The sequence below is a fragment of the Collinsella sp. HCP28S3_E9 genome (assembly GCF_052065455.1).
Lineage (GTDB): Bacteria > Actinomycetota > Coriobacteriia > Coriobacteriales > Coriobacteriaceae > Collinsella.
In genome coordinates this window covers 1-56287 of the sequence record NZ_JBQHTZ010000007.1, presented here as the reverse complement: position 1 = coordinate 56287, position 56287 = coordinate 1, and the positions used below count along the sequence as shown (strand labels likewise).

The window sequence follows — 56287 nt, the reverse complement described above, 5'->3', positions numbered from 1 at the left end:
GCCAAGGCCGCCGCTCGCCTGGCCGTGGGCTACACGCTCGACGAGATCGTCAACGACATCACCAAAGCCACGCCTGCCTGCTTTGAGCCCACGATCGACTACTGTGTGGTCAAGGTGCCGCGCTTTGCCTTTGAGAAGTTCAAGGGTACCGACCCCACGCTCACAACGCGCATGAAAGCCGTGGGCGAGATCATGGCGATCGGCCGCACCTTTGAGGAGGCCTTTGGTAAGGCCATGCGCTCGCTGGAGGACGGGCATCAGGGCATTTGCGCTGGTGGCAAGGAAGGTGCCGATAAGCTGAGCGACGACGAGCTCGCTCAGGCCGTGGGCACCCCGACTGAGCACCGCATCTTCTTTGTGGTCGAGGCCCTGCGTCGTGGCTGGGATGTCGCGCGCATCCATGCCATCTGCGGCATCGATCCGTGGTATCTCAACCGTATCAACGATATGGTGCAGGTCCAGGAGAGCATTCGCGGCCTGCGCGTGGAGGACATCGACGCCGACGCGATGCGCCTGCTCAAGCAGTATGGCACGAGCGATGCCGAGATTGCCGCGCTGACCGGCTCGGACGAGCGCTTTGTTCGCGCTTACCGTAAGGGTCTGGGCGTGGTTCCCAGCATGAAGACGGTCGACACCTGCGCTGCTGAGTTCTCGAGTGCCACGGAGTATCACTACAAGACCTACGAAAACATCTACCGCACGAGCCCGGTCGCCAAGAAGTGCGTTGCCCCCGACGAGACCACGCCGGCAGATAAGCCCAAGGCGATGATTCTGGGTGCCGGCCCCAACCGTATCGGCCAGGGTATCGAGTTTGACTACTGCTGCGTGCACGCGAGCTACGCGCTGGCGGCCCGTGGCTTCGAGACCATCATGGTCAACTGCAACCCCGAGACCGTCTCGACCGACTACGACACGTCCGGTCGTCTGTACTTTGAGCCGCTCACCTACGAGGACGTCATGGACGTTATCGATGTTGAGCGCCCCGACGGCGTCGTGGTGACGCTCGGCGGCCAGACCCCGCTTAAGCTGGCGCGCATGCTCGAGGAGAGCGGCGTGAACATCATGGGTACCAAGCCCGATGCCATCGATTTTGCCGAGGACCGCGAGCGCTTTGCCGCCCTGCTCGACAAGCTGGGCATTATGTACCCGCCGGCGGGTCAGGCCACCTCGTTTGAGGAGGCCGAGGCCGTGGCCGCGCATATCGGCTACCCGCTGCTGGTTCGTCCGAGCTATGTGTTGGGCGGCCGCGGCATGATGATCGCCTACGATGCCGAGCATCTGCACGATTACATGGCCGAGGCTGCCCGCATTAGCCCCGACTATCCGGTGTACCTCGACCGCTTCCTGGAGGGCGCGATCGAGTCCGATGTCGATGCCCTGTGCGACGGCGAGGAGGTCTACATCGGCGGTATTCTGGAGCATATCGAGGAGGCCGGTATCCACTCCGGTGACTCCGCGACTTGCATTCCGCCGTTTAGCTTTAGCGAGAGTCTGCAGGCGAAGCTTCGCGAGACCACGCGCCGCATCGCGATGGCGCTGGGAGTCCGCGGCCTGGTCAATGTGCAGTATGCCATCAAGGGCGAGACCGTCTACGTGATCGAGGCCAACCCGCGTGCCAGTCGTACCGTGCCGTTTATCTCCAAGGCCACCGGCGTGCCGCTGGCCAAGTGCGCGGCGCGCATCATGGCGGGCGATTCCATCGCGAGCCTGGGCCTGCCGAGCGACGAGCGCCAGCTGGACTGCTTCTGTATGAAGGAAGCCGTTATGCCCTGGGGTCGTTTCCCGGGAGCCGACGTTATCCTGGGGCCCGAGATGAAGTCGACGGGCGAGGTCATGGGTGTCGCCAAGAGCTATCCCGAGGCATACGCCAAGACACAGCTGGCGATTGACTACAAACTGCCTGATCCGAGCGCCGGCAAGGTGTTCATTAGCGTGTGCGATCGCGACAAGCGCCATATCCTTTCGGTCGCCCGTATCCTGCGCTATCTGGGCTTTGACATCTGCTCTACCGAGGGTACGGCGCGCGTGCTGCGTGGAGGCAACGTGACGTGCGAGGTCGTGGAAAAGATCAGCGGCCCGCACGACGGCGAGCGCCCCAACATCGGTGACCTTATCGCCGATGGCAAGATCGCGGTGATCATCAATACGCCGTACGGCCCGGGCTCGCGCGGCGACGGCTATCTGTTGCGCACCGAGGCGGTGCGCCGCGGCGTGACCTGCGTGACGGCGATGTCTGCCGCCAACACCTACGTGAGTGCTATCGAAGCGGTGCGCGAGGACCAGCAGGGCCACGGCAGCGCCAACGACATGGGCATGGACGTCATCGCCCTGCAGGACCTGCCGCAGTACACGGTGTAATGTGACCTGGTCGGCCGGGGCGGCAGCCGGACACTTTCTCTCGGAAACTGGGCTTCGCGAAGTTTTCCGAGAGAAAGGTCCGCCTCCCGCCCCGGCCTGCGGTGACTCGGTTGCACCGTGTGCTGCAGAAGGGGCTTTGCGCGATGACTAGGGTTGATAAACTGGTAGCCGCTGAGCGCCACGGGGTCCTCGCGCTGGGAGTAGGTGTGGATGAGGGCAGACGAGACAGCGTAGGAGACAGCGGCAATAAGGATGAAGCCCTCGCCTGTGAGCGTGACGGCGCCGCCGCTATCGCCACCGGTGAGGTTGACGATAACGACTCCGGCAAAACCTATAGCGCAGCCGAGGACTTTGCGCGCAGTGAGCCGTTCTTGCCGGAACACGAGCGCTGCCATCAACACGCAGAGAAACGTGTTCATAGCGTTGACGATTGAGCCGCGCACACCCGAAGCGTTTGAAACGCCGATATAAAAGAAGGCGTACTGCACGATAGTTTGGGCAAGCGAGAGTCTGATAACGAGTGGCCATCCCGTGCGTGAGACGCGAGGCAAGCGACGTCTTGTTATGACTGCAGCGGCAAGTGCGATAGCGCCGGCAAGCATAAAGCGCACGCCAGCGAAGAGAAACTCCGATGGTACGTCGCCGTTTTGGATGCCGAGAAGCTCGTAGCCGATCTTGATGCAGGGGATCGCACTGCCCCAGAGCGCGCAGCAGATGAGGGCGAGCGCAGCTACGCACCATGTGCGCGTGAGAGGGTGGCGCGCGGAGTCGGCGTAAACATCGCAAGAGCTGGCGTCGAGTGCGGATGAGGGTTTGGACATACATCTCCCAAACGAGGCGAAGCAGAAAACGCCTCTATGGTACGCGCAATTTTGTGTCCGCACGCGTTGATAGCATAGAACGCGTCATGGAACACAAGTTCGTAAGAAGAGGAGGACGCCATGATGTCAGAGATTACGGGCTATCGTGAGGAAGTTCAGACCATCAAGACGGCGATATTGCGTGCGCAGTATGCTGCGGCGAAGAGCGCCAACGCTCAGCAGCTGCAGCTCTATTTCGCCGTGGGAGGCTACGTCTCCGCCAACACGCGCAATGGCACGTGGGGAACCAACGCGCTCAAAACCATCAGCGAACAATTGCGGAAGGAGCTGCCAGGACTCAGGGGTTTCTCCACAACAAGTCTCAAATATATGCGAATCTTCTTTGAAGCTTGGTCTGCTCCGGGCGATGAACAGGCGTTTCTCGATTCGTCACTCGTGAGTGACGAATCTTCAGACGGTGGCCTTCTGCAAATTCGTCACTTGCAAGTGCCGAATTCAAACACATGTTCTCTCGATGATTTTTTAGCGATTGGGTTTACCCATCATCGGTATATCCTTGCAGGTGCTAAGACCCTTGACGAGCGGCTCTTCTACATTCACAAGTGCGCATTTGAGCACTTAAGTGTGGAGGCGCTCAAACGCTCGCTGAAGGCGGACGACTTTCATCATCAAGGAGAGGTCTCCAACAACTTCCTCTCAACGCTGCCAAAGGGTCAGCAGGCGCTGCGCGCTATCGCCACGTTCAAGGACGAGTATCTGCTCGACTTTATCAATGTTGAGGAACTCGGGGTGCGCGATGCGGAGGATGTCGACGAGCGCGTGTTAGAGCAAGGCATCGTGCAGAATATCAAGCAGTTCATCATGACGTTCGGTCGAGCCTTCGCGTTTGTGGGAAACCAGTACCATCTCGACGCCTTTGGCATCGATCAGTACGTCGACCTCCTGTTCTTCAACCGCGACCTCAACTGTTTAGTTGCAGTCGAGCTCAAGAGCGGCCCCTTCAAGCCGGCCTATCTCGGCCAGCTCTCTGGCTATCTACGCATCCTGGACGACTTTGAGCGTCGCGAGCACGAGAATCCCTCCATAGGCCTTGTGCTTTGCAAAGACATGGACAAGGGATTTGTTGACTATGTGATCCAAGACTTCACAAAACCCATGGGTGTGGCCACCTATAAGACGTCGAAGGATATGCCACGAAAGTTGCTCGATGCTCTGCCGCCCATCGATGACTTACGGATGTTGCTGGAGAGGTCTGATGGGTAGCGGTAGGAATTGTTCGGTGTTAGAAGCTTATTTCGCTTATGGCCTTGAGCTTTGCCGATGAGCATGGGGTGGGGAACGTATCAAGGAAGAGTTTGTCATGCAATGAGTATGACAAACTCTGCCTGGAGGAGAGGATACTTCCATGGCAATTGTCCACCGCAATGCTCTCAAGCATGGTTTGTCTGAGAGGGAGGTTCTAGATAATGACTGAGTACAAACTAGCTGATGGATCGGTCCTGACAGACGAAGACATCGAGCGCGAGAGCGTAGAGTTTGAGCAAGAGACTTGGACGGGTCGTCTTGAGCGCATCCATGTCAGGCCTGGCGTTGTTGCTGATGAGCCGCTTGTTGCAGTTACCGTGCGCTTTCCGGCATCCATGGTGGTGGCAATCGACCGAAAGACGGGGGATCGATCCGATTTTATTCGGCGGGCCGTTTTCCCTGCGCTGTAGTAACGTTGCGTCTCCTAAATCGACCTTGGTTTCGTCGAGGAGGTAGATCTTGAGGATGAGGTGTCCTGCTTCGGTGAACCCGTTCTCGAAGACGGGCAGCGCGCGCGACACGGACTACCGCGACCTCCTGACCTTCCGCGACGGGGAGTAGCGGCTTGGCGGTGTGCGGCGCCGGCACGTGACGGTGGCGGGCATGAGGCTTGGCCTTCGCGACGGCATGTTCTTTAGAGTTTGCGGTGCATGATGGCACGGCCGTTTTCAAATCGTGAAACATTGCCCGGGAATGAGTAACAGGCTTTGGTTCGTACATCCGTTATAACGGGAGTTGCAAGAAGTGACATCCGTGACGAGAGGTTGAACTCATGACTCAGCACCGGTTTCCCGAAGGTTTCCTCTGGGGTGCTTCCACCAGCGCTTTTCAGGTTGAGGGTGGGTATGATGAAGGAGGCAAAGGTCCGGCAACCACCGATCGCGGCCCGGGGCGTCCCGGCATCGCCGATAACAAGATCGCCTCGGACCACTATCATCACTGGCGTGAGGATGTCGACCTCATGGCCGAGCTCGGCATCAAGGTCTACCGGATGGGTTTCGCTTGGAGCCGCATCATGCCCGATGCCTCGGGGGATCCCAATCCTGAGGGCTTGGCGTTTTATGACCAGCTGATTGACTACCTGCTGGAGCGAGGGATCGAGCCCTTGGTCACCCTGTATCACTTCGAATGTCCGAGTGCGTTGGTCGAGGCCTTCGGCGGCTGGAAGAGCCGTAAGATGATCGACTTCTATGTGCGCTATGCCGAAATCTGCTTCACGCACTTCAAGGGGCGCGTCAAGCGCTGGGTTACCGTGAATGAACAGCTAATTGCGACCTCCGCGCCCAGCAACACGGGTGACACCGAAACCGATCCGCGCCAACGGCAGAAGAACGCCTACCAGATGAGCTATCATGTCGCTCTTGCCGAGCATCGCGCCATCGCGTGCCTGCGACAGATCGACCCCGATGCGCAGATCGGCCCCGTTGTCGCCATGCAGGTGGTCAACCCGCGGACGAGCGCTTCGGCGGATGTGCTTGCGGCCATGAACGCCGAGGAGATGATGCAGAACTACCTGCTCGACCTGAGTGTGCGCGGCGACATCTCGCCTTATGCGCGCTATTACCTGGAGCGCGAAGGTTTCTACCCTGTTGTTGAGTGCGGGGACCACGACATCCTGGTCGCGACGAGGCCCGATTTTCTTGGGGTGAACTACTATTTCAGCAATTGTGCGCATGAGCGCACGGAGCCCATCCGCTTCGACCGGTTCCCTCCGTGGTCGGGCGGGGATTTCGAACTCTGCGATAACCCTGCGATCGCGCCGACCGAGTGGATGTCGAACGGCATCGACCCCCTTGGGCTTCGCGTGGGCATGCGCAAGCTCTACGATCGCTACCAGCTTCCGATGATCGTCACGGAGAACGGCATGGCGCTTTCCGAGTCACTTGACGAGGAGAACAGGGTGCATGATGCCGTGCGCATCGAATACCTTTCACGACATTTGGGCGAGGTCGAGGAGCTCATTCGCGAAGGCTATCCCGTCTTCGGCTACTGCGTTTGGAGCCTCATGGATCTATGCTCAAGTCATCAGGGGTTCACTAAGCGCTACGGCCTTCTGTATGTCGATCGCACGGAAACCGATGCGAAGCAATGCGCTCGTTTCAGGAAGGACAGCTTCTTCTGGTATCAGGACGTGATTAGAGAAAACGGCTTGCCCTGCTGAGCGTCGGTGGTCCGACGAGATTACTCGCCAGTACCGGAATCGGCTCCATAACGCCTCAGGTATTCCATGACTATCAAGTCGATGGCGGCAAGCGCACCGAACTTGCCCGTGTCGATGTTGTTGGTCACTCCGCAGTTCAGTATGCAGGAGGCATGGTTCCAGTAGGCGCTTGAGGTGTTTTGTGTGATGGCGAGAAGACGACAGCCGGAGGCGGCGAGTGCGTTGACGATTTCTGGATAACGAATGGGGTATGTTCCCCCTATGCTGCAAATGATGGCGAGGCTGGATTTGGTGAGCGATTGCGCGCAGGCGAGCTGCGATGAATAATCGAGGTAAAGCTCGATGGGGCGGTTCATGATGGTGAGCCTGCTTTGGAAGTAGCGGCCCACGTCCCAGAGGAAGTGGTGGGAGAAGAACGCGACATGCCCGCTGTCGTGCAAATCATCGACAATGGCGGGCAGTTTCGCGATGTTTGCCGCCGAGATGGTCGTTTCGATATTGAGCAGGATCGCCTCCCGGTAGGATGCCAGAGCGCCTTCCGTGTCATTTGACAGCTGTTCTACAAAGGCATGTGGAAACAACCCGGTTTTGAGGACGTCATGTTCAAGCTGGTTGCGCAGGTCCTTGAAATCAGCGAAACCCATAAACCGGCAGAATCGCGACACTGAAGCCTTCGAGACGAAGCACATGTCGGCGATTTCTCCAATCGAGAGCTCGCTCAGCTTGCTGTAGTTTTTCACCAGCGTGGTCGCTATCTCGTAGTTGGTGTCGTGCTGCATTGCAGTGTCGATGTAGTCAAGCAACCGTTCGGCAACCGATCCCATCGAGATGGATTTTTCCATGATGGCTGTCCCCTTTATGTTCAGTGGCCCGAATAAGAGGGCCTCATTTGACCAAACTATAGCTCAAACATGCCGGTATTCCTGCGGAGTTTCACGTTATGAAACTCGCGTAGCCATCTCGCAACCTTGTGGCACAGCATGTAACCGATTTTGGATATAGCCGGCGTCATACTTAATGCAAGAAGAGACGACGAAGCTTGCCGCCCCGCCGGAACACGGCATCGGCTCTACACAGGGCATCGCTTCGTTGCTTTGCCGCTCGACGAGATATCGGTTGAGGAGGATCGGATGAAGCGGTTATTGCTGCGCGCCGACGATTTAGGTTACAGCGACGGTGTTAATTGCGGGATAGCGGCCGCGGTCCAAGCGGGGCTCATTCGCTCGGTGGGCGTCATGACCAACATGCCGCTTGCAGAAAGCGGTTTGGCGCGCCTGCAAATCAAGGATCTCTGCTTGGGTCAGCACACCAATATCTGCACGGGTAGGCCCCTCAGCGATTCCGCGCTCATCTCGAGCATCGTTGACGATGATGGCAATTTCAAGCGGAGCTCAGCATATCGCGCCGCCGCGCGGGCTGGGGAGGACTTCGTGGTGCTTGACGAGGTCATTATCGAAATCGAGGCGCAGTATCGGCGATTCCTTGAGCTCGTCGGGCGTGAGCCCGATTACTTCGAGGGACATGCGGTCGCAAGCCCCATGTTCTTCCGCGGCCTTGAGATCGTTGCCGAGCGTCACGGCCTGCCCTATTTCGCGATGGGTGCTCCGGGCGAGCCAGTCACCTTTCGCTCGACGCCGGTGCTTTCCTATGTTCCCAAGGATTTCTCGTCATATGAAGCGGATCCCTTTGCGGCGCTTCGAGAGGCGCTTGAAACGACACCGGAAGGGATATGCCGTCTCATGGTGTTTCACCCAGGTTATATCGACGCGTACTTGCGAGATAACTCGACCATGCTCGAGGCCCGCATCCGGGAAGCCGCGATGCTTGTCGACCCTGATGTCGCCGCATGGCTTGCAGAGCAGGACGTGGGGCTCGTGACGTACGCGGACCTGACGTAAGCGTCCGCTGGGGCAATCTCGCCAATTCACGTTGAATGGCGTACTGCCTGAAGCACGTCGTTGTGATTTTGAAGAGAGGTGGATGCGCTATCTAGAGGGGAAGATGCCGCACACGGGCATCGATAGAGTTCACTGCAAAGATTGGAGCTGAAACATGGCGGTATTCGACAAGATCCAAAACATAATGGATAAGACAATCGCACCTGTGGCAAGCAAGGTTGCTGACAGCAAGATGCTCGACGCCCTCATGGGCGGCATGATGTGCACGCTGCCCATGACCCTTGGCGTCTCGGTTATCGCGATTCTCATCAACTTCCCCATTCCGGGGTTCTCCGATTGGGTGGTTTCGAGCGGTCTCATGGCGACCGGCAACTCCATCCTCACCGTTACCATGAACATGATGGGTATATACATCTCCTTCTTCATCGGTTTGAGGTGGGGTAAGGTATGCGGCCTTAGCGGTTATACCGGTGGCATCGTGAGCGGCGCGGTGTTTTTGGCATTCATGCCGCAGCAATCGTTCGAGGATATTCCCATGGCGAGTTTCATCAACACGTCGTACATGGGATCGAACGGCGTCTTCGTCGCCATTCTGCTTGGCCTGATCGTGCCGAAGGTGACAGCCATTTTGATGAGCAAGCTTGAAATCAAGCTCCCCGATATGGTTCCGCCCATGGTTGCAGACTCGCTGTCGCCGATGTTTGCCGCCATCGTGCTATTCACTGCGGTGTGGTTCGCCAAGTGGGGTCTTTCTTTCACCCCGTGGGGCAACCTGTTCGATATGATCAACACCTTGATCGGCACGCCGGTCACGATGGTCGGTGCCTCTCCTTTGGCCTATATCATCGTGTGCTCGCTGCAGTCGATCTTCTGGTTCTTCGGTGTCCACCCCAACGTGATGCTCAACTTCTACGCTCCGGTAATCATGGCTTGCAGCGCTGCTAACACCGAGGCCATCATCGCGGGCGAGGCACTGCCCTATGGCGCTTGGGCCGTCGTCGCGCTCGGCACCGCCATCGGTGGCCAGGCTAACGCCCTGGGCATCAGCATCTCGCTGCTCTTCACCAAGTCCGAGCGCTTCAAGGCGATTCGCGGCATCGCGCTTGTTCCGTCGCTTTTCAATATCTCCGAGCCGCTCATGTTCGGTCTGCCGGTCGTGCTGAATCCCACGTACTTCATCCCGTTCGTGCTGAACATCCCGGTCTGCGCCATCGTGGTCCAGGCGCTTTACGCCTTCGGTCTTGGGGCTGCGTTCAATCCCACGATTCAGCTTCCCTGGGTGCTTCCCCAGCCGGTCATCGCATTCATGCAGGGCGGCATCGGGTGCCTGGTGATCTCGGTTGCGGTTTTGGCGGTGTCGGTGCTCATGTATACCCCCTTCACCCTTATGGCTGATCGCCAGGCGTTGCGAGAGGAGCAGGCCGCTCTCGAGGAATCGGCCGCATAGGGATTTTCATATTCACACCATCATTTTCCATGAGGTTGGGAGCGTAGGATGAAACATATCGTACTTATGTGCGCCGCGGGCGCTTCGACGAGCATGCTGGTACAGCGCATGCAACAGGCGGCTGAAAAAGACGGTTTCGTGTGCACCATCGAGGCGCACCCTGTCAACCAAGCGGCGGAATATGCGGATAGCGACGTTATCCTGCTGGGACCGCAGGTTCGCTTTGAACTCAACAAGGTGAAGAATCAAGTGAACTGTCCGGTGGAGCCGATTGATATGACAGCGTATGGGACAATGAACGGCGAGGCCGTGCTCAAACAGGCTCGAAAGTTGCTGGGGGCATAGCCATGTCAGAGATCAAACAAGAAGCGATCGATCAGTTTGAAATGACGTGCTTCTCTATCGTCGCTCAGGTGGGGAGCGCGCGCAGCTGCTACCTCGAAGCGATAACCTGTGCCGAGAATGGTGATTTTGAGGCCGCCCGGAAACTTATCGACGAGGGCAACGTGGTGTTCAACGCAGGCCACGACGCTCACATGAAACTGCTTCAGCAAGAGGCCAGCGGCGAGGAGCTGCCGTTTCGCATCATCTTGCTGCATGCGGAGGATCAGCTCATGAGCGCTGAGGGCTTCCGTATCCTTGCCGAGCGCTTCATCACGGTCTATCAACGCATGGGTGCAAGCGCCTAACTGATTATCTGACGGGAAGCCGGGACTGCCATGCAGCCCGTCTTCCCGTTTCATGAAGATGTTTTCACGATCGAGGAGGTACCCAATGGCATTTCCGGAAGGTTTCCTGTGGGGTGGCGCCACCGCCGCCAACCAGTATGAGGGCGGCTGGGAAGAGGGCGGCAAAGGACCGAACACCTCGGACGCCATGACCAGCGGTAGCCATACGGTGTCACGGCAGATAACGTGGCGTAATACCGCGACAGGGGAAACCGGCGCGCTTCCCGTGTATGCGGTTTGCGAGAAGGGACTTCCTGAAGGGCTGGAGGTGGCGGTGGTTGATGGCTACTACTATCCCAGCCACACGGCCACCGACTTCTACCACCACTACGCCGAGGACATCGCCCTCATGGGCGAGATGGGCTTCAAGTGCTTCCGCCTGTCCATGAACTGGGCGCGCATCTTCCCCACGGGCGAGGAGGCTGAGCCCAACACCGAGGGTCTAGCGTTCTACGACGCCGTGTTTGACGAGTGCGCTAAGTACGGCATCGAACCGCTCGTGACGCTCTCGCACTACGAGACCCCGCTCGCGCTCGTGAACAAGTACGGCGGTTGGAAGAGCCGCGAGCTCATCGACCTGTTCGTGCGCTACGCCACCTGCGTCATGAAGCACTATCAGGGCAAGGTGAAGTACTGGCTCACCTTCAACGAGATCAACATGATGAGCATGGGGAGCTTCATGGCGGGCGGGCTTACGGATGGGAGCCCCCATGCGAAGGCCCAGGCGGCGCACAACCAGTTCGTGGCGTCTGCCCTTACGGTTCGGTCGGCGCACCAAATCTCCCCTAAGATCATGGTGGGTCAGATGCTCGCGTACAACCCCATCTACTCCTATTCCGCCGACCCCGCCGATCATCTGCTCGCCATGGAACGCGAGCGTGACGCGCTGTGGTATGCCGACGTGCAGGTGGGCGGCCACTATCCCGCCTATCGCTTGAGGGAGATGGAGCGCGCGGGCATCAAGCTGGAAATGGGCGAGAACGACCTCGAGCTTCTCGCAACCTATCCGGCAGATTTCCTGTCGTTCTCGTGCTACGGAGGCTCGACGGTATCGTTGCGCCAGAAGGAGCTCGAGGTCGCGTCCGGCAATCTCGCTTTCGGCATGGTGAAAAACCCCTACCTCGAGACCAACGCCTGGGGCTGGGCGACCGATCCGTACTGCCTGCGCATCGCCTTGAACGAGCTCTACGACCGCTATCACAAGCCGCTTTGGATCGTGGAGAACGGTATCGGCTGGAGCGACGAGGTGAAGGCCGACGGCTCCATCCATGACGGCTACCGCATCGACTACCTGCGCAAGAACATCCAGAGCATGGAGGATGCCGTGGAACTCGACGGCGTGGACCTCATGGGCTACACCATGTGGGGCTGCATCGACCTGGTCAGCGCCGGCACGGGCGAGATGCGCAAGCGCTACGGCTTCGTCTACGTCGACCGCGACGACGAGGGCAAGGGCACGCTCGCGCGCAGCCGCAAGGACAGCTTCTATTGGTACAAGAAGGTCATCGAGAGCAACGGCGAGGACCTAGACTAACCCTATGGGACAGGGGATAAGATTATGGACTGCTATTTCGGTATAGATGCGGGCGGCACTCAGGTGAAATGGGCGGTGGTGAACGCCGACTACCACATTGAGGAGCACGGAAGTATCCCAACATGCACCTCGCCCGCCGACCAGGTTATCGAAACGTTCCGCTCGGTGATCGAGCCCCATCGCGCCCGGGTGAGGGGTGTGGGAATAAGTATGCCCGGAGTCTTTTCCGAAGGCGATTCCGATGGCGTGGTTGGGGGAGGCGGCGCCCTTCACTGTTTGGACGGATATCCGCTCGGTCGCATCTTGCGCGAGAGCACGGGGCTTCCCGTAACCATCGAGAACGATGCGATGTGCGCGGCACTGGGAGAATATGCCGTCGGCGCGCTGAAGGGGGTCTCCCTGGGGTTGATGGTGGTGATCGGTACGGGTCTCGGCGGTGCCATCGTTGTTGACGGTCACATCTTGCGAGGCGCGCACAATCTCGCCGGCACCGTGTGCTTTGTGAGCAACGATGTGCGCAAGCCCGTGACCTTTGGGTCGGTGTACGGTGATGTCACCAGCTGGCGGGCGCTCCGAGACCAGGTGTGTGCGGCGAAGGGGATTGATCCGACCGATGATATCGACGGATATCGGATTTTCTCCTGGATTGAAGAGGGGGATGAGGACGCTCGTCGCGGTCTGGATGCATACGCGTTGGTCTTCGACAACATGCTGATGGGGTTGCAGTCGGTCATCGACCCTGAGGTCATCGTGGTCGGCGGCGGAATCAGCGCCCGTCCCGAGCTGTTTGAGGCATTTGAGCGCATGATGGATCAGGCTCACGTTCTTCCCATCATACCGAGGCCCTGCATCAAGCCAGCACAGAACGGCAACGATGCCAATTTGCTTGGCGCTGTGCGCACGCTGCGCCGCTCGCTTGGCGAGTGCGATTGATTGGCGGCTGGGGGCCCGACTCGCGGCCTCCTGTCCTAAAAAAAGAGTATGGGCTCCTTCGTTCATTCGAACGAAGGAGCCCACGTTTTGTAAGGGGCCTCCTGGCGAATTTTCATTCGCCAGGAGGCCTTTTGCTGTTGATCGAGAATGTCGCTGGACAGTTAGTTCAGATACGTATTTTTCAGAGGGTGTGTAAAGGCCGACCTGAGCCCGATTGGGCTGAATTTGACTTTCTGAACCGGTGGAGACGCTCATATAAGGGGGAGAAAGGTTGTCATGGGGCTCAAAGTGACTTCAAACCACTCTATTAGCGCTAAGAAGCACGGCCAAAAAATACGTATCTGAACTAACTGTCCACAACCCTCCGCAACCCTTTCATTCCAACCCAAATCAGCCAACGTACGTCATGGCAATCCCCGGTAGGTCGAAGCTGCTCTGCGGCGGCCCGGTGTTTTCATCTTCGCTCCGGTTGCTACGCAAAGTCGTTCAGATGAAAACACCGGGCCGCCGCAGAGCACCAACAGACCGCAGGGACGGGAGCAGCTATACTACTCTCAGTAGTTAAGGGTCGCGGATTGGCCGCGTCACCGCTCTCAACAGGAGGTCTTTGTTTATGGCAGATCAAAAGCCGGTTGTCGGGATCATCATGGGTTCCAAGTCCGATCTGGGCGTTATGGAAGGCTGCACCGCCGAGCTCGAGGCGCTCGGTGTGCCCTATGAGCTCGTGATTGCCAGCGCGCATCGTACGCCGGCGAAGGTCCACGAGTGGGCTTCGACTGCCGCCGGCCGTGGCATCAAGGTGATTATCGCCGCAGCCGGCAAGGCCGCGCATCTGGGCGGTGTCGTGGCTGCCTTTACGCCGCTGCCGGTTATCGGCGTGCCTATGAAGACGAGTGATCTGGGCGGCATGGATTCGCTCCTGTCGATGGTGCAGATGCCTTCGGGCGTGCCTGTGGCATGCGTTGCCATCAACGGCGCCAAGAACGCCGCCATCTACGCCACGCAGATTCTGGGTGCTTGCGATCCCGAGTATCGCGCAATTATCGAGAAGATGAAGCAGGAGATGGCTGACGCTTAAGCGGCTTGCCGTTCCGTTGTAATCATAGGGAGAGTCATGTCCGACTATCAGGGAAAACGTTTCTCGGCTTCTCAGATCCCCGATCCATCCAAGTCGGGATCGGCCCGCTCCATGCAGCAGGGTCGGGCATCCTCTCCTCAACAGGCTCGTGCGCCGCGCCCCGTAACGCCGACGTCCCATCGCCGTCAGGATACGCCGGCTGCGTTTCGCCCCTCGTCATATGGCACGGCAAAGAAGCAGGCCCGGTCGACGAGGCAACCGAGCGGCGCTCCGTCCAGCTACACCGAGCCGCCGCGTAAGAAGCGCCGCTCCATCATCCCCATTCTGCTCATCATCGTGGGCATCGGTCTGATCGTTGCCGCTGCCGCCATCTTTATCAATGCACAGATTGGCTACAAGCAGGCGAGCGATTCGTACCAAAAGATCGAGAAGCAGTACGTGAGCGATAAGGATGCGAGCGGCGTGCCGATTGTCGATTTTGACGCTCTTGCTAAGGCAAATCCCGAGATCGTGGGATGGATTTATGTGCCGGATACCAACATCAACTATCCCGTGGTGCAGGCCAAGGACAACTCTAAATACCTCAACACGCTGTTTGACGGTACGTCCAATGCATCGGGTGCGATTTTCTTGGACTTCGAAGATGTCGCGCCGGGCATGGTGGACCAGCAGACGACAATCTACGGCCACCATATGAACGACGGATCGATGTTTAATGTGATCTCGGACACCACCGACCAGGCGACGTTCGACAGCATCGAGTACGTGTACTACATCACGCGCGATGACACGTATAAGCTGAGACCGCTGGCGACCAAGGTGGTTGAGGATACGTACTCCAAGGCGCGCGCGACCAACTTTGAGGGCGACGACGGGCTGACGAATTATCTGTCCGAGATGCTTGACGGTGCCTCTGCCGTGGCGAGCGATGCCACCGATCGTGCCGCTTCGGCAACTAAGGTCGTAACACTTGTGACCTGCCGCTCACTGTCATTTAGCAATACGCGCGCCGTCATGGTACTCACGCCGGTCGAGGAATAAGCGGTTCGAGAGTAGCTAATTTGGGACGGGGCTCTTTTAGCTACCCCGGGTATGCAGAATGATTTTGCTGGGTTAGGTGACTGGGGTAGCTAAAAGAGCCCCGTCCCAAATTAGCTACTCGACGACGGAAAAAGGGGAAGCGATGCTTGAAAGTGGCAAATTGATGCCTTCGGTCGATGTGTGGCTGCGCGAAGCCAAGGCCGACGCTTCGGCGCCGGCGTGTGGCATGTACCTGACGCACAATGGCGTGGTGCGTGCGACACCCAAGTCCGAGGCGCGCGGTGTCGAGACCGATGGCGTGGCGCCGGGCCACAAGGTGGGCGGCATGGTGTTTGGCTTCGATGCCGAAAAGGTGCAGGCCGCTATCGAGTCAACGCGCACGATGCCGGGTATCGGCTATGTGCGCGTATGGCTGGCGAGCGGCGAGCTTGCCGTGGGCGACGATATCATGCTCGTGCTCATTGGCGGAGACATTCGCCCGCATGTGGTCGATGCCCTGCAGGCGCTCGTCGGCACTATCAAGAACGAGTGCGTGAGCGAGGTCGAGCGCGAAGCGTAACGCCTAGCCGGCAACCCGTGTACGTCTATAGCAAAAGCCCGCTGGCAGTTCAGGTAAATCTGCCAGCGGGCTTTGGTGTGTTGGGGCTGTTTTGTGCCGGCGCTCGCTACACGCGTGTGGCGTCCTTGGGGCTCATGGTCATGCTCTGGAAGCGATTTTCCATATACTCGTTATCGAAGTACTTTCCGTAGAACTGCGCAACGGGAATATCGCTGGCCGTGCCGTTGACACGCTGGTACCAGTAGTCGAGCGATTGCAGCGTCATGACGCCGTCGACCAGCATGATGATGGTAAAGATGACGGTGGCTGAGTAGCGATTCTTCCAGGGAATCATGTTAATGAGCTTGAGCAATCTGGGCAGCAGCAGCTTGATCCAGATGAGTCCGCCCAGACCCCACAGGCAGGCGAAGCCCGTGCAGGTGCGACCGCCCGTAAGCACGGCGAGCGGATCGGGCATGCCAAAGAGCTTCATGTGCGAGTAGTTCCACGAGACCACACCGAACGAGGTCTGCATAAACCAGCCCACAAAGACCTCAAAGCTTGCGCCAAGCAGGGCGCTCACCAAAAAGATAATGATGGGGTTCTTTTTGTAGAAGCGGTTGAGCACCATGGTCATGAGTACGGCGCCAAATCCGTAGATGGGGCTGAAGGGGCCAAATAGCATGCCGGCGCGGTTCTGGTAGACGCCTGGATCGTCGACCGTCATGTGCCAGATGTCCTCCAGGATCAGACCGAGCACGCAGCAGACAAAGAATACCCAGAACAGGTTGAAGTAGTTGAGCTTGATGTAGCCCTCGCCGGTCTCATCGCGGCCGAGCATACCCTCGGCGGCGGCGTCGCGATCGAGCATCTCCTGCAAGCGGCGCTGCAGTTCGCGCTCCTGACGAAGTGTTGGGTCAACAGTGGCCGAAAGCGCGACGAGGATGCCGAGCTGGATGGCGGGGCGCAGCAAGAACGGCCCGATACCCTGGAGCATCACGTCGACCAAAAGCTCAACGACGGTAAGTGCGATAAGGATATAGGACAGGCGCGCGGCGTTGCGGCGCTGGTTCTTGATGAGGTCCAGGCCAAAGATGATCAAGATGACCGCGCTCGCCGCCGAGAGCATGATGCCGGCGACGATAAGGCCGACCGCGACGAGCGTGTTGTCGCCGAGCTTGGCGGCGGCGTTGCCGTTGATGAGCGCGGTGATGACCCGCCACATAAAGGCGCCGACCGAAGGGAGCGTGCCTACGCCGGACAGGATGCACAGGACGGCGTACACCTTAATGATGAGGGGAATCTTCTTGACCTCCGTGGCGCTGGGGACGCTGGGGTCGAGTTCGTTTCGATCCATACGGAACCTTTCTCGTTTTGTTGTAGGTTACAAGGATACGCCGCCGACCTGCTAAAAGACAGGACGAATGGCCCAATTGCAGCAATGTAAGCCCTAACGGTGGGCGAGACGCGTCGCGACGGAAACATACGGGACCGTTGGCCCCGAGGGCGGGTTGCCCGATAAAATGTTTGGCCGCAAAACGGATTATAAGCTCGGTGGGCTTTTAAAAACCGCTGTTCATGCGCGGGAGTGCTTGTCTTGCCGTGCGTATAATAGGGCAGGTAACGCCAAATAACGAGGCTCTGAGGGGATGCCATGTCTCAAGAAACCATCCGCGCGGCCGAGCGTGCTACGGGACGGCTGACGACCATGTCGACGTATGATCCGGACTCCGACCAGCTGCATGAGGAATGCGGCATCTTTGGTGTGTGGGCACCCGATCGCGACGTGGCTCGACTGACGTACTTTGGTCTGCGTGCGCTGCAGCATCGCGGCCAGGAATCGGCGGGAATCGCCGTGGGCGATGGCGGCACGGTTATGGTTCGCAAAGACCTGGGACTGCTCGATCGCGTGTTCTCCAACGCCGACCTGTCGACGCTCTCCGGCCAGTTGGCTGTGGGCCACGTGCGCTATGGCACCGCCGGCGCCAAGAGCTGGGAAGCCTCGCAGCCGCATCTTTCCACCATCAACAGCGTCATCATCGCGCTTGCGCACAACGGCACCCTGGTTAACACTGACGAGCTGCGCCGCCAGCTGATCGAGCTCGGCGTGCCGTTCCTCTCCAATTCGGATTCCGAGGTCGCGACCAAGCTCATTGGCTACTTTACCCAGTGTACGGGCCACCTGCGCGAGGGCATTCGCAAGACCATGGAGCTCGTGCGCGGCGGCTACGCCATGACGCTCATCAACGAGCAGGCACTCTACGCTTTCCGCGACCCGCATGGCATTCGTCCGCTGGTGCTGGGCAAGCTCGTGGACGAGGGCCTGGACCAGGCCGACGCCGCATCCGTTTCGCAGCTACCGTCGCAAGACGACGCCGCGAGGGTCGACGCTGCCGCTCATGTCACGCGCGCTGGCGGCTGGGTCGTTGCCTCCGAGACATGTGCACTCGATATCGTGGGCGCCGAGTATGTCCGTGATGTCCGTCCCGGCGAGATCTTGCGCATCAGTGCCGAGGGCCTGGTATCCGAGCAGGGTGTGCCCGCTGCCAAAGAGCCCGCTAACTGCATCTTTGAGCAGGTCTACTTTGCCCGCCCCGACTCCATCATGAATGGCAAGAGCGTCTACGCCTGCCGTTACGACATGGGTCGTCAGCTGGCACACGAGGAGCCCGTCGATGCCGACCTGGTCATCGGCGTGCCCGACTCCGGTCTGCCGCCTGCGGAGGGTTATTCGCGCGAGAGCGGCATTCCCTTTGGCGAGGGCCTCATCAAGAATCGCTATGTGGGCCGTACGTTTATCGAGCCCACGCAGGAGCTGCGTGCCATGGGCGTGCGCATGAAGCTCAATCCACTGCGCGACAATATCGAGGGCAAGCGCCTGGTCGTCATCGACGACTCCATCGTTCGCGGCACCACCATGGTGCAGCTCGTCAAGATGCTGCGCAACGCCGGCGCCAAGGAGATTCACATCCGCATCAACTCGCCCGAGGTCATCTGGCCGTGCTTCTACGGCATCGATACCGACGTGCAGTCGCAGCTCATCAGCGCTAACAAGACGGTCGATGAGATCTGCGAGTACATTGGCGCCGATTCGCTGGCCTTCCTTTCGGTCGAGGGCCTGCTGAAGGTCATGCCCAAGGGCGGCTACTGCGATGCGTGCTTTACCGGCCGTTATCCCGTGGCGATTCCCGAGAGTTTTGGCCGCGACAAGTTTATGGAGGGCTTTAAGCCCCGCAACCTGGATAAGCCGCTGCACTTTGGCGACGACGCCGTGGTCGAGAAATACGATGACCGCAGCTGGGAAGAGAAGCACGGCGAGGCCTAAAACCTGCCATTTAGGGACAGGTTCATTTTGGTAGGTTTTACCTGCTGTTTTGTTGATTTGGCGGCGCGTGTTGTTACCGTGTGCGCCAACTTGAGGGCAACTATGAGCACTGTTTGGCGTCTGTGTGTCAAACGGTAGTGGGAGAGGAAGGCTCAGATGAGCGACAGCAAGCATGTGACGTATGAGGATGCCGGCGTCGATACCGCCGAGGGCGGCCGCGCCGTCGACGCTATTAAGCAAATGGTTAAGGATACCAACCGTCCCGAGGTTATCGGCGGCATCGGTGGCTTTGGCGGCCTGTTCTCGGCCGCCGCGCTTAAGGATATGGAAGACCCGATCCTGATCAGCGGTACCGACGGCGTGGGCACCAAGCTCGTCCTCGCCCAGATCATGGACCGCCACGAGACGGTGGGCCAGGACCTGGTCGCCATGTGCGTCAACGACATTTTGGCTTCGGGCGCCGAGCCGCTGTTCTTTTTGGACTATGTTGCCATCGGCCACATCGAGGCCGAGCACATGGCAAAGATCATCAAGGGCGTGGCCGATGGCTGCAAGCTCGCGGGCTGCGCGCTCGTGGGCGGCGAGATGGCCGAGCACCCGGGCGTCATGGCTCCCGCCGACTACGACCTCGCCGGCTTTACCGTGGGTGTCGTCGACCGTCCCAAGATGCTCGACCCCGCCAACGTCCGCCCCGGCGACGTGATTCTGGGCCTTCCCTCCACCGGCGTGCACTCCAACGGCTACTCGCTCGTGCGTAAGGTCATCGGTGTTGACGGCATCAAGCCTGGTACGCCCGAGGCCGCCGCTAAGGCCGAGGAGCTGAGCCGTCCGCTCGAGGAGCTCGGCGGCGCATCACTGGCAGACGCTCTGCTGGCCCCCACGCGCATCTACGTCAAGCCGATTCTTGAGCTGCTCCGCGGCGGCGCTCCGGTGCACGCCATCGCCCATATCACCGGCGGCGGCATCACCGAGAACCTTAACCGTGCGCTGGCCGAGGACGTCGACGCCGTGGTCACCCGCAATGGTGCCGAGATGGGCTGGGACATTCCGCCCGTCATCACCTATGTTTCGCACCAGGCCGAGCTTACGCCCAACGAGGCGTGCAAGACCTTCAACATGGGCGTCGGCCTGTGCCTGATTGTCGCTCCCGAAGATGAGGCCGCGGTAACCGATGCCCTGGTCGCGCTGGGCGAGAAGCCGTTCCGCGTGGGCGAATGCGTCGAGGGCTCCGGTAAGGTCGTGTACTCCGATGAGCGCTAACGAGCAGATGGCTGCCGCCGAGGGCTTGGACTTTGTGCCCTACACCCGTCCGACCGGCACCGATACCACCGAGCCGCTCAAGATCGGCGTGCTCATCAGCGGTTCGGGCACCAACCTACAGGCGTTGATCGACCTGATCGCCGCCGGCAAGCTCAATGCTTCGATCGAGCTCGTGGTGTCGAGCCGTCCTTCGGCCAAGGGCCTGCAGCGTGCAGAGCGTGCGGGTATCCAGACGCTGACGCTCTCCAAGGATGTCTACGCCGACCCTATCGTCGCCGACGAGATTATTGCGCACGAGCTTCTCGAGCGCGGCTGCGAGTATGTGGTCATGGCTGGCTACATGCGAATGGTGCATACGCCGCTGCTGGCGGCGTTCCCCAACCGCGTTGTCAATCTGCATCCGGCGCTGCTGCCGAGCTTTACCGGTGCGCATGCGATCGACGATGCCTTTACGCGCGGCGTCAAGGTGACCGGTGTGACCGTGCATTTTGCCAACGAGATCTACGACAACGGTCCCATCATCGCCCAGCGCGCGCTGGCTGTTGAGGAAGGCTGGGATGTCGACACACTCGAGGAGCACATTCACGCGATCGAGCACGTGCTGTATCCCGAAGTCGTGCAGATGCTCGCTGACGGCCGCGTCCACGTGTTGGAGAGCGGCAAGGTGGCGATTGACCCGGCGCGCCATCGTGCGTAAAAGGATTCGCTTGGTCCTCATTGCGACGTAAACTATCAAAAAGCTGATTGGGGCATATGGAATCACATGTGCCCCAATCAGCTTAATATCTCTTTGATTTTGGGCTCTGGATAACGTGACGGGCACCATTCCCATTCCAAGAAATCCGATAGGGCCTCGTCCGTGTGTGGGCGGGGCCCTTTTGCGCGGCCTTTTATGTTTGCTATACTGCTAGCAAGTAGAGAGGAGCCGCTATGGGTGCAGCAACGGTGCAGCTCAACACACGAATCGATCCTATGCTCAAGGCTGGTGGCGATGCGGTCCTGACACGCAATGGATTGGGGCCGAGCGATGCCGTTCGTGCGCTTTGGGCCTATCTTGTCGAGCATCAAGCGTTGCCGGGATTTATGGTGACGGATAAGCGCGAGGCGCCCCGCGCGGAGAGCCTGGCTGAGCAGGGGTGTGGCCTAGCTTTTTCATCGCTGGGGCTAAATGCTTCGGATTTTGCGCCAGTTGGATCATCTGCGGAAGACTGGGATGCCGTACGAGATGATATGTATGACGCGATGATTGCCGACATTGAGGCGAATTGCCGATGATTGAGGCAAAGCATCTCTTGGTGGATACGAACGTTTGGCTCGATTATTACCTGCAAGAGGGGGCGTTCGACGAAGCGAAGAGATTGGTTGAACTGGCCGAGGCAGGAATGATTGACCTTCTGTATGCCCCAACGACGGCAAAGGATGTGTTCTATATTTTGCCCCGGCGACTAGCCCGGCGGAATGCGAATGGGATTAACGTGTCGTTTACCTCGGCGTCATGGGCCTGCATTGAGCACATGATGCAGGTGGCACCCGCCTCTCCGCTTTCGTTGGCAGAGTGCGAGATGGCGCGCATGCTTGGCAAACGCATGCCGGATCTTGAAGACAACCTCATCATCGCTTCGGGCGAGACGGCAGATGTTGACTACGTGGTCACGAGCGACCGGCGCATGCTGGAGGCGATGCCCGAGGTGTGCTTGACGCCTGCCCGCGCACTCGAGATGATTGGGATCCTCGGCTAACCTTGCCTGTCTGGTTTCGCTATCATATGGGGCATTGTGAACCTCATGCAGCTTTGGAGGACGGTATGGCGGATAACGCCGAGATGCTATTCGCGCCTGAGCTGGTGTTTTTTGATTGGGAGTGCGCGACGCCGGATGAGGTGTTTGCGCGACTCGAGGGCGAGCTTGCTCCGCGCGGCTACATTGCGTCCGGTTGGCTCGATGCCGTCCGTACGCGCGAGGACATCTATCCCACGGGCCTCGCCATGCCGGCGGCCAATATTGCCATTCCGCATACCGATCCGGGGTTTGTGGCTAAGCCCTATATCGCGGTGATGAAGCCCTCCGCGCCCGTGACGTTCAATGCTATGGCGGGCATGGGTGCCCCCGTGCCGGCGCAGATCATCATCAATCTGGGTATTGCCGAGCCGGGCGGCCAGGTCGAGGCTCTGCAAGCGCTTATGAATATCTTTATGGATGCTGACGCCGCAGCCGACGTGCTCGGCCAGACTTCGTCCCAGGGCATGGTCGACGCCATCCGCCGCCACTTCTAGGGCCGGCATTTGGGGACTGTCCCTAACTGCCGGCAGAAAAGGAACGTCCCTAGCTGTCGGAGCTGTCCCCTTTGCACCAAAATGGTGCAGATTGACCTGTCTCCCATGCACCAGGTGTGCCGCGGGGTTGCGTTGTGACACAATGACGTTTGTTCGATTCGTGATGCGAAAGGCCAACTATGGCAAACAAGAAAAAGAACCCCGGGGTCGCGCCGACGTCCGAGCAACGGTCCCGCGCCGCCTCCAGCTCTCGCAGGAAGCAGCGCAAGACCTATGTGTCCAAGACCGTCAAGATCGTCCTGGTGGTTATCGGCGTGCTGGCGATGCTGCTTTCCGTCTCGGCGATGGCGTGCTCCGGTTTGATGTCGCAGACCGAGAACAATAACTCGGGTTACAAACTGACCGGCGGCGTGGCTGCTACTATCAACGGCACCAACCTCACCGAGGACACCGTAACCAAGCAGATCATGAGCATGCGCACGTCCTACGGCTATACCAAGGACAAGGATTGGGCGCAGTACCTGGTCAATAACGACCTGACGCCCAAGAAGTACCGCAAACAGCTCATCGATTCCTATACGCAGCAGATTCTGCTCCAGCAGGCGCAGAAGGAGAACGGCGTGACGGTTTCGGACGAGGAAGTAGAGAAGGCTTGGGAGGACGCCTGCAAGAGCGCGGGCGGCGCCAAGACCTTTAAGGAGACCCTTAAGACCTACGGCTATACCGAGGACACCTACAAGGACTCGCTCAAGGAGAGCCTGGCGCAGCAGAAGCTTAAGGATGCCGTTGCTCCCACCAGCAAGCCCAAGGACAGCGAGATTGTCGATTACATTAACGAGAACCTGTCTAACTACAACGATGTCCGCCGCTCGTCGAACATCCTGATCAAGGTTGATTCCGACGCTTCCGACGAGGACAAGGCCGCCGCCAAGGCCAAGGCGCAGGAGTGCCTGGATAAGATCAACTCCGGCGAGCTGAGCTTTGAGGATGCCGTGAAGCAGTATTCCGACGACACCGGTTCCAAGGAGAAGAAGGGTGACGTGGGCTGGGATAAGCTCACCACCTTTGTCGACAGCTACCAGACGGCGCTCGAGGGCCTTAACAAGGGCGATGTGAGCGACGTGGTCGAGTCGACGTATGGCTACCACATCATCAAGTGCACCGACTACTTCCATGTCGATGGCCAGGTCGATGACATCAATCAGGTGCCCAAGGCTATTAAGAAGTACGTTTCCAATGTGGTGAAGACCCAGGCATCGGGCACGGCATACAACGAGTGGCTGGAGAAGTACACGAAGGATGCCGACATTACCGTCAACCCCATGCCCAAGGACGTGCCCTATAACGTGAGCCTGAAGGGCGTCACCAAGAGCTCGACCGACGATTCGTCGACGACTGAGTAATCAAGGGGCGGTGCTCGTGCGAGTGCCGCCCATGTTATTGAGGAGGATTTGCAGATGACCAACGAAGAGCTGCAGCAGGAAATGATTGCCGCCATGAAGGCCAAGGACAAGGTTCGCCTGTCTATCATTCGCCAGGTCAAGGCCGAGGTTAAGAACATCGAGGTCAACGAGCGCCGCGACGTGACCGAGGAAGACGTCAACAGCATGATCAAGCGTCTGATTAAGCAGACAAACGAGACGTTGGAGATGTCCATCAAGGCCGGTACCGATCAAGATCGTACCGACAACCTAACCGAGCAGGTCAAGATTCTGGAGAGCCTGCTGCCCGCCCAGGTTTCAGGCGAGGAGCTCGAGGCGCTGATTGAGCAGGTCATCGCCGAGCTGGGCGCCACGTCCAAGAAGCAGATGGGCCAGGTTATGGGGGCGCTCGGCAAGGCCACCGGCGGCAACTTCGATAAACCGGCCGCGGCAAAGATCGTCGGCGGCAAACTCGTGTAATTTGTTACGCGGTTTTACCAAACCGCGTAACGGCTCGACGCTGCAAACCCGTACACGCGGCAATCTGACGTTCAATTTCAAGGGCGCGACCATGAGGTCTGCGCCCTTTCATTTCACGTCACCTTGCTCGCGTGTACGGGTTTTCGCTGACTTATGCTCAACAAGGGCGGTTGTATTATTTTCGGGTCTTGAGGGGTATGGCCGTCATGGTCGCGCCCCTTTTTGGTGGGCTGGGTACTCATTTAAGTCTGTCCCCAATGAGTGGGTTAAAGGTTGCGGGTTCTTTACGGGAATGTAGTGTGGGCTGCGGAAACGTGGTTCTTTCCGTAAAATAGAGCAATTCGTGTAAGCGCAGGGAAGGGATATTCATGGCAGACATGATCGAGATCAAGCATCTCAACAAGTACTTTGGCGACCTGCATGTGCTCAAAGATATCAACCTCACCGTCAAGCGCGGCGAGAAGCTCGTAATGATCGGGCCTTCCGGCTCGGGCAAGTCCACGCTCATCCGTTGCGTCGATTATCTGGAGGAGCCCACGTCGGGCGAGGTCATCATCGACGGCACGCCGCTCACCAAAAAGAATCACCTGGAGATGGCTCGCAAGTACAGCTCCATGGTGTTTCAGCAGTTCAACCTATATCCCAACATGACGGTGCTGGGCAACCTGACGCTCGCGCCCATCAAGCTGCAAAAGAAGAGTAAGGAGGAGGCGACCGAGATCGCCATCGCCGCGCTCAAGCGCGTCGGCATGGCGCATAAGGCCGGCGAGTATCCGCAGAACCTCTCGGGCGGTCAGCAGCAGCGCATCGCCATTGCCCGTGCCCTGTGCACCAAGCAGCCCATCATCCTGTTTGACGAGCCGACCTCGGCACTCGACCCCGAGATGGTCCAGGAAGTCCTGGACGTTATGATTGAGCTCGCGCAGGAGGATATCACCATGATCTGCGTGACGCACGAGATGGGCTTTGCGCGCCAGGTGGCCGACCGCGTCATCTTTATGGAGGACGGCCGCATCCTGGAGGAGGGCACACCCGAGCACTTCTTCGATAACCCCGAGAACCCGCGCTGCCGCGAGTTTCTGTCCAAGATTCTGCACTAGGCGCGGTGATGGACATGACGGATATGACGAGGGCGGCCGTGTCGCGCCGCCACTTTTTGCAGCTGGCGAGCGCCGGTATGCTCGCGCTGACGGGGACCGCGCTTACCGGTTGCGGCAACTCCACCGGCGGCGAGGACTCCGACAAGGGGTCTAAGCTTGCGGCCATCAAGTCGCGTGGCCATCTGAATGCCGGCGTTAAGAAGGACGTTCCCGGCTACGGCTATTACGACACCGCCAAGGGCCGCTTTGAGGGCATGGAGGTCGATTTGTGCTACCAGATCGCCGCTGCCGTCTTTGGCGTGAGCTACAAGGAGGCCCGTGCCCAGGAGCTTGTCGAGTTTACTGACGTAACGCCCAAGACGCGCGGCCCGCTGATCGATAACGGCCAGCTCGACGTGGTCGCGGCGACCTACACCATCACCGACGAGCGCAAGAAGAGCTGGGATTTCTCGACGCCGTACCGCACCGACTACGTGGGACTCATGGTCAAGAAGCGTTCGGGCTTTACCTCGATTGAGGACCTGGACGGCAAAGTCATTGGCGTGAGCCAGGGTGCAACCACGCAGGGCCTGATCGAGCAGATGATCAAGGACAACGGCTTTAGCTGCGAGCCCGAGTTTAGGGCCTTTAGCGGCTACCCCATCATTAAGAGTTCGCTCGATGCCGGCAATATCGACGTCTTTGCCATGGACCGCTCCACGCTGGCTGGATACATGAACGAGACCGTCGAGCTGCTGCAACCCGAGGTCAAGTTTGGCGAGCAGGGCTACGGCGTGGCGACCAAGAAGGGCTGTGATCTTTCGGCCGTGGTCGATCAGGTGATATGCGATCGCCTGGCCGACGGCTGGCTCGACCAAGAGGTTAAGACCTGGGGTCTTGTATAGGCGCATCGTCCAAGGAAGGAATCAAATGCTCGAAGGATTGTTTGACGCCGACCGCTGGTCGACGACATTCCAAAACATGGGGCCCTTCTGGGAGGGCTTTGGCGTGACGATGCAGGTGGTCGTTGCCGGCCTGCTGCTGTCGCTGGTGTTGGGCACGCTGCTTGGCGTGTTCTCTACCACTCGTTCTCGCGTTCTGCGCGCCATAAGCCGCGTGTACGTGGAGTTTTACCAGAACACCCCGCTGCCCGTGCAGGTGCTCTTTATGTACATGGCCGGTCCGCAGTTTTTGCAGGCCATAACCGGTGCCGACCAGCCGGTGCGTATCGCGCCGTTTGTACTGGGCTTCTTGGGCGTGGGCCTGTATCACGCTGCCTACATTTCGGAGGTCATCCGTACCGGTATCGAGGCCGTTCCGCGTGGCCAGATGGAGGCGGCCCAGAGCCAGGGCTTCACCCGTGCGCAGGCATACTGGTACATCGTGCTGCCCCAGACGTTCAAGATCATTCTGCCGCCGCTGTGTAACCAGGCACTCAACCTGGTCAAAAACACGTCGGTGCTGGCGCTTGTGGCCGGCGGCGACCTTATGTACCGTTCCGACAACTTTGTGAGTCTGTACGGTTACCTGCAGGGATACATCGTCTGCTGCCTTATGTATTTCATCATCTGCTTTCCGCTCGCCATGCTGGTGCAGTGGCTCGAGCGCCGCTCCAAGGAGCGCCCGCGCGGCGTGAGCCTGGCCGAGCTGGGGCTCGACAACGTAGAGGAGGCCTAGCGCATGGAAATCTTCAACGCGACCAACCTGCTCTACATTTGGGGCGGCTTTGTTAAGACAATCGAGATCTCGGCGCTGTCGATCTTTTCCTCGCTCATCTTTGGCACGGTGCTGGCGCTCGTTAAAAGCTACGCGCCCCGTCCATTCCGTATTTTGGTGAGCGCCTATATCGAGCTGTTCCGTTGCACGCCAAACTTGCTGTGGATCCTGTTCATCTACTTTACGGTGCAGGGTTTGGACATTGTGATTTCGACCATCGCCTTTACGCTGTTTACCAGCGCTGTTATGGCCGAGATTGTGCGTGGCGGCCTCAACTCGATTCCGCGCGGCCAGTTTGAGGCGGCGCAGAGCCAGGGCTTTGGCTTCTTTGCCACCATGCGCTATATCATTCTGCCGCAGACGTTTAAGACGATCATTCCGGCGCTGTTTAGTCAGTGCACGACCGTCATCAAGGACAGCTCGTATCTTTCGGGCATTAACGTGGCCGAGCTCATGTACACGGCAAACGTCGTGATGGCCCACGCGATCGACCTGTCGCAGGTGCTTATGCTCTACGGCCTGGTGTTTGCGATGTACTTTGTGCTCAACTTTGGTATCTCGCTGCTGGTGAGGGCATATCAGCGTCGCATTGTGGCCGCATAGTCCTGCTTCCCCAAGCACGGCACCTTGCCCCTCAATCGTCGCTTGCGTACATTTAGTACGCGGCGCTCCTCTTTCGGGGCAATCTGCCGCACTTGGGAAACCAGGACGAAGGTGGGGGCAAAATGAATGTGACAAAGGGACTGTCCCTTTGTCACATAGAGAAAGGAATCGAGATGAGCGATCTGGAGAACAAGAAGAATCCTGTGGTCATTACCATCGCGCGCGACTTTGGCGCCGAGGGCCACGAGATTGGCCGCATGCTTGCCAACGAGTTGGGAATTCCGCTGTACGATAACGAGCTGCTGGTGCGTGCGTCGATACGCGCGGGTGAGTCGCTCGATAAGATGGCCGCCTACGACGAGCGTCTGGCCGTGGAGAACATGGCGTTTCTGCCCGACCGCTACGACGCGCGTTCGTACTCGGACAAGTTGTTCCAAAAGATGAGTCAGGTGATTTTGGATCTGGGCGAGACCGAGAGCTGCATTATCGAGGGTCGCCTGTCCGATTACCTGCTGCGTAACAACCCTAATCACATTGCCGTGTTGGTGACCGCACCCTTTGAGGACCGCGTCGAGATCGTGCGCAAGAAGCGTGGGCTCAACAAAAAGAAGGGCGCCAAGCTGGTCAAGCAGCAGCAGAAGGCACGCGAGGCGTTCTATAAGCGCTACAGCGCCGGAAAGTGGAAGATGACGAGCGGCAAGGATATCGTCGTCAACCGCGCCAAGCTGGGCCGCGAGGGCTGCAAAGACGTCATAGCCGCTGCCTACCGCTACAAGGTGGCTCAGCTCGAAGGCTAGCCGACCAAAAGCCATCACAAAGGGACAGGCACCTTTGTGGTGATCGGGCGGCTGGCATAGAAAAAAGTCCCCGCCGGGCGTGTGCCCGACGGGGACTTTGCCGTTTGGTGGTTAGCGCTGTAGGTGACTACTCACCCAGCAGGCTCTTGGTGATCGAAGCGGCGGCCTTCTTGCCGGCGCCCATCGCCAGAATGACCGTAGCGGCACCGGTGACGATGTCGCCGCCGGCCCAGATGCGGGGATCGGTGGTCTGGCCGGTCTCCTCATCGGCAACGATGTAGCCCCACTTGTTGAGCTCCATCTTGCCGCCGATCTTGGCAGCGAAGGGGTTGGCGTTGGTGCCGATAGCCGAGATCGCGACGTCGCAGGGAATCTCCTCGATGGCGCCCTCGATAGGCACCGGGCGACGACGGCCGGACTCGTCAGGCTCGCCGAGCTCCATCTTCTGGACCTTGACGGCGCACACGGAGCCGTCCTCGCCAGCGACAAACTCGAGCGGGGAGACGAGCGGCAGAACCTCGACGCCCTCGGCCTTGGCATGGTGCAGCTCGGCGCGGCGGCAGGGCATCTCGTCCTCGGTACGACGGTAGGCGATGATGGCGTGCTCGGCGCCCAGGCGCTTGGCGGTACGGACGGCGTCCATAGCCACGTTGCCGCCGCCAAAGACGACGACGTTCTTGCCATGCTTGGTGGGGGTGTCGTACTCGGGGAACTTGTTGGCCTTCATCAGGTTCACGCGGGTGAGGTACTCGTTAGCGAAGAAGACGTTGGGCAGGTTCTCGCCGGGGACGTTGAGGAACTTGGGCAGGCCAGCGCCGGTCGCCACGTAGATGGCGTCGAAGCCCTGCTCGAACAGCTCATCGGCCGTGGCCATGTTGCCCACGACGGAGTTGTACTCAAACTTGACGCCCATGTTCTCAAGGCCGTCAATCTCGCGCTTGACGACCGCCTTGGGCAGACGGAACTCGGGGATGCCGTAGACCAGCACGCCGCCGCCGGTGAAGAAGGCCTCAAAGACGGTAACGTCAAAGCCGTTGCGGGCGAGCTCACCGGCGCAGGTGATGCCGGACGGGCCGGAGCCGACGACGGCGACCTTCTTGCCGTTCTTGGGAGCCATCTTGGGCGTGGAGGCGAGCTCGGGGCGGTCACCCAGGAAGCGCTCGAGCTGGCCGATGGCCACGGGCTCGGACTTCTTACCACGGATGCACTTGCCCTCGCACTGGTTCTCCTGCGGGCAGACGCGACCGCAGATGGCGGGAAGCATGGAGTCCTCGCGGATGGTATCGAGGGCGCCGCCAAAGTCCTTCTCGCGGATCTGCTCGATAAAGCGGGGGATGTTGATGTTGACGGGGCAGCCCTCAACACAGAACGGCTTCTTGCAGTTGAGGCAGCGCTCGGCCTCGGCCAGCGCCATCTCCTCGGTGAAGCCCTTGTCGACGGGGCGGAAGTCGCAGGCGCGCTCGGCGGCCGGCTCCTCGTTATCGGGGGTGCGGGGCGACTTCATATCGGCAACGAAACGACCGTTAACTAGTGGCATGCGCAGCTCTTTTCCTCATAGGCCTTGAGGGACTCGCCCTCTTCGGAACGGTAAGCGGCCTGGCGGGCACGAAGGTCATCCCAGTCGACCAGGGTGGCATCGAAGTCGGGGCCGTCGACGCAAGCAAACTTGGTCACGCCACCCACCTCGACGCGGCAGCAGCCGCACATACCGGTGCCGTCAACCATGATGGGGTTGAGCGACGCGGTGATGGGGGTGTCGTACTTCTGGGCGGTGAGGGTCGAGAACTTCATCATCGGAACGGGGCCGACGCAGAAGACCTGGCTCACGGCCTTGTCCTGCAGCAGGCGCTCCAGCGGAGCGGTGACAACGCCCTGCTCGCCGTAGGAACCGTCGTCGGTGGTGATGTGGATGTGGTCCTCGTCGAGGAGCTCGCGGAACTGGTCCTCCATGAGCAGGAGGTCCTTGGTGCGAGCGCCCATGATGGCGTGCACCTCGTGGCCGGTCTCGACCAGGTGCTTGGCGACCGGGAAGGCAATTGCCAGGCCGACGCCGCCGCCAATGACGGCGCAGGGGCCCTCGGCCATCTCGGTGGGAACGCCCAGCGGGCCCACGACGTCGCGCAGCGACTCGCCGGCCTCGTAGGTGGAAAGCATCTCGGTGGTCTTGCCGATCACCATGAAGATGAACTCGACCCAGCCCTCGTCACCGTTCCAGCCGGCCAGGGTAAACGGGACACGCTCGCCCGTCTCGTTGGCGCGAACCATGAGGAACTGTCCAGCGTGCGCATGCTTGGCGATTGCAGGCGCCTCGATGCGGAACTTGAACACCTTCTCCGAGAACTGCGTCTTCTCCAGGATCTTATACATAGAACCCCTCTCTTGTTAGGGCAACCGAACCGTGCCTCCACGGAAATGGACGGCAGCCCGAATATAACCGTACGCGCACAGGCGTTGTGCAGACATACGGTGTAAATTATACCCTCATGGGCATGTTGCTTACGTGTATCTTTGGCAGGCGGGAAAAGTGATCTAGCACAAAGAGGCAGGTTTATTTTGGCGGGTTTTATCAGATAAAACGACAAAAGGGGCCGGCCTTGCACATCGGTGAGGCCGGCCCCTTTTGGGGTGTTGGGTATGTATGTCGGCACAGGGTTTATTGCGATGCGGCCGCTGCGGCGTTTTCGCATATAAAACCTGCCAAAATAAACATCCCTTTTTGGTAGGTTTTAGTGCTTGCCGTTGGCAGAGGCGGAGCCGTTGACGTGGTCGCGGGCATAGATTACGCCGTGCACAATCGCCAGGCCGGCGGCGTCGGCGGCGCGGGCGCAGGTGTCCTGGAAGTCCTCGGCCTCGCGGGCGCGCAGCTGCTTGAGCACGTAGTCGGCGACAGCCATCTTGCCGGGAGGGTTGCCGATGCCAGTGCGGATGCGGCTAAAGTCGCGGCTGCCCATCTTGTCGATGATGGAACGCAGGCCGTTGTGGCCGGCGTGGCCGCCGCCCACCTTGACGCGCACGTCGCCGGCGGGAATGTCGAGCTCATCGTGGATTACGAGCAGCTCCTCGGCCTTGATTTTGTACTCGCGGCAAAGCTTGGAGATGGGGCCGCCCGAGGTGTTCATGTACGACTGCGGCTTGACCAGCACAATCTGGCGCTTGCCGTCCTCTTCCTCTGGATCGTTGATGTTGATGAGCGCGACCTCGGCGCCGGCCTGGTTTTTCCAGTACGTGACGCCGGCCTGACGCGCCAGCTCGTCGATCGCCTTAAAGCCTGCGTTGTGGCGGGTCTCGGCATACTCATCGCCAGGGTTGCCAAGTCCGGCAACCATGCGAATCTTAAGCGGCTGTGCAGCTGCCATGTGCTTCCTTTCATCGATTTGTCGCCTGCTATGGTGAGCGACCCCGTTGCTGCTGTCAAATGGAGGGTGATTGAGGCCGCATGAGGGCGTTTGGACAGTCGTCAGAAGCCGGGATGGACAGTTAGTTCAGATTTGTATAAACCAAGAGATCTTTGACTGCCAAAATCGGGGCCACGGAACTGTCACGGCGCTTTGGGGAGCACAATTTGTGCTATTTCAGATCTTTTGAGTCTTCAAATGAGGTGATTGGCGCCGGGATGGCGGCAAACTACCTCGAAATGAGCCGTCTGTTTATACAAATCTGAACTAACTGTCCAGCCATGCTCGGTAACACTGGGTAAAAGTCTTTTAGACCGGCGCGAGGCCGATTCCGGCCCGCAGGGCGTTGAGCCAGGCGGCCTGACGCTTGCGATAACCCTTGATGCGGTAGCGGAATCGAACTCCCGCAAGTCGATGCATCGTCTGGGCGAAGGCTTCGAGTGCAACAAGGTCCTTCATTTGGTCACGATTGATAACCAGGACGTGGATACCCATGGCCTTAAGGCCATTGTTGCGATTGCCATCGTGGATGCGAGCGTTTTGAAGCTCATGTCCAATTCCGTTGTATTCGTTGTCGACTCCGGCGGCTGGGCAATATAAGTCGCAGATGGCGTAGGGGATGCCCGAGGACATGTTGACCGCAAGGGTGTCGAAATCGACTCGATAGTTGAGCAGCAGGCCTCCCATGGGCAGGCTGCAACACCCGAATCCGCCAAAGCGCATGGGTGCGCCCAGGACGGCGAACATCAATGATTCCGCTGGGGATGCGGATCCGGCCCGGGCGAGTTTGATAGCTGTGCGAAACGAGGCGTAGGAACTACTTTTGGCAAACCGTGCGACCGCCTCGAGCTCTTCGATGGTTGTGGCGGGCTCGCATTTGTAGTGCGCCTGTTCGTAGCGGGTTTCGGCTTGCTTTTCGGGTGTCGGTTGGTCGCCCTGGCAATCGAGATCGTCCATCGTTTCGAAGCTGTTGGCCTCGGGCCACGTGTCGTCGTAGGCGATGGGGTAAGTTGCTTCGGGCGGAAGTGAGTAGGTCCCGAGCAGTTCCATGAGAAGCATCAAGGTTTTGGCAACCGATTCATTTTTGGAACAAAGCATGGCCGTCATGGCGGGAGACGTTGCGTAGATGTCGGCTTCGATGTGCATGATCGCGCCCTGGGGGAGAGGGGCGGTGATGGTGTGCTGGAGGAGCCGTCCGTCGGGCCGTCTGTTGCTGCCGCTCGCAACAAAGAGGTCTAGACGCTCGGAGTCGTCTTCGCTCCAGGCGTCAAGTATTGCAAGGGCCGCAAAGTCTATGGCGTCCTTGTTGGGAACGCAACCTACGAGGGCTTGTGTCTGTTGCTCGTCATCGATGTCGTCCCAGGGAAGGGCGGAGTACGCCCGTCGAGCGCGGCGAATTGCGCGGAGGGCGGAGAGGTGTGAAATTACGGTTGTCATAGCTATAAGGTACTAAGCCGTTGGCGAAATGATATGGCCGTGCCGTTCTTTTCGCTCAAAGGGGCGTCGCGCGCCGCGGGCGGTAACGACATCATACGGAATGCCTTGGAAAAGTGGAGAATGGAGTGATGGGTTGGCCTTGGAGGCATCTACTGAGATGGGTGCTGGACAGATAGTTCAGATTTGTACAAGGTGACCGGGGTGTATTGCCGTTGTTGAAGGACTCGGTGGGCAAAATGGGGCCAATGGCATGGTGAAGAGATCCATAGGTGGAGGAATCGAGTGGAATTATGCCGGCAAGAGAGCTTTCGACACATTAAATGGCCCAAACGAATGCCAAATTAATACAAATCTGAACTAACTGTCCAAGGCGGGTTGTCGAGGGGCAGAAAAAAGGGTCGGAAGTGAGCTTCCGACCCTTCAAAAACACCAAAGATGATGCGATGCGCGCTGGATTACAGCGCGAAGTCGCCGCCGACGAGCGTGGAGACGGGCTCCTCGTGGTAAACGGCAGAGATGGCCTCGGCGAACTCCTCGGCGACCGAGATGGTCTTGATCTTGCCGCCAACCTCGACGGGGATGGCATCGGTGACGAGGCACTCGACGATGGGGGCGTCGTTCAGGCGCTCGATGGCCGGGCCCGAGAAGATGCCGTGGGTGGCGCACACGTAGATGTCGCCGGCACCCATGGCCTTGAGCTCCTTGACGTTGGCGCACAGGGTGCCAGCGGTGTCGATCATGTCGTCATTGATGATGCAGGTCTTGCCCTTGATGTCACCGATGATGCCCATGACCTCGGCGGCGTTGTGGCGCGGACGGCCCTTGTGGGCGATGGCGAGGCTGCAGCCGAGCATGTCGGAGAGCTTCTTGGCAGCTTTGGCGCGACCCACGTCGGGGGAGACGACAACCAGGTTGTCGGTGTCGAAGTGCATGTCGTTGTAGTACTGGCCAAACAGCGGCAGTGCAGACAGGTGGTTAACCGGGATATCGAAGAAACCCTGAATCTGGCCCTGATGCAGGTCGAGGGTGATGATGCGGTTGACGCCAGCGCGCTCGAGCAGGTTGGCGACGAGGCGGGCGGTGATGGGCTCGCGCGGGCCGGCCTTGCGGTCCTGGCGGGCATAGCCGTAGTGGGTGATGACGGCGGTGATGGAGCGGGCGGATGCGCGCTTGGCAGCGTCGGTGGCGATGAGCAGCTCCATGAGCATGTCGTTGACGTTGCCGCCGGCCACGGACTGAATCAGGAAGACGTCGGCGCCGCGGACGGTCTCGTCGTAGCGGGCGTAAATCTCACCGTTGGCGAACTGCTTTAGCGTAAGGCCCGAAAGCTCGACCCCAAGGTACTCAGCGATCTTCTGAGCGAGGGGACGGTTGGAGGAACCGGAATACACGCGGATGGACTTGCGCATATTCTCCGACTTCTCGGGATCATTAATCGGCATTACCCTTCTCCTTTATATATCGAATGCCATATAGATGCCTTGTTGCATTGTAACCGCGTGGCGGGGTTTATCGGGTCTTGATAACGTCTTTACCGTCAACGGACACGAACCGACCACTCATCCGGTCGCGCAGGTCAGCATAGAAAAAGGAGCCATCCCCATGGGAACAGCTCCTTAGATGCTTGGTAAAACGTTATACCTCGTCGTCCTCGTGCAGACGGCGGCGATAATCGGCGGCCCAGCCCTCAATATTTACCTGACGGGCGCGGCCCAGGCCGAGTGCGTCAGCCGGGACCGGCTCGGTGATGACGGAGCCGGCGGCCACGAGTGCGCCGTCGCCGATCTGGGCAGGCGCGACCATCATGGTATCGGAACCGATGAAGGCATCCTTGCCGATGACGGTCTTGTGCTTGTGCACGCCGTCGTAGTTGCAGGTGATGGAGCCCGCGCCCACGTTGACGCCGGAACCCATGGTGGTGTCGCCGATGTAGGACAGGTGCGGCACCTTGGAGCCCTCGCCGATCGTGGACTTCTTGATCTCCACGTGTGTGCCGGCCTTGGAGCCATCGAGCATGTGGGTGCCCGGGCGCAGGTAGGCGCGCGGGCCGCAGTCGACGCCGTTCTCGATGACAGCCTCGATGGCGATAGTCTCATCGATGGTGCAGCCGCTGCCAACGGTGGTGTCGGTGAGGCGGCTGTTGGGGCCGAGCTGGCACTCCTCACCCACGGTGACGTGGCCGATCAGGTGCGTCTGCGGCCACACGACGGTGTCGCGGCCGATGACGGCGTCGGGGCCGATCCAGGCCTGCGTGGGGTCGATGAAGGTAACGCCCTCGGCCATCCAGTGCTCGTTGATGCGGTCGCGCGCGATAGCGGTGAGTTGCGCGAGCTGGATCCGGCTGTTGACGCCCAGGCCGTCGCGGTAGTCGTCGCAGTGGAAGATGGAGACTGCCTGGCCGTGGCCCTTGAGAATCTCGAGCATGTCGGGCAGGTAGTACTCGGACTGCGCGTTGTCGTTGCCGATCTCGCTGATGTGGGCGGCGAGCTGCGCGCCGTCGAAGGCGTAGCAGCCGGCGTTGCACTCGAGCAACGTGGCGGCCTGCTCGGGCGTGCAGTCCTTCTGCTCGATGATGCGCTCGATCTGACCGTCGGCGCCCAGCTTGATGCGGCCGTAGCCAAAGGGATCGGGCGGGGTCATGGTCATGACGGTGCAGGCGAGCTCGCCGCCGGCGACGGTCTGCGCGAACTTGGCGACGGTGTCGGCGGTGATGAGCGGCAGGTCGCCGTTGAGCACGACGACGGGGCCTTGCGTGATGCCGCATGCCTCGAGCGCGACCTTTACGGCGTGGCCGGTGCCCAGGCGCTCGGTCTGTTCGACGCACTCGACCTTGGTGGCGCTGTTGGCGTAGGCGCCGTCGATAAGGGCGCGCATCTCGTCGGCGTGGCTGCCGATGACGACCACGACGCGGCTGCAGCCGGCCTTGATGGTGGCGTCGACGATCCACTGGACCATGGGCTTGCCCAGGATCTTGTGCGAAACCTTGCAGTGGTTCGACTTCATGCGGGTGCCCTCGCCGGCGGCGAGGATAATTGCGGTTGCGTCCATGTGATCTCCTGTTACGTTATAGAGACGTGTGTTTGGAAACGATACACGGCGCAATATGATACCGCAGGCATATGATGAGCGCGTAACGATTGGCGCATGGCGGCCGATGTCGGTGCCGCCGGCGTGACTTTTGCGCTGGTTGTGCATGGCGGCGGCACTGCGGCGTTGGCGTTTGAGCGAGGGGATGGGGGTGTCCGTGGATATTATGCGAGAGGAATCGGGCAACGAACCCGTCGCGGCATTCTCGATGTCGCATCCGGCGGTGCCGGCGCTCTACATGGTGCTGACGCTGGGGCTCACCATGTTCTCGATGCAACCGGTGCTGCTTGCGCTGTCGCTTGCGGGCGGGCTGGCGTATGGGTTTGCGACGCGCGGCGTCGCACGCACGTTGGGGGCGCTTCGCTGGCAGCTGCCGGTGATTTTGATTATCGCGGTGCTCAACCCGTTATTTAGCGCTTCGGGCTCGACGGAACTGTTCCGTATTGGCATGCGCGCGGTGTATCTGGAGAGCATGGTATACGGCCTGTGCATGGGCGGGCTGTTTGTGGCGAGCGTGCTGTGGTTTGAGGCCGCGGCGTCCATGCTTAGCTACGACAGGGTGCTTGCGCTTTTGGGTAACACCGCGCCGGTGATCGCGCTCATGATCTCGATGTGTATGCGGCTTATCCCGCAGTTTTTGCGTCGCGGTCGCACGGTGCTGGCGGTGCAGGATGCGATTGATGTGCCGGGCCGCGCGCCGGCCGACCCCGTGCGTTCGCGCCTACGGGCATCGAGCGTGTTGATGGGCTGGGGCATGGAAGATTCGCTGGAGCGTGCGGACGCCATGCGCTCCCGTGGGTGGGGCGCCGCGGCGCGTCGCACGACGTACGCGCGGTATCGGCTGGCGCGCGGCGACGTTGCCGCGCTGGTTGGGCTTGCGCTGTTTGGCGTGGCCACGGCGGCAGTGGCGTGGACCGCGACGATGCAGTATTCGTTTTACCCGCAGCTTTCGGTGCCGGCGCCGTGGCCTGGCTATGTTGTATACGCGACCTGGATGGCGCTGCCCTGCGTGGTGCATGCGATTGACGAGAAGAGGTTTGGCTGATGGCTCGGTTGGACGGGAGCATCATGGCGGACGCGGTGTGCGGCTCGGATATGCCGGCGATTGAAGTGCGGGGCCTGCGCTTTGCCTACCCCGGGGCCGAAGTGCCGGTGTTCGAGGGGCTCGATTGGCGTGTTCCCCAAGGGACGTTTGCGTTGCTTGTCGGTGGTACCGGGTCGGGCAAGTCGACATTACTCTCGTTGCTCAAGCCCGAGATTTCGCCGGCGGGCGAATGCTCCGGCGAGCTGCGCATGCTGGGCGAAAGCGTTGCCGACATGGACGTTCGCGCGTCCGCGGAGCGCGTGGGCTATGTGTTTCAGGACCCCGAGAACCAGATTGTGTGCGAAACCGTGTGGCACGAGATGGCGTTTGGCCTGGAAAACTTAGGCATGTCGCGCGACGAGATGCGCCGTCGCGTGGCCGAGACCAGTTATTTCTTTGGTGTGGAGGATTGGCTCCACCGCGATACCGATACGCTTTCGGGCGGACGCAAGCAGCTGCTGTCGCTGGCAGCCGTGCTGGCGTTGCGCCCTCGCGTGCTGCTGCTCGACGAGCCCACGTCCCAACTGGATCCCGTTGCCGAGAAAAATTTTCTGCATGCGCTGTTTCGCGTGAATCGCGAGCTGGGCTGCACGGTTGTTGTGGCAACGCACCAGCCGCGCCCGATGCTTGAATACGCGACGTGCGCGTATCGGATTGAGGGCGGGCGCGTATGCGAGGTCGCCGATATCGCCTCCTTGGGGCATCGCGAAGAGCTGTTTTCTGGCGAGGTGCCAGGGTGGGGTGGCTCGTGGCGTGCAAAAAACGGAGTTTTCAGCAGCGCCAGTGGCCGGCCGGGCTATTTGGACCCGCGCGTGGGCGCTCCGGGCGCAAAAAAAAGACCGAAATCGGACAAATCGGCTGAATTTGAGGCGCAAATCCTGTCGCAAGACGACTCGGGGGCGCCGTCGTGCGCCGGTGGATGCCGAATACTCCCAAAAATGCACGCTGGGTCGGCTACCACCCTGGCAGGGGGCTGGTTTCGCTACGATCGAGCGTCCGCCTGGGTGCTGCGCGGGCTCGATGCGTCGTTTTCGGCAGGCGCGGTGCATGCTGTTGTGGGCGGTAACGGCTGCGGTAAGTCGACAATGCTTTCGGTGCTGGCCAAGACGGTCAAGTTGCAGCGTGGGCATATGGAGCGCGGGGCGGCTTCGGCGGCACTGCTGCCTCAGAATCCCAAGGCGCTGCTGGTTGCCGAGACGGTGCGCGAGGAGCTGATGGAATGGGCTTCGACCTGCGGATATGACGAGGCTATGGCGCGAGAGCGCGCGACGAGTCTGGGATTGTCCGGCTTGGATGGGCGCCATCCGTACGATCTTTCGGGCGGGCAGCGCCAGCTGCTTGCGTTGGCAAAGCTGCTGTTGATCGGCCCCGAGCTGCTATTGCTCGATGAGCCCACCAAGGGTCTGGACCTGGCCAGCCGTCGCATCATCGCCCGCGCCCTGCGCGACCATGCGGAGGCCGGCGGTACCGTCATCATGGCAACGCACGATCTGGATTTTGCCGAGCAGGTTACCGATGACATTGCCATGATGTTCGACGGTGAGATTGCCTGCATGGAGCCGCCCGCCGACTTTTTTGCCGACAATGTGTTTTATAGGGCGTGATGGGATGGCGGATTATCGCGTCTTGCGCATACTCGCAAAACTGGAGATCCCACTGCTGCTGGCGGTGCCAGCGGTAATGGCCGCGGCGTTGCTGGCAGGCGTTGAGCAGGCGGCGCTTGCCATGCTTGTCGTGGTGGCGCTGGTGCTCGCGCTGTTCTTTGCGGGCTACGAGGCGTCGCGACCGGGCCTGCGCCAGATTATGCCCACGCTGGTTCTGGCGGCGTTGGCCGCGGCGGGGCGTATCTTGTTTGGCCCCATTCCCGACTTTAAACCCGTGAGCGCCATCGCCATTATCGCCGGGGCGACGCTCGGTCGCCGCAATGGTTTTATGGTTGGTGCGCTGGCGACGCTGACCAGTAATTTCTTTTTTGGGCAGGGCATGTGGACACCGTGGCAGATGTATGCCTGGGGTCTGGTCGGCTATGTTGGCGGCGCGCTGGCGCATGCGGGTGCGTTCGACCGTGCCGATGGAACCGTGCGCATGCCGGCGCTGATGGCGTACGGCTTTGCGTCGGGCCTGCTCTATGGAGCCGTGATTAACGCCTACGACATCATCGGTTTTGTGCAACCGCTCACGTGGGCGGGCGCCGTGGCGCGTCTTGCCACGGCGGTACCGTTCGATATCACACACGGCCTTGCGACCTGCGTGTTCTTGGCCGCTCTCTACAAACCTTGGTGTCGTCGCATTAACCGTGTCGTCGTGAAATACGGGCTGTAGTGGCGGTTGCGCCGGGGCGAGAATCAATACTGTCGAAGTGCCATTTTAAAACTATGCCGGTTTACGGGGCTAGATTGGCACAGGCAGACCATACCGGCTTTTTTCGAAAATAGACGAGCCGTCTACCTGCGGTTTTATTTTGCTTGAATTGCGTTTGGTTGGGGATTTGCGATTCAGCCCCGTAAACCGGCATAGTTTTAAAATGGCCGGCTGATATGATGGGCGTCGTGGTCCTCAGAGAGCCAAATCGATCCGTTTTCTTCCGCCCCCAGACGTCCCCAGGGAATCAGTTGACGGCGCTTGCCACGAAACTGGCCCATCTACTACGTTTAGCTTGATACCCCCGACCATGACCGCGCTTTATGAAAAACCGCAGGCTTTCTACCTGCGGTTTTCTTTTTGCGTTGTTCGCCGTGGTTGAGGGTAGTGGCTTAAACGTAGTAGATGGGGCAGTTTCGTGGCGGGTGTGCCGCGTGGATTCCCTCGCGAGGTGAACATGATCCGTTTTGCTTCGTCCCCGAGGGGTCGGCTGGTGCTAGAGCTCTAGGGTGAGGGTGACGGGGCAGTGGTCGCTGCCAAAGATGTCGCCGCGGATGCCGGTGTCGCGCACGTTGCCGGCGATGGCGTCGCTCACCAGGAAGTAATCGATGCGCCAGCCCGCGTTGTTCTTGCGGGCATTAAAGCGGTAGCTCCACCAGCTGTAGACGCCCTCGACGTCGGGATTTGCCGCGCGCCAGGTATCGGTAAACCCGGCGTCGAGCAGCTCGGTAAACTTGCCGCGCTCCTCGTCCGAAAAGCCTGCGTTGCCGCGGTTGGACTTGGGGTTCTTAAGGTCGATCTCCTCGTGCGCGACGTTAAAGTCGCCGCAGGTCACCACGGGCTTGCCGGTCTCGCGCTCGAGTCCCGCCAAAAAGCCGCGATAGGCATCGTCCCAGGCCATGCGCACATCGATGCGCGCGAGCTCATTTTGGGCGTTGGGCGTATAGACGTCCACAAACCAAAACTTGTCGAACTCGAGCGCGCAGACGCGGCCCTCGGTCGCGGCCTGCGCCACGAGCTCGGCTGCCGCGCCCTCGCCGGCGTAAGGCAGTAGCGCATCGGCGCGCAGCACGCGCAGCGGTTCCTGGCGGCTAAAGACCGCAGTGCCCGAATAGCCTTTACGCTCGGCGTAGCTCCAGGTTTGGTGATAACCGGGCAGGTCGATATCGGCCTGGCCCTCCTGCAGCTTGGTCTCTTGCAGCGCCAGGATATCGACATTGAGCTCCTGTGCGATCTGGATAAAGCTCGGGTCCTTTTTGAGCACGGCGCGCAGACCGTTGACGTTCCACGAGGCGAAAGTGTAAGTCTGAGGCATGGTGTCCTTTCGACGGGGTTTGCAGGCTTAAGATTAGCGCAAAAGGGGCGGTGGTGGGCTCCGCGCGTGCTGACTCAAAGGCTGCATGCTGGGATGTCGCCCGACGCTGCCCGACCCACAAGGACGGAGGACTCATATGACGCAGGCGATATCGGATCCCAAGCGGGCCTCCGCCGCACTGGCGGAGCTGTTTGGTACTCACAAGCGTGTGGTCTTCTTTGGCGGCGCCGGTGTTTCCACGGCGAGTGGCATTCCCGATTTCCGCAGCGTGGACGGCCTATATCACCAACAGTTTGCCTACCCGCCCGAGACCATGCTCTCGCATAGCTTTTACGAGGCGCATCCGGCCGAGTTCTTCGACTTCTACCGCACCAAGATGATCTCGCTTGGCGCCAAGCCCAACCGCTGCCACACCAAGCTGGCCGAGCTGGAGCGTGCCGGCAAGCTTGGTGCCGTGGTGACGCAAAACATCGACGGCCTGCATCAGATGGCGGGCTCGCAGCGCGTGTTCGAGCTGCACGGATCGGTCCATCGCAACATTTGCCAGTCGTGCGGCGCGGTCTATAGCGCCGAGTGGATTTGCGCCCGCGGGCACGAGGACGCCGCGGGTGTGCCCGTGTGCCCCGCGTGCGGCGGGCGCATTAAGCCCGATGTGGTGCTCTACGAGGAGCCGCTCGACGAGCATGTGCTGACCGACGCCGTTGCCGCCATTGCCGCGGCCGATGCCCTCATTGTGGGCGGGACCTCGCTCGTGGTGTATCCGGCGGCGGGCCTTACGCGATACTTTGCCGGTGACACGCTGGCCATTTGCAATCTTGCTCCCACCGATCAGGATGCAAATGCCGACCTGCTGATTTCTTGCGACATCGCGGCCGCGTTTGCGTTCTAGCCCGTGTGCGCGGATACAATAGAAAGACTGATTGCAAAGCGACCCCGCCGCCTGCGCCCGAGCGCGGCGGCGCGGGCATTTTAGGAGGATGTTCATGGCGAACGACAGCAAGACATGGCGGTGCGGAAAGTACGAGCTCAGCTTTGACCGTCCGCGCATCATGGGCGTCCTCAACGTGACGCCCGATTCGTTTAGCGACGGCGGGGAGCATTTCGACCCGGATGCCGCCATCGAGTACGGCCTGGCGATGCTCGACGCCGGCGCCGACATCATCGACGTGGGCGGCGAGTCCACGCGCCCCGGTTTTACCCCGGTCAACCCCGATGAGGAGGCTCGCCGCGTGCTGCCCGTTGTGCGTGCGTTGGCCAAAGAGGGCGCCATCGTCTCGATCGACACACGTCACGTGGCGGTTGCCAAGGCGGCCGTGCGCTGCGGCGCCTCGATCGTCAACGACGTGACGGGCTTCACCGACCCCAAGATGGTAGAGTTTGTCGCGACGAGCACCTGCGGCGTCATCGTGATGCACGCCGGCGAGGTCGCCGCGCCCGCTCGCACGCATGCAACGGTGCAGCTCGATACCTCTGCCGCGGCGTTTGTTGCCGAGAAGGCGCGCGAGGCGGCTGCCGAGGCCGCGCGCGAGGCCGAGAAGCCCGCCCGCCGCCGTCGTGGCAAGCTGCTGGGCGAGCCCAAGACGGAGGCCAAACTGCCGGGTGGCGTGGTGCAGCCCTCGCTGCCGTTTGGCGATCCGGAGCCAGCGCCCGAGCCAACGGGCGAGCAGAAGCAGGAGACGCCGGCCGCCGAGCAGGCTACCCCTGCCGCCGAGGCCGCCGCGACCCCTGAGCCCGCGCCGGAGCCCAGCGATCACTTGGCCGCCATGATGCGCCGCAGCGCCCGCCGCGAGGAGGCTTATGTGCCCACCTCGCAGCTCCGCCGCTTTACCCTGCCCGATTCGGCGCCCATCATGCGCCGCGTCATGGGCTTTCTGTCCGATCAGGCCCGCGCGCTCATCCACGCCGGCGTGTCACGCGACCGTATCTGCATCGATCCGGGTCCGGGTTTTGGCAAGACGGCCAACGAAGACATCGTCATCCAGCGCGAGACCGCCAAGATGGCGTCACTGGGCTATCCGCTCATGTGCGCCGTGTCGCGCAAGCGCTTTGTGGGCGCCGTCTCGGGCGTGACCGAGGCCGCCGAGCGCGATGCCGCCACATTTGGCGTGTGCCTGGGCGCTATCCAGGCCGGTGCCAACATCGTGCGCGTGCACGATGTCACCGGCTTTGCGCAGTTCCTGAACGGCTACTGGGCTGTTGCCAAGCCGCAGCCGCGTCGCGCGTTTGTGGCCGTGGGCTCCAACCTGGGGCATCGTTGCGACAACATCCGCGCCGCGCGCGACATGATCGCCGAGATTCCGCTCACCTGTGTGTCCAACTGCTCGCGCATCTACGAGAGCGAGCCGGCCTACGAGACACGCCAGGACGCGTTTGCCAACGCTGTCATCGAGATCAAGACCGAGCTGGCGCCGCTGGTGCTGCTCGACGAGCTTATGAAGATCGAGGCCGAGCTGGGGCGCGACCGATCCAAGAAGGCCAAGGTCAACGGCCCGCGCACCATCGACCTGGACCTGCTGTGGATGGATGGCGAGACCCATGGCGGCAAAAAGCTGCGCCTGCCGCATCCGCTCATTGGCGAACGCGACTTTGTGCTGGTGCCGCTCGAGGACCTGATGCACGACCCGGCGCGGTTCTTCCGCTACAACGGCGTCGAGGTCAAGGGGCCCGAGGATCGCGTGGGCCATATCGTGGGCGAATTGGGGCGTATGTAGATGATCGAGATGAATGCTGTTGCCGCCGGTGCCGAGCTTGACGCGGCACGTGACGCGGGCCGCGAGGGCGTGTCCGCGGGCTGGTGCGCTTGGAGCGTGGGCGAGGCGTCGTTGACGTTTTCGCTGGTCGTGCGCCCGGATGTGAATATGCACGCCTTCCATGGTCTGCCGTTTGTGGCGGCGATGGGCATGATGGACGCGCTCGCGGGAACGGCATCGACGCCGGGGCTGGGCCTTGCCGGCAAGGTGGGTATCCAGTGGCCGAGCGATATCGTGTGCGGTGCGCCTGCGTTTGAGACGTCGCTCGCGCGTGTTACCGTGAACGGCGGTGCCGGTGCCGCGGGTATGTTCGGTGCCGTGACGGTGGATATTGAGCGCGCGGCGCTGGGCGAACTTGGCGTGGATGTGACCGATGAAGCGCTGGTCGAAGCGCTGACTACCGCCGTGCTGGCCCGCGTGGACGCCTGGGCGGTTGTCGCCAACACGCCGCGGGGCGCCGCCGGCCCGCTGGCTCCCGTGCTGGGCGAGTACTTCGACATGGTGCCGCTGCTGGGCCGCCAGGTTGCGGCGGTGTCGCCCAACGGCTTGCCGCTTGCGGTCGGTGTGTTTGCGGGCCTGGACATCTGGGGTCGCGCGACCATCAAGACCGATGCCGGCGAGCAGGAGTTTCCGCCCGAGGCCGTACGGATTCGCGGGCTGTAACACGAGATGCCCGCGCTCAAAGACAACGATGACAACAAGACCCTCCCCGGCAGAGCGAACTGCCTCTGCCGGGGAGGGTCTTTGCGCGACTACAGGGTGGCATCGCGGCCCTATTCCTCAAAACTGAAAATTTTTCGTTTTTGAGGAATAGGATTAAGGCAGCTCGGCCTTTCGCGAGGTATATTCGCTATAGAGCCTATTCCTCAAAACTGAAAAATTTTCGTTTTTGAGGAATAGAGATAAAAGACCGCGAGGAGGCCCCGATGAAACTCATCAATAGAGCGTCATATATGGACACGTTGACGAGTCTTATTGGCGTGCCGGATATCAAGGTCATCACGGGCATCCGCCGCAGCGGTAAATCAAAATTGCTCGAGGCCCTCCGCGATTACGTGGAGGCAAATCTGCCTAATTCGAATGTCATCCATATCAACTACAACCTCGATGAGTTCGAGAACCTGCTCGAGTATCACGCGTTGCTCGCTTATGTAAAAGATCATCGGGTGCCCGGCAAACAAAACTTTCTGCTTATCGATGAGGTTCAGATGTGCGAAGGTTTTGAGCGTGCGATCAACAGCCTTCACGCATCCGAGCATTATGACATCTTCATTACCGGATCGAATGCCTTTTTGCTGTCGAGCGATCTGTCGACGCTCTTTACGGGGCGCACGTTCGAGATCGAGGTTTTCCCATTCTCGTTTGAGGAGTATCGTCTCTATGGCGACGAGGGCGAGGTCGACCGTGGCTTCGATGAGTATGCGAGAACCGGCGGTATGTCTGGCTCTTACCCTTATCCACTGCAGGAGCAGCGCCATCAATATCTCTCCAACGTCTTTAAGACGCTCATTGTGAGAGATATCGTGCAACGGCATAACGTGAGAAACGAATCGGCGCTGCTGCGCATTGCCGATTACATGATGGACAACGTTTCCAACATTACGTCGGCACGCAACATTACCGATGCATTAAATGCGGATGGACTAAAGATTACGAACAAGACGGTCGGTGCGTACATGGGGTACCTGTGCGATGCGTTTGCCTTCTATAAAGTTCGTCGATATGACATTCGCGGCAAGAAATACCTTAAGAGCGGCGAGAAGTATTACCTGGCAGACCACGCGTTCAAATACGCGCTGCTCGGTACACGCGATATGGACTGGGGTCGCGTGTACGAGAACATGGTGGCCATCGAGCTGCTGCGCCGCGGATATGAGGTATACGTCGGCGTACTCTATAAAAAGGAAATTGACTTTGTAGCAATCAAGCGAAGCGAGAAGCTCTACATTCAGGTGAGCGACGACATCAGCTCGGATAAGACATTTGAACGCGAGATTTCACCACTGCTGAGCATTGGCGACGCGTACCCCAAGATGATTCTCGCCCGCACGCATCACGAGGCCACGGACCGCGACGGAGTGCAGATCGTGGACCTGGCGAGGTGGCTGTGCGGTGAGGCGTAGCGTGCATCGAGCCTATTCCTCAAAACTGAAAATTTTTCGTTTTTGAGGAATAGAAAGGCTTTGAGCCTCTTAGAAAGCCATTGGGCTGCCTTTCCGGTGCGAGATTTGTGTCCGCGCCGTGCGAAATAATAGTTTATGTCCTAACGATGGGAGCAGACTATGGCTGACAAAGCAAATTCGGCGTGTCCACAGGCATGGAGGGTTGCAAAATCCCTATCCGAGAAAATACTCGCTCAAGGCAAGAACAGGGTTTGGTCGCCTGCGTGCGTCGCGAGCTTGTTGACGATTGTACGAAAGGGTGCCTCGGGCGCCACATGTCGGGAGCTCGACATGCTCCTGGGCGATGGCGACATGTTTAGCGAGCGTGATCCCTTCGGCATCGAGCTGGAGCGGAACTGGGGCTATGACGGTTATGATGCGAGCACGGCAACGGCAGCTTGGCTTTCCAGGTCCGCGAGCCCATCGGAGGCGTTTCTGCACGAGTGCGACAAATGCAGCGTGCATGTGTCAATCGATGACTTGGCCGATCCGCGCGTTAGCCAACGGGTGACCGATTGGGTAGCCGAACAAACTCACGGCCTGTTGTCGCCAAGCATCGAGTTATCACCAGTGGCTCTTGCCTGTCTTGTGAGCGCGCTTTACATGAAGGATGCATGGGCGGATCCGTTTGACGGCGAATCGACCAAAGTTGAGACCTTCCATGCAAAGAACGGCGATGTTCAAGCAGCGTTTATGCGTGGCAAGCGTGATTGTGCGGTGATCGTCGAGAACGGCAGGGTTGCCTTCTTGTTGCCGCTCAGCTCCGATGCCGGCGTGTGTTTTGTTCTTCCGAGCGGCGAGGGTGATCATATTGATGACGCGCTTGGGCTATTCGAGCGTCTGTCCCAAGGCGAGGGAGAATGGGAGCCCGTCGACCTGGGGATTCCTCGCTTTGAATGCGAGTCGACGCTCTCGGACGTCTGCTCGCTGCTAAAGGCCGCCGGCGTCTCTACGGCAACTGCGATGGAGCTTACACCTATGGTGGGGGTAGGGGGGACTTCAACGCAGATTGTCCATGGCGCGAAGTTCGCTGTCGATGAGAACGGCGTAGAGGCCGGCGCGTACACGGTGATGGTCGCTGTCGCGGGCCTTCCGCCGGAGAACCCGCCAGAGCCGCGCAAGATAACGCTTGACAGGCCTTTCTATGCAGCGCTCGTGTCTCGCACCGGCGTACCGCTCTTTGTGGCAAGCGTCGCGCTGCCGTCGGTGGACGTGCAAGAAAGGTGAGGTTGAGGTTTGCGAAGGGGGGCTGCTATGCCAAGGGTTGCCAACGTACTCTTTCCAGCTGACTATTCTGTTTTAATGAAACGCAGTCGCTTGATCTGGCTCACGGAGGGGTTGGAGAACTAGAGTCACCTAGTCCGTGCGTCAGAGAAACCGAGGGGTTAAGACAGTGCTCACGCTTGGCTCCGGTCCCTGTCTTACCCCAGCTCCTGCATGCGGCGGTAGATTTCGCAGATACCCTTAATGGTGAGCTGTCCATCGACCACGTCGAAGGCATCGGTCGAATCGGCGACGATGCCGGCGAGGCCTCCCGTGGCGATAACGGTGGCATCCTCGCGGCCCAGCTCGCGCTTCATGCGCGCGACCAGGCCTTCGGCCATAGCGGCGGTGCCCACCACGGCGCCGACCTTGATGCACTCCTCGGTATCGCGGCCGATGGCGTGCTCGGGCGCCTCGAGCGGCACGCTGGCGAGCTTGGCGGCGCGGGCGGCAAGTGCATCCATGGAGATGCGGATGCCCGGCGCGATCGCTCCGCCAATGTAATAGCCGTCCTCATCGATGACGTCGATATTGGTTGCGGTGCCAAAGTCCACCACGATTGCCGGCGCGCCGTAGAAAGTCTCAGCCGCAACGGCGTTGGCGACGCGATCGGCACCTACGGCCCGGGGACGCGCCGCGCGCAGCTTGGTTACGGCGGCCGTCTGCGGCCCAATGACGATGACGTCTGCGGCAATGCGGTCGGCCACGGCATGCCATTCGCGCGAGAGCTGCGGCACCACGCCCGCAAAGGCGATAGCGTCGACCGCGTCGAGCGAAAGGCCGTACATCTTAAAAAAACCCATCAGGCGCACATGGATCTCATCTGCGGTATAGGAGCGGTCGGTGGGCATGCGCCACGACTGCACCAGCTCGTCTCCGTCAAACAGGCCCATGGCCGTCTGCGTGTTTCCCATATCGATAGCGAGCAGCATGTCTACTCCCGGTTTCGGCATAAAAGGACGCGCACCATTGTATACGTGCTGTCGACGGCGCTCGGCTGCGATTCGTTTACGGTGATATGGGCTGAGGGGTTTTAAATATGAAGGAATTATGCTCTACGAGAGTTTCCTTGCCGTCCACCGAACTCCCGAGTAATATTCTTTCTTGCGCACATGAGGCGCCCAGACATTGCGGGGTGGAGCAGTCTGGTAGCTCGCCGGGCTCATAACCCGGAGGTCGTAGGTTCAAATCCTGCCCCCGCGACCAAGAACTTGCAGCTCGGAAGCAAAATTGCTTCCGAGCTTTTTCTTTATCGGGTTACCTTGCGGGTGAATTGCGGGTGAATCCTGAGTCAATTTATTATGTGAAACAGATAAACCATTGATAATCGCGGGCCGGTCGGCTTGATTTATCGACCGATAAACTCCAATTGGGAGGAGTTCCGGCGGTCCTTAGCTAAAATAGTGACGTCTGAATAACAACAAGGGAGTCGCTATATGAAGACCGTCTACGATGCCCTTGATTCTATCGTCAATGGGTCGGCAACGACCAAGGAGAAGGGCGACAAGTACGAGGCGGCCTGCATTTACTATCTCAAGAACGACTCCTTCAACGCGCTGTTCTTTTCCTGCGTCGGGACGATAGCCCGGGCACTCGAATGGGATAACAGTTTGTTTTAAGGGAAAGGAAGCCGTATGGCGAAAAAGGGATATATCTTCTGGGACAGCGAGACGGCGAATCCCCAGCAGAGGATATGCCAGGTCGCCTACATCCTCACGGATCTTGAGGGAAACTGCGTGGGCGACCCGGTTTGCCGGGTGATCAATCCTGAGAGCGAGATTGGCTGGTGGAGCAGGTCCCATCTGGAAATCGATTGGGACTCACTGGACGACATGCCGACCTTTGCCCGCTTCTGGGAGGATGCCGGTCTGGCGGATTTACTGCGAGACTACATCCTGGTCGCGCATAACGCCAACGGCGCCGACATCCACCACATCAAGAAGAGTCTGGCTGTCTACGACATCGAAATGCCCGAGGTCGAAGTGATCGATACGATGCTGGTGGCGAAGCAGAAGGGTCTGCCGGGAGCGCTCATCGACCTCTGCGAGCATTACGGCGTGCGTCTTGATAACCACCACGATGCGGCGAGCGATGCCGAGGCGTGCCTTGGGATCTTCCATGGGCTGGTCGGCGAGTTCGGTGCGCTCGAGCCTGCCGTTTGGGCTCCGAATGCTTCCTCCCATCATGGCCGCAAGCGTGTTTTCACGGGCTTGGGACTGGTGAACGGGTCGCAGGAAACCATCGAAGAGGTTTTGGCGAAAGCCGAGGATGCGGGCCACAGGGGCGATCCGGGCGAAATCACTGATCCGGTCGGACTCAAGGTGAAGGTATCCGGCGTCACTCCGGGCTACAATCGCGATGAGATCCTTGCCGCACTTAAGGAATGCGGGATGAAGGCGACCGATGGCAAGCCCGCGCAGAGCACGAAGTACCTCGCAATAGGCGACAACGCGGGACGAAGCAAGCTCGACGCGGTTTTCAACGGCAACACGCAGGCGAAAATCGTCACGACGGGCGAGTTGCTTGAGGTTATGAACCGATTTGGCAAGGCGGAATAGAGGGGAAGGCTCGATATGGCCGTCAATTTGAAAACCGTAAAAGACACGGTGAATCTTGCGGCAGGGGTTTTGGCCGCTGCCGCCGGGGTTGTCGATGGGGCAAAGCAGCTCGGTTTCGATGTCGATGGAGCCGTGAAAAGCGCTGCCGACGGGGCAACCAACGGCGCACGCGTTGTTGCCGACGGCATCGGCAAGGGATTTGGCGCGGCGGCGGAAGGCGTCGGCGCGGCAGCCGGCGCGTTGGGGGATGCCACGAAGGCGTTTCAGGACTCAAGAGCCGCAGCGGAGGCTCGCAAGAAGATCGATGCCGCGAGGCAATCAATATTTGAAGGCGCGTCGACGGTGATGCCCCTGCACGAGTTCATCTGCCGGCAGGGCAAAGCCTCCGAGGCTGCGTTCAACGGCTACGATATGCCCGGCTGCTATCTCATCGCGACATACCGCAAGCATGACCACGATAAGAACTTCAGCGACTATCTCGGAATATACGTGGGGTCAAGTGAGCGTATGGCGGACGATATCGCGTCCATACCTACGCGATTGGGCGATCCGGATGTCTACGCTGACTACAAGTACCGGCAAAACATTTTGCTATTCGTGTATCCGTGCGAGCTGAAGGACGTCGACGAACGTCGTGGGCTCCTGCTGCGTTCGTTTGACGGCGAGAGGCTCTACAACGGCACTGGATTATCGGTCGAGAGGGTGGCGGATGAAGACCTATAACCTGGACACCATCCAGAAGGTCCCCTTGCGCGAGGTGTGGCCGCATGAGGCCCACGACTTCACCAAGTGGCTGGCCGATGAACAGAACCTCGCAACCCTCGGGATGGCGGTCGGAATCGAGCTCGAGCTCATAGAGACGGAGTCCTCGGTCGGATCCTTCAACGTGGACATCTACGCGCAGGAGTCCGGTACGGGCCGCAAGGTGATTATCGAGAACCAGCTCGAGGACACCAACCACGACCACCTCGGCAAGGTGATTACATATGCCGCCGGCAAGGACGCCGAGGTCGTCATCTGGGTCGTGGCGCGCGCCCGCGACGAGCACCGCCAGGCAATCGAGTGGCTCAACCAGCACACCGACAGCGACTTCGGGTTCTTCCTGGTCGAGGTCGAGCTCTGGAGGATCGGGGACTCCCTGCCCGCCCCGCGCTTCAACGTGGTCGAGCAGCCGAACGAGTGGACCAAGACCGTGAGGCTCTCCGAGGGGTTCAGCGAGACCGAGAAGGTCAAGCTGGCGTACTGGACGGCCTACCGCGAGGTGGCGGACGCCCATCCGGAGTTCCTCAAGGAGTTCAGCCCGCAGAAGCCCAGCAAGGACCATTGGTCGACGCTTCGCCTGGGGGTCTCGGCATACCATCTCGCCCTGCTCATCGATACGCACAAAGGCCGCACGGGCATCGAGCTGTACGTGGACGACGACAAGGAGATCGGGCACCGCGCCATCGCCAACAGCGGGATCTTCGAGGAGCGCCTCGGGCTGACGGCGGCACCCTTCGATGCGAAAAAGGCCTCGGGACTACGCTTCTACAAGGCGGGCCATCCCATCAAGGGCCACCAGGACGCATGGCCGGGGTACATCGAGGAACAGCTCGGATGGGCCATCGAGATGAAAAAGGTAATCGCGGAGATCGAGCTCTAAAAACGCCCCGGCAGTAATTGCTGAACTGCCTCCCATTTCTTGGACACGAGAAATGGGAGGCTTTTTATGCGTGTCGACTTGAGGATGAAGCACGACATCGAGGCCAGGAAGGCGCCGTTCGGCCTCTTCGAGGTCTCCGACAACCCTTCCCAGCGCCATGCAGTAATGCGCGAAGACCGGGTCCTCCTTGCCTGATTGGTCCTCGCAGCAAAAGAGCATCGACTCATGAAGGCAGGCGAGCTCGTAAATGATGTCTTCGAGTCCCATGTGACTCCTTTCAAAAAGTAAATAGGGCCTTAAATGGCATCGATGTTGGGCGCGGACGCCGCACTAAAGATCTCGGCGAGCGGGGCCTAAGATGACGGCGGGGTTTATAGGTATCGGTTCTATGGGTCATGAATCGATATCGCGGCCCTTTGCTGATCTTTGCAGCGACGGGCGTTCATGCGACTTGTCGATTGTGGGCCGCCGCGGTGCCGTTGGCCGATCACTGGGCGATAAAGATCATCAACGTCTGATAATGAACATCGACTATCTGTTGCAGCGGTTGTCGACGTGGGGTGAATGTCAGTGGAGTTTTTTCGGTACGGCCAGTGGAGTGACCAATCGGTATCCCAGGCTGCGTTGAATGGATACTGTGGTACGGATGGTCGACTGTTCGTCAAAGGCCGTGATGGTGCATATACCGCCTATGGAATCAGGCGTGGTGTTGGGGCGTTCAATGGGGTGGGGACCCTTGAGCTGCCGTTTCCGGATGGCAGGGTCATTTCGGTCGCAAATACGGAACGCGTTGTTATAACTTGGGACAAGAGCAAAAAAGGCTTCAATCGCCAATTTGCCTTCCTCGGATCGCAAGACTGCGACGTTGCCCCCGATATCGACGAGATGCCGTCGCTTCACTTTTATGTGCAAGTCCGACCATGCTCTCAATATCAATCGGATGGAGCCTCGAAATTGCTTTGCTTCGATGGGGCGGAGCTTACTGAGACCATCGAGGGCGTCGAGGGCCCGATTAGGAACGCCGCTGACGGCGCGGTCGGTTTTTCGATCGTTGACGGAGAACTATGGTCACATTATGTCCGCAATACAGACGGGACGCTAGATCTGGTCGGTGTAAGCCATGGGGCTTTTTGGGAATGCGAAATGAGAAGAAACGAAACCCTATTTGATCTAAGAGACAAAATGACCGCCGAGGCAATTGAAGATGGGCGCATTCGTCTCTATTTCAGCAAGGGAAACGATATGCCGTCGAGAGTCGCGGTCGAATATTTGAAGGAGCATTACGATCCCGTTCCGGTGGAAAACACCTTTAAGGACGACGAGACGGAAAACTATTCAATCGATGTTGATATTGACGACGTTGATCTCATCTCATTCATGCATCTTAAAGGCATGGCAAGGCCCTATTCGATTTACGATATTCCCATTGATGAATACCTTCTCTATGCGCCGGGGAAAGAGGAGACCGAGTACTTCTTTCTTGGTAGTTCTGCCATGGCGTTCCATCAAGCGGTGCTCGAAAACGCTCTCGCTGTATCGGAGTTTTCCACAATTGCCGACCTTCAGTGGGCGCTCGAAGGTCTTCGGAATAGATCGAGGCTTGTTCAGGGAATGGCCCTTGGCAAGTTGTTCGACCGGCTCGTTCCTGGCAGTAAATTAAACGCAAGGGGTGAGTTTGTTTGTCCTAAACTCGCCAACGGAAAACCAGATCTGTCCTTTCTCAGCGAGCAACAAAAACGAGTGCGTTCGCTATACAATGCCCAGAAAACAAAGATGGCGGAATCTGGTCGGCTCAATATCAAGTGGAAGGGCGAATACCAGATGTTCAGGATCGCGAAGAGCCTGTATCGCGATGCTGTGTTTCAGTATCACGAGGACTGGCTTGGTCGCCAAAGCTTGGATGTTTACATTCCCCGGCTTAACCTTGGAATTGAATATCAGGGAATTCAGCACTATGAGCCAGTTGAATTCTTTGGCGGCGAGGATGGACTTCGCAGCAGAAAAGAACTCGACCAAAGAAAGAGAGCGAAATGCGCAGATAGGGGGGTCAAGTTGCTTGAATGGCGCCACGACGAGGTCCTTACAAAGAAGAGGCTTGAAGATGCCATAGGAGTGATTTGCAAAAACGCCTAATCCTGCCGGAAGCCTCGGCCCGATAGCTCAATTGGATGGTGAGGCGTTTCATGCGGCTCTGCCGTGCGCATCGAGCGAAGATTCGAAGAAGAAAAGTGCCTAACGAAGAAATAGAGTAGAAAAATACGAGCAATGGCGCCAAACATCTGCAAATAAAACCGCAGGTAAACACCCATGTATAATATAAGCGACAGCCTCCAACGGGCTCATAACCCGGAGGTCGTAGGTTCAAATCCTGCCCCCGCGACCAAGACTTTTAGCAGCTCAGAGGCATTGTTCTCTGAGCTGTTTTTCTTTGGATAAATAGCACGGCGAGCTAGTTGCTGCGCGGGCATTTTGATCCCCCGTGTCAATCTCTGCGCCTTGGAGGTCGTTGGTTCGAATCCGGCCTCCGCGATTAAAACTCCGGGTCAGGCGCAGGAAAGCCTGGCAGCGCGAATAAACGAAAAATACCATCATGCCGAGATGATCGGCATGATGGTACATCTTGGAAGTGATCTCGAGCGTTATCTTTAGGGAGGGTTCGAGATCACTTCCGCTTTCTTTAAATGACGAGCTGAGCGTTACGCAAGATTATTGAATAATTACATTTTCAGTAGTATAAGATGCCTGTGCGTATCGCTGAGCATTGGCAAACTGCGAAGTAGCAAGGCCATACATAATCGCAGCCTGCTCCTTATCGCCTTTCGCATTGGCGCAATCAGCCATAGTGGTGTAATTGCATCCCGTGTGCACCGCCTCAGCAGCCTTATTGTAATACTCCATGGACTCGTCATCCACTGAGCCATTCTTATACAATTCAGCTCCTGCATTTCTTACCGCAATACGCGCGTCGACTTCTGCGCTCTTATTAGTGGCCTGCATGTTCTTTCCGAGAGTAAGCCTGTAGTAATTAGCTGTACCATAGGGAACGTCTGAACGGAATTTCTCGTCATGACCTCTCAAGACATACATTTCCTGATCAGTTGCATCAAAAATTGTCCTGAAAATTGTCTTGAATTCTATGTCATCGCCTTCTGGAGAGTGGAACTGATAGAAACCACCGAAGTCCCAATTTTCCTCACTCCATTTGCCCTCGTCATAGTAACGAATGCTTCCGAGTCCGTTCGCGAGCGTGAGTGGGGTAACGCTGCCGCTCTCGTCTTGCATAACCTTTTCTAGAGTATTGGCTCTTGGCACGCTATCCGGATATGCCTCATATGAATCATTCATCCAGAGCTCATCCTTGAAATGATTCGCTGCAATTAGATAGTCCGTCTCACCGTAGTCACCGGCTTTGCGCACTACATATGCATTATCTTTTTGCTCGATGAGATACGCATTTCCCTTGTTGTCGGAAACGTTGATGTTACCCGTGTGAATCCACTCAGTTTTCGTAAGCATTTTGACTGCTTCGTCTGCCGTATCGCACTTTGTGGCTGTGTACCAATAAGCAAACAAAGTATCGAGGAAGGTGCCTTCCCTATCGATTGTCTTAGCATCATCGCTTGGCGATGCCGTAGGCCCTCCGGCATAGGTAATAATAAGGCCCTTAGAGTTCATGAATGCATTTCCCTGCAATCCACCTGATGCAATGACTGCATTGCCATGTTTCGGATAAGAAACCATGCTCGAGAACATTGCGGCGGGTGTTGTGCTGACTGCATCAAGATTAGCGGCTCCAAGATGATGACCATCCTGAGTCATATTTCCCCAAGCAGATACATTCATACATGTTTTTGAACGCTCTGGATCATTTGAGCTCTCTGGATCAAAATGCATCATGAGGTCATAGTTAAGAACAGATGAGCCCATAACTGCAACTACTGCATCTTCCTTTGAGACTCCTGCCCCCTCAGCTACTCCCGACAAGAAATTAAATACAGATGGATCATCCTCCTCATAATGTTTCAGAATCTTACCCATGGCTTCGTTATATGCGGCATCGTCTGCCTCTGCATAAATTGAAGCCATTACAGCTGTCCAGTTACTTTCTAACTGATCCTTTTGCTGTAAGCCATACTGCTTTCCCTTCAATAGTACGTCATATAATACCAGTTGCAGCGTCCGCATCATTCGCTATGAACATTGCCGCCGTGCCCAGTAGCCTTCAGGCGTCCCGAAGGCCGGTGCGTCGCCGCTGACGGGCACGATGCGCTTTTTCACGAGTCTAAAGATGCATAATCTACGGACTTTTCTTTCTCTTGTCATACTTCTCTCCGTTAGACCAGCGTTGACGTAATAATGTCCCGTCCCCGCCCTAAGATGAATGTCGCCAAACATCAACATCGAAGAGACGGGGACGGGATGCTGGACATCATACTCC

At 59.1% G+C, this 56287-nt stretch carries 51 protein-coding genes and 1 tRNA gene (1 of these 52 cut by a window edge); 40 read left to right on the top strand and 12 right to left on the bottom strand.

Annotated elements, in window-relative coordinates; all coding sequences use genetic code 11:
• Positions 1-2358: the 3' portion of a carbamoyl-phosphate synthase large subunit gene (carB, locus tag ACTNA2_RS04845; RefSeq protein ID WP_441048766.1), read on the top strand. The gene continues 957 nt to the left of window position 1, outside the view; the window shows 2358 of its 3315 coding nt (coding positions 958-3315); the start codon falls outside the window, past its left edge; the stop codon is at positions 2356-2358.
• Here carB and ACTNA2_RS04840 read toward each other — a convergent pair.
• Positions 2247-3179: a DMT family transporter gene (locus ACTNA2_RS04840; RefSeq protein WP_441048765.1), complete on the bottom strand. Its 933-nt coding sequence runs from the start codon at positions 3177-3179 to the stop codon at positions 2247-2249. The genes carB and ACTNA2_RS04840 overlap by 112 nt on opposite strands.
• A gap of 120 nt (positions 3180-3299) precedes the next feature.
• Here ACTNA2_RS04840 and ACTNA2_RS04835 point away from each other — a divergent pair, with 120 nt between their 5' ends.
• The 3 genes from ACTNA2_RS04835 to ACTNA2_RS04825 all read left to right on the top strand — a co-directional run bounded on the left by ACTNA2_RS04835 (position 3300) and on the right by ACTNA2_RS04825 (position 6645).
• Positions 3300-4442, top strand: a complete 1143-nt coding sequence (locus tag ACTNA2_RS04835) for a PDDEXK nuclease domain-containing protein (protein WP_441048764.1) — start codon at positions 3300-3302, stop codon at positions 4440-4442.
• A 203-nt stretch (positions 4443-4645) separates the two neighbouring features.
• A complete protein-coding gene (locus tag ACTNA2_RS04830) occupies positions 4646-4894 on the top strand; it encodes a pilus assembly protein HicB (protein WP_099432424.1) in 249 nt (82 codons plus the stop codon).
• A 362-nt stretch (positions 4895-5256) separates the two neighbouring features.
• A complete protein-coding gene (locus tag ACTNA2_RS04825) occupies positions 5257-6645 on the top strand; it encodes a glycoside hydrolase family 1 protein (protein WP_161155933.1) in 1389 nt (462 codons plus the stop codon).
• A gap of 20 nt (positions 6646-6665) precedes the next feature.
• Here ACTNA2_RS04825 and ACTNA2_RS04820 read toward each other — a convergent pair whose 3' ends face one another.
• Entirely contained in the window at positions 6666-7487 is an 822-nt protein-coding gene (locus ACTNA2_RS04820; protein ID WP_441048763.1) for a MurR/RpiR family transcriptional regulator, read from the bottom strand.
• 288 nt (positions 7488-7775) lie between these two features.
• On the opposite strand from ACTNA2_RS04820, the gene ACTNA2_RS04815 reads away from it, so the two are divergent.
• The 9 genes from ACTNA2_RS04815 to ACTNA2_RS04775 all read left to right on the top strand — a co-directional run bounded on the left by ACTNA2_RS04815 (position 7776) and on the right by ACTNA2_RS04775 (position 15863).
• Positions 7776-8543 (top strand): ChbG/HpnK family deacetylase, encoded by a 768-nt coding sequence (locus ACTNA2_RS04815; RefSeq protein WP_441048762.1) that lies wholly within the window; start codon positions 7776-7778, stop codon positions 8541-8543.
• 154 nt (positions 8544-8697) lie between these two features.
• Entirely contained in the window at positions 8698-9990 is a 1293-nt protein-coding gene (locus ACTNA2_RS04810; protein ID WP_441048761.1) for a PTS sugar transporter subunit IIC, read from the top strand.
• 48 nt (positions 9991-10038) lie between these two features.
• Entirely contained in the window at positions 10039-10335 is a 297-nt protein-coding gene (locus ACTNA2_RS04805; RefSeq protein ID WP_089572594.1) for a PTS sugar transporter subunit IIB, read from the top strand.
• 2 nt (positions 10336-10337) lie between these two features.
• Positions 10338-10679, top strand: a complete 342-nt coding sequence (locus ACTNA2_RS04800) for a PTS lactose/cellobiose transporter subunit IIA (RefSeq protein ID WP_089572593.1) — start codon at positions 10338-10340, stop codon at positions 10677-10679.
• Positions 10680-10764: 85 nt separating this feature from the next.
• Positions 10765-12252: a glycoside hydrolase family 1 protein gene (locus tag ACTNA2_RS04795; protein WP_441048760.1), complete on the top strand. Its 1488-nt coding sequence runs from the start codon at positions 10765-10767 to the stop codon at positions 12250-12252.
• Positions 12253-12276: 24 nt separating this feature from the next.
• Positions 12277-13185 (top strand): ROK family protein, encoded by a 909-nt coding sequence (locus tag ACTNA2_RS04790; RefSeq protein ID WP_089572591.1) that lies wholly within the window; start codon positions 12277-12279, stop codon positions 13183-13185.
• A 613-nt stretch (positions 13186-13798) separates the two neighbouring features.
• A complete protein-coding gene (purE, locus tag ACTNA2_RS04785; RefSeq protein WP_441048759.1) occupies positions 13799-14263 on the top strand; it encodes a 5-(carboxyamino)imidazole ribonucleotide mutase in 465 nt (154 codons plus the stop codon).
• Between the two features lie 36 nt (positions 14264-14299).
• Complete coding sequence (locus ACTNA2_RS04780) at positions 14300-15304, top strand: class B sortase (RefSeq protein WP_441048758.1); 1005 nt, start codon at positions 14300-14302, stop codon at positions 15302-15304.
• Between the two features lie 142 nt (positions 15305-15446).
• Positions 15447-15863, top strand: a complete 417-nt coding sequence (locus tag ACTNA2_RS04775) for a molybdenum cofactor biosynthesis protein MoaE (protein ID WP_441048757.1) — start codon at positions 15447-15449, stop codon at positions 15861-15863.
• Positions 15864-15969: 106 nt separating this feature from the next.
• Here ACTNA2_RS04775 and ACTNA2_RS04770 read toward each other — a convergent pair whose 3' ends face one another.
• Entirely contained in the window at positions 15970-17199 is a 1230-nt protein-coding gene (locus tag ACTNA2_RS04770; RefSeq protein WP_441048756.1) for a putative ABC transporter permease, read from the bottom strand.
• A gap of 297 nt (positions 17200-17496) precedes the next feature.
• Here ACTNA2_RS04770 and ACTNA2_RS04765 point away from each other — a divergent pair, with 297 nt between their 5' ends.
• From ACTNA2_RS04765 to ACTNA2_RS04705, 13 genes are all read left to right on the top strand, one after another.
• Positions 17497-19167, top strand: coding sequence for an amidophosphoribosyltransferase (locus ACTNA2_RS04765; protein WP_441048755.1), 1671 nt, complete (start codon positions 17497-17499; stop codon positions 19165-19167).
• Positions 19168-19323: 156 nt separating this feature from the next.
• Entirely contained in the window at positions 19324-20427 is a 1104-nt protein-coding gene (gene purM / locus ACTNA2_RS04760; protein WP_441048754.1) for a phosphoribosylformylglycinamidine cyclo-ligase, read from the top strand.
• Entirely contained in the window at positions 20417-21124 is a 708-nt protein-coding gene (gene purN / locus ACTNA2_RS04755) for a phosphoribosylglycinamide formyltransferase (protein ID WP_441048753.1), read from the top strand. The genes purM and purN overlap by 11 nt, the downstream gene beginning before the upstream one ends.
• Positions 21125-21357: 233 nt before the next feature.
• Positions 21358-21702: a type II toxin-antitoxin system RelB/DinJ family antitoxin gene (locus tag ACTNA2_RS04750; RefSeq protein ID WP_441048752.1), complete on the top strand. Its 345-nt coding sequence runs from the start codon at positions 21358-21360 to the stop codon at positions 21700-21702.
• Complete coding sequence (locus ACTNA2_RS04745; RefSeq protein ID WP_441048751.1) at positions 21699-22166, top strand: PIN domain-containing protein; 468 nt, start codon at positions 21699-21701, stop codon at positions 22164-22166. Before ACTNA2_RS04750 ends, ACTNA2_RS04745 begins: the two co-directional genes overlap by 4 nt.
• Before the next feature lie 65 nt (positions 22167-22231).
• Positions 22232-22699, top strand: coding sequence for a PTS sugar transporter subunit IIA (locus ACTNA2_RS04740; protein ID WP_427793748.1), 468 nt, complete (start codon positions 22232-22234; stop codon positions 22697-22699).
• Positions 22700-22878: 179 nt separating this feature from the next.
• Positions 22879-24102 (top strand): peptidylprolyl isomerase, encoded by a 1224-nt coding sequence (locus tag ACTNA2_RS04735; RefSeq protein ID WP_441048750.1) that lies wholly within the window; start codon positions 22879-22881, stop codon positions 24100-24102.
• A gap of 54 nt (positions 24103-24156) precedes the next feature.
• A complete protein-coding gene (locus tag ACTNA2_RS04730; RefSeq protein WP_441048749.1) occupies positions 24157-24600 on the top strand; it encodes a GatB/YqeY domain-containing protein in 444 nt (147 codons plus the stop codon).
• Between the two features lie 368 nt (positions 24601-24968).
• Positions 24969-25700 carry an amino acid ABC transporter ATP-binding protein gene (locus tag ACTNA2_RS04725; protein WP_055251548.1) on the top strand — a complete coding sequence of 244 codons (732 nt, stop codon included), beginning with the start codon at positions 24969-24971 and terminating at the stop codon, positions 25698-25700.
• Positions 25701-25708: 8 nt separating this feature from the next.
• Complete coding sequence (locus ACTNA2_RS04720) at positions 25709-26584, top strand: transporter substrate-binding domain-containing protein (protein WP_154516701.1); 876 nt, start codon at positions 25709-25711, stop codon at positions 26582-26584.
• Positions 26585-26609: 25 nt separating this feature from the next.
• Positions 26610-27356 carry an amino acid ABC transporter permease gene (locus ACTNA2_RS04715; protein WP_154516699.1) on the top strand — a complete coding sequence of 249 codons (747 nt, stop codon included), beginning with the start codon at positions 26610-26612 and terminating at the stop codon, positions 27354-27356.
• Between the two features lie 3 nt (positions 27357-27359).
• Positions 27360-27998: an amino acid ABC transporter permease gene (locus ACTNA2_RS04710; RefSeq protein WP_441048748.1), complete on the top strand. Its 639-nt coding sequence runs from the start codon at positions 27360-27362 to the stop codon at positions 27996-27998.
• A 173-nt stretch (positions 27999-28171) separates the two neighbouring features.
• Positions 28172-28795: an AAA family ATPase gene (locus tag ACTNA2_RS04705; protein ID WP_441048747.1), complete on the top strand. Its 624-nt coding sequence runs from the start codon at positions 28172-28174 to the stop codon at positions 28793-28795.
• A 127-nt stretch (positions 28796-28922) separates the two neighbouring features.
• Here the strand turns inward: ACTNA2_RS04705 and gltA are convergent, their stop codons facing one another.
• The 6 genes from gltA to glmU form a co-directional block, all read right to left on the bottom strand.
• Positions 28923-30332 (bottom strand): NADPH-dependent glutamate synthase, encoded by a 1410-nt coding sequence (gltA, locus tag ACTNA2_RS04700; protein WP_154516684.1) that lies wholly within the window; start codon positions 30330-30332, stop codon positions 28923-28925.
• The gene (locus ACTNA2_RS04695) at positions 30323-31162 is read right to left on the bottom strand and encodes a sulfide/dihydroorotate dehydrogenase-like FAD/NAD-binding protein (RefSeq protein WP_006235793.1); all 840 of its coding nucleotides are present in this window, start codon (positions 31160-31162) and stop codon (positions 30323-30325) included. The genes gltA and ACTNA2_RS04695 overlap by 10 nt, the downstream gene beginning before the upstream one ends.
• A gap of 359 nt (positions 31163-31521) precedes the next feature.
• Entirely contained in the window at positions 31522-32151 is a 630-nt protein-coding gene (gene pth / locus ACTNA2_RS04690; protein WP_195838564.1) for an aminoacyl-tRNA hydrolase, read from the bottom strand.
• A 348-nt stretch (positions 32152-32499) separates the two neighbouring features.
• On the bottom strand, positions 32500-33336 hold the full coding sequence (locus ACTNA2_RS04685; RefSeq protein ID WP_229770655.1) for an endonuclease domain-containing protein: 837 nt from the start codon (positions 33334-33336) through the stop codon (positions 32500-32502).
• A gap of 746 nt (positions 33337-34082) precedes the next feature.
• On the bottom strand, positions 34083-35069 hold the full coding sequence (locus ACTNA2_RS04680) for a ribose-phosphate diphosphokinase (protein WP_154516678.1): 987 nt from the start codon (positions 35067-35069) through the stop codon (positions 34083-34085).
• Between the two features lie 193 nt (positions 35070-35262).
• Positions 35263-36675 carry a bifunctional UDP-N-acetylglucosamine diphosphorylase/glucosamine-1-phosphate N-acetyltransferase GlmU gene (glmU, locus tag ACTNA2_RS04675; protein ID WP_441048746.1) on the bottom strand — a complete coding sequence of 471 codons (1413 nt, stop codon included), beginning with the start codon at positions 36673-36675 and terminating at the stop codon, positions 35263-35265.
• Positions 36676-36880: 205 nt separating this feature from the next.
• Between glmU and ACTNA2_RS04670 the strand changes: the two genes are divergently transcribed.
• The 3 genes from ACTNA2_RS04670 to ACTNA2_RS04660 are packed head-to-tail and all read left to right on the top strand — an operon-like array spanning position 36881 to position 40120.
• Positions 36881-37759: an energy-coupling factor transporter transmembrane component T family protein gene (locus tag ACTNA2_RS04670; RefSeq protein WP_427718158.1), complete on the top strand. Its 879-nt coding sequence runs from the start codon at positions 36881-36883 to the stop codon at positions 37757-37759.
• On the top strand, positions 37759-39402 hold the full coding sequence (locus tag ACTNA2_RS04665) for an ABC transporter ATP-binding protein (protein ID WP_441048745.1): 1644 nt from the start codon (positions 37759-37761) through the stop codon (positions 39400-39402). The genes ACTNA2_RS04670 and ACTNA2_RS04665 overlap by 1 nt, the downstream gene beginning before the upstream one ends.
• Before the next feature lie 4 nt (positions 39403-39406).
• Positions 39407-40120, top strand: coding sequence for a DUF6580 family putative transport protein (locus tag ACTNA2_RS04660; RefSeq protein ID WP_441048744.1), 714 nt, complete (start codon positions 39407-39409; stop codon positions 40118-40120).
• Between the two features lie 535 nt (positions 40121-40655).
• On the opposite strand, the gene ACTNA2_RS04655 is transcribed toward ACTNA2_RS04660, so the two are convergent.
• Positions 40656-41474 (bottom strand): exodeoxyribonuclease III, encoded by an 819-nt coding sequence (locus ACTNA2_RS04655; protein ID WP_154516667.1) that lies wholly within the window; start codon positions 41472-41474, stop codon positions 40656-40658.
• A gap of 136 nt (positions 41475-41610) precedes the next feature.
• On the opposite strand from ACTNA2_RS04655, the gene ACTNA2_RS04650 reads away from it, so the two are divergent.
• From ACTNA2_RS04650 to ACTNA2_RS04630, 5 genes are all read left to right on the top strand, one after another.
• On the top strand, positions 41611-42363 hold the full coding sequence (locus ACTNA2_RS04650) for an NAD-dependent protein deacylase (protein ID WP_441048743.1): 753 nt from the start codon (positions 41611-41613) through the stop codon (positions 42361-42363).
• A 94-nt stretch (positions 42364-42457) separates the two neighbouring features.
• Entirely contained in the window at positions 42458-44185 is a 1728-nt protein-coding gene (folP, locus tag ACTNA2_RS04645; protein WP_441048742.1) for a dihydropteroate synthase, read from the top strand.
• The gene (locus ACTNA2_RS04640; protein WP_441048741.1) at positions 44186-44887 is read left to right on the top strand and encodes a hypothetical protein; all 702 of its coding nucleotides are present in this window, start codon (positions 44186-44188) and stop codon (positions 44885-44887) included.
• 263 nt (positions 44888-45150) lie between these two features.
• The gene (locus tag ACTNA2_RS04635) at positions 45151-46347 is read left to right on the top strand and encodes an ATP-binding protein (RefSeq protein ID WP_441048740.1); all 1197 of its coding nucleotides are present in this window, start codon (positions 45151-45153) and stop codon (positions 46345-46347) included.
• Between the two features lie 159 nt (positions 46348-46506).
• Positions 46507-47613, top strand: a complete 1107-nt coding sequence (locus tag ACTNA2_RS04630) for a serpin family protein (protein WP_441048739.1) — start codon at positions 46507-46509, stop codon at positions 47611-47613.
• Between the two features lie 194 nt (positions 47614-47807).
• On the opposite strand, the gene ACTNA2_RS04625 is transcribed toward ACTNA2_RS04630, so the two are convergent.
• Complete coding sequence (locus ACTNA2_RS04625) at positions 47808-48581, bottom strand: type III pantothenate kinase (RefSeq protein WP_441048738.1); 774 nt, start codon at positions 48579-48581, stop codon at positions 47808-47810.
• 197 nt (positions 48582-48778) lie between these two features.
• Here ACTNA2_RS04625 and ACTNA2_RS04620 point away from each other — a divergent pair.
• From ACTNA2_RS04620 to ACTNA2_RS04595, 6 genes are all read left to right on the top strand, one after another.
• A tRNA-Met gene (locus ACTNA2_RS04620) sits at positions 48779-48855 on the top strand.
• A 230-nt stretch (positions 48856-49085) separates the two neighbouring features.
• Positions 49086-49268 carry a hypothetical protein gene (locus tag ACTNA2_RS04615; RefSeq protein ID WP_441048737.1) on the top strand — a complete coding sequence of 61 codons (183 nt, stop codon included), beginning with the start codon at positions 49086-49088 and terminating at the stop codon, positions 49266-49268.
• A gap of 15 nt (positions 49269-49283) precedes the next feature.
• On the top strand, positions 49284-50207 hold the full coding sequence (locus tag ACTNA2_RS04610) for an exonuclease domain-containing protein (protein ID WP_441048736.1): 924 nt from the start codon (positions 49284-49286) through the stop codon (positions 50205-50207).
• 15 nt (positions 50208-50222) lie between these two features.
• On the top strand, positions 50223-50930 hold the full coding sequence (locus tag ACTNA2_RS04605; protein WP_441048735.1) for a hypothetical protein: 708 nt from the start codon (positions 50223-50225) through the stop codon (positions 50928-50930).
• Positions 50917-51849 (top strand): DUF4268 domain-containing protein, encoded by a 933-nt coding sequence (locus ACTNA2_RS04600; protein ID WP_441048734.1) that lies wholly within the window; start codon positions 50917-50919, stop codon positions 51847-51849. The genes ACTNA2_RS04605 and ACTNA2_RS04600 overlap by 14 nt, the downstream gene beginning before the upstream one ends.
• A gap of 564 nt (positions 51850-52413) precedes the next feature.
• Positions 52414-53982: a hypothetical protein gene (locus ACTNA2_RS04595; protein WP_441048733.1), complete on the top strand. Its 1569-nt coding sequence runs from the start codon at positions 52414-52416 to the stop codon at positions 53980-53982.
• A gap of 573 nt (positions 53983-54555) precedes the next feature.
• On the opposite strand, the gene ACTNA2_RS04590 is transcribed toward ACTNA2_RS04595, so the two are convergent.
• The gene (locus ACTNA2_RS04590) at positions 54556-55998 is read right to left on the bottom strand and encodes a C45 family autoproteolytic acyltransferase/hydolase (RefSeq protein WP_441048732.1); all 1443 of its coding nucleotides are present in this window, start codon (positions 55996-55998) and stop codon (positions 54556-54558) included.
• Between the last annotated feature and the right edge of the window lie 289 nt (positions 55999-56287).

Bases quoted from the DNA above. Each gene is read 5' to 3' on its own strand.
- ACTNA2_RS04840 (WP_441048765.1), bottom strand. From the start codon at position 3,179: ATGTCCAAACCCTCATCCGCACTCGACGCCAGCTCTTGCGATGTTTAC.
- ACTNA2_RS04835 (WP_441048764.1), top strand. From the start codon at position 3,300: ATGATGTCAGAGATTACGGGCTATCGTGAGGAAGTTCAGACCATCAAG.
- ACTNA2_RS04830 (WP_099432424.1), top strand. From the start codon at position 4,646: ATGACTGAGTACAAACTAGCTGATGGATCGGTCCTGACAGACGAAGAC.
- ACTNA2_RS04825 (WP_161155933.1), top strand. From the start codon at position 5,257: ATGACTCAGCACCGGTTTCCCGAAGGTTTCCTCTGGGGTGCTTCCACC.
- ACTNA2_RS04820 (WP_441048763.1), bottom strand. From the start codon at position 7,487: ATGGAAAAATCCATCTCGATGGGATCGGTTGCCGAACGGTTGCTTGAC.
- ACTNA2_RS04815 (WP_441048762.1), top strand. From the start codon at position 7,776: ATGAAGCGGTTATTGCTGCGCGCCGACGATTTAGGTTACAGCGACGGT.
- ACTNA2_RS04810 (WP_441048761.1), top strand. From the start codon at position 8,698: ATGGCGGTATTCGACAAGATCCAAAACATAATGGATAAGACAATCGCA.
- ACTNA2_RS04805 (WP_089572594.1), top strand. From the start codon at position 10,039: ATGAAACATATCGTACTTATGTGCGCCGCGGGCGCTTCGACGAGCATG.
- ACTNA2_RS04800 (WP_089572593.1), top strand. From the start codon at position 10,338: ATGTCAGAGATCAAACAAGAAGCGATCGATCAGTTTGAAATGACGTGC.
- ACTNA2_RS04795 (WP_441048760.1), top strand. From the start codon at position 10,765: ATGGCATTTCCGGAAGGTTTCCTGTGGGGTGGCGCCACCGCCGCCAAC.
- ACTNA2_RS04790 (WP_089572591.1), top strand. From the start codon at position 12,277: ATGGACTGCTATTTCGGTATAGATGCGGGCGGCACTCAGGTGAAATGG.
- purE (WP_441048759.1), top strand. From the start codon at position 13,799: ATGGCAGATCAAAAGCCGGTTGTCGGGATCATCATGGGTTCCAAGTCC.
- ACTNA2_RS04780 (WP_441048758.1), top strand. From the start codon at position 14,300: ATGTCCGACTATCAGGGAAAACGTTTCTCGGCTTCTCAGATCCCCGAT.
- ACTNA2_RS04775 (WP_441048757.1), top strand. From the start codon at position 15,447: ATGCTTGAAAGTGGCAAATTGATGCCTTCGGTCGATGTGTGGCTGCGC.
- ACTNA2_RS04770 (WP_441048756.1), bottom strand. From the start codon at position 17,199: ATGGATCGAAACGAACTCGACCCCAGCGTCCCCAGCGCCACGGAGGTC.
- ACTNA2_RS04765 (WP_441048755.1), top strand. From the start codon at position 17,497: ATGTCTCAAGAAACCATCCGCGCGGCCGAGCGTGCTACGGGACGGCTG.
- purM (WP_441048754.1), top strand. From the start codon at position 19,324: ATGAGCGACAGCAAGCATGTGACGTATGAGGATGCCGGCGTCGATACC.
- purN (WP_441048753.1), top strand. From the start codon at position 20,417: ATGAGCGCTAACGAGCAGATGGCTGCCGCCGAGGGCTTGGACTTTGTG.
- ACTNA2_RS04750 (WP_441048752.1), top strand. From the start codon at position 21,358: ATGGGTGCAGCAACGGTGCAGCTCAACACACGAATCGATCCTATGCTC.
- ACTNA2_RS04745 (WP_441048751.1), top strand. From the start codon at position 21,699: ATGATTGAGGCAAAGCATCTCTTGGTGGATACGAACGTTTGGCTCGAT.
- ACTNA2_RS04740 (WP_427793748.1), top strand. From the start codon at position 22,232: ATGGCGGATAACGCCGAGATGCTATTCGCGCCTGAGCTGGTGTTTTTT.
- ACTNA2_RS04735 (WP_441048750.1), top strand. From the start codon at position 22,879: ATGGCAAACAAGAAAAAGAACCCCGGGGTCGCGCCGACGTCCGAGCAA.
- ACTNA2_RS04730 (WP_441048749.1), top strand. From the start codon at position 24,157: ATGACCAACGAAGAGCTGCAGCAGGAAATGATTGCCGCCATGAAGGCC.
- ACTNA2_RS04725 (WP_055251548.1), top strand. From the start codon at position 24,969: ATGGCAGACATGATCGAGATCAAGCATCTCAACAAGTACTTTGGCGAC.
- ACTNA2_RS04720 (WP_154516701.1), top strand. From the start codon at position 25,709: ATGGACATGACGGATATGACGAGGGCGGCCGTGTCGCGCCGCCACTTT.
- ACTNA2_RS04715 (WP_154516699.1), top strand. From the start codon at position 26,610: ATGCTCGAAGGATTGTTTGACGCCGACCGCTGGTCGACGACATTCCAA.
- ACTNA2_RS04710 (WP_441048748.1), top strand. From the start codon at position 27,360: ATGGAAATCTTCAACGCGACCAACCTGCTCTACATTTGGGGCGGCTTT.
- ACTNA2_RS04705 (WP_441048747.1), top strand. From the start codon at position 28,172: ATGAGCGATCTGGAGAACAAGAAGAATCCTGTGGTCATTACCATCGCG.
- gltA (WP_154516684.1), bottom strand. From the start codon at position 30,332: ATGCCACTAGTTAACGGTCGTTTCGTTGCCGATATGAAGTCGCCCCGC.
- ACTNA2_RS04695 (WP_006235793.1), bottom strand. From the start codon at position 31,162: ATGTATAAGATCCTGGAGAAGACGCAGTTCTCGGAGAAGGTGTTCAAG.
- pth (WP_195838564.1), bottom strand. From the start codon at position 32,151: ATGGCAGCTGCACAGCCGCTTAAGATTCGCATGGTTGCCGGACTTGGC.
- ACTNA2_RS04685 (WP_229770655.1), bottom strand. From the start codon at position 33,336: ATGCACATCGAAGCCGACATCTACGCAACGTCTCCCGCCATGACGGCC.
- ACTNA2_RS04680 (WP_154516678.1), bottom strand. From the start codon at position 35,069: ATGCCGATTAATGATCCCGAGAAGTCGGAGAATATGCGCAAGTCCATC.
- glmU (WP_441048746.1), bottom strand. From the start codon at position 36,675: ATGGACGCAACCGCAATTATCCTCGCCGCCGGCGAGGGCACCCGCATG.
- ACTNA2_RS04670 (WP_427718158.1), top strand. From the start codon at position 36,881: ATGCGAGAGGAATCGGGCAACGAACCCGTCGCGGCATTCTCGATGTCG.
- ACTNA2_RS04665 (WP_441048745.1), top strand. From the start codon at position 37,759: ATGGCTCGGTTGGACGGGAGCATCATGGCGGACGCGGTGTGCGGCTCG.
- ACTNA2_RS04660 (WP_441048744.1), top strand. From the start codon at position 39,407: ATGGCGGATTATCGCGTCTTGCGCATACTCGCAAAACTGGAGATCCCA.
- ACTNA2_RS04655 (WP_154516667.1), bottom strand. From the start codon at position 41,474: ATGCCTCAGACTTACACTTTCGCCTCGTGGAACGTCAACGGTCTGCGC.
- ACTNA2_RS04650 (WP_441048743.1), top strand. From the start codon at position 41,611: ATGACGCAGGCGATATCGGATCCCAAGCGGGCCTCCGCCGCACTGGCG.
- folP (WP_441048742.1), top strand. From the start codon at position 42,458: ATGGCGAACGACAGCAAGACATGGCGGTGCGGAAAGTACGAGCTCAGC.
- ACTNA2_RS04640 (WP_441048741.1), top strand. From the start codon at position 44,186: ATGATCGAGATGAATGCTGTTGCCGCCGGTGCCGAGCTTGACGCGGCA.
- ACTNA2_RS04635 (WP_441048740.1), top strand. From the start codon at position 45,151: ATGAAACTCATCAATAGAGCGTCATATATGGACACGTTGACGAGTCTT.
- ACTNA2_RS04630 (WP_441048739.1), top strand. From the start codon at position 46,507: ATGGCTGACAAAGCAAATTCGGCGTGTCCACAGGCATGGAGGGTTGCA.
- ACTNA2_RS04625 (WP_441048738.1), bottom strand. From the start codon at position 48,581: ATGCTGCTCGCTATCGATATGGGAAACACGCAGACGGCCATGGGCCTG.
- ACTNA2_RS04615 (WP_441048737.1), top strand. From the start codon at position 49,086: ATGAAGACCGTCTACGATGCCCTTGATTCTATCGTCAATGGGTCGGCA.
- ACTNA2_RS04610 (WP_441048736.1), top strand. From the start codon at position 49,284: ATGGCGAAAAAGGGATATATCTTCTGGGACAGCGAGACGGCGAATCCC.
- ACTNA2_RS04605 (WP_441048735.1), top strand. From the start codon at position 50,223: ATGGCCGTCAATTTGAAAACCGTAAAAGACACGGTGAATCTTGCGGCA.
- ACTNA2_RS04600 (WP_441048734.1), top strand. From the start codon at position 50,917: ATGAAGACCTATAACCTGGACACCATCCAGAAGGTCCCCTTGCGCGAG.
- ACTNA2_RS04595 (WP_441048733.1), top strand. From the start codon at position 52,414: ATGTCAGTGGAGTTTTTTCGGTACGGCCAGTGGAGTGACCAATCGGTA.